Below are 57,671 nucleotides of genomic sequence, written 5' to 3'. Positions count from 1 at the left end.
CCCCGGCCCCCCACACATTGCCTTCAAACGCCGCGCGCGCCCACACCCGCTGCCACGGTGCGACCAGGCGATAGAGGTTGCGGAAGGGCGTCAGGGTTTCTTCCGTCACCTCCCGCGCGCCCAGGGGGAAGTTGGCGTAGCCGGTGTAGTCGATGCCGAAGGGCGAATAGCCAATCCCACCCCGGCCCATCACGTCGAACAGATACCGGGCATAGGGCACGTCATTGCCGGTCTCGGCCACGAACAGGGCGTTGTCGGGCCGGGTGTAGCGGTCCAGATGTCCCTGATAGACCACCGAGCCCCGCTCATAGATGTCGGGCGACAGGAAATCGATGGCCGGAGCCGCCGCCTGCCAGACCTCGATCACGTTCCAGGTCGGCCCGCCGGACGCATAGGTCATGGGGTCCTGATAGTTGACTGGATCGCGCAGGGCCGCGTTGGCGTACATGGGCAGGGGGTATTCCGCTTTGCCCGCCTCGGCCACCTGGCCGACGTAATGGCCGATGGACCAGGCGTGGAAGAACTCGTCGGCGTCCTGGCCGAACACCTCGGCCCAGGTTCCCGGCTGCCGGTCCAGTCGCTGCAGCAGGGCCTGCGGCACGGGGCCGTCGAACAGGGCCTGGGCGGCCGCAGAATAGTCGCGCACCGAACCGTAGGTGCCGGTCTCGTTCTGGGGCTGCACCATGATGACGGTGCGATGCGCAGAATCGATATTGCGGATGTGGGCCATCAGAGCCGCGAAGGCGCGCCGGTCGGCGGCCAGGGTCTCGGCCCCGTGCGGCGACAGGGCATAGGACGGCGTGCCGTCCTGCTGGATCAGGCGCGGGAACCGTTCGGTGTCCAGCTTGACCCACTCGGGGGCGTATTTCGGCGCCGTGTTCTTCCAGGTGGCGAACCACAGCAGCACCAGCCGCACGTCGTGTTCGCGGGCCTGTCGAACCAGTGTGTCCACGAACGAGAAATCGAACGCGCCTTCCACCGCCTCCACCTGCTCCCAGGCGATGGGAACCTGCACGGTGTTGGCGCCGACGTACTCCACCGCCGGCCAGACGTCGGCCAGGGCCGCCTCATAGTTGGAGGAGTTGTTGACCTGCGCCGTCAGCATGAAGAACGGCGCGCCGTCCACCATCAAGGCGTGGCGGCCGTTCTCGCTGACGACCTCCGGAATCGGCTCCCCGGCGCCCTCCCCACATGAGGCGGTGGCCAGCATCAGTCCCGCGCCGGCCAGTGCGGCCAGGAGTGGGCGGAAGGGTCGGAAGCGAGCAGAAAAGGTCATTAGTCTCTCGGCCGTCGTCGACAGGAATGGCGGCGGTCGCGCGCCCCGGGCGGGATCATCACCCGGGGCGCGGTCTCGGTCACGTCAGAAGCGCGCGCGCAGCACCACGGCGAGGCGCCGGTCGGTGTCGACCCAGCTGTATCGCGGCATGCGGTCGCCGTAGCCCACCCGAAGGATGGTGCGTTCCTGGGTCAGGTTGGTGCCCTGCACGCCCAGCTTCACGTTCTCGGTCACGTCGAAGAAGATCGACCCGTCCAGCTGGCCGTAGTCCTCGGCCCACACTGGCGCCTCGATGTTCGCCGCCGAGGTGGTCAGCAGGTACTGTTCACGCCAGTTCCATGCGAGGCGGGCCGAGATGCCGTGGCGCTCGTAGAGGGCGGCGATGTTGTAGCTGGTGGGCGACATGCCCTCCAACGGAAGGTCCAGGCCCGCAGAGTTTACCTGATCAGGGTCGAAGATGTTGACCGCCGTGTTCGCCCCGCCGTCGCTGTCGATGTAGGTGTAGTTGGCCTGGACGCCGAACCCATTCAGCCAGCCCGGCAGAAAGTCGAAGAACTGCTGGTAGGCGATCTCGAAGCCCTGGACGGTGCCCTCCTCGCCATTCTGTTGCTGGGTCACGTCAAAGGTATAAGTTACCCCGTTGTTGGTGTATGTCTGCTGGGTCACGCCCGAATAGATGTAGTCTTCGATCTTCTTATAGAAGATCACGCCGGTCAGACTGCCCTGGGGCGCAAAATACCACTCCAAGCTCAGGTCGAACTGGTCGGCGATGATCGGCCGCAGGTTCGGGTTGCCGGCCGTGCCCGTGAAGGGAGCGACCGGATCCAGAGTGTACCCATCCCCGGTGAAGTTAATCCTGAGATCGGTATAGGGCTGCATCTGGTTGAAGTCGGGCCGAACCATGGCGCGCGAAGCAGCGAAGCGCAGCTGCATTTCCGGCGACAGATGGGCGCGGATGTTCAGGCTGGGCAGGATGTTGCTGTAGTCGCCGCCCGCAGGCACCGCATCCAGCACGCCGCCCTGGCTAAACTGCTGGGCAGCATTGAAAGCCGCGCATTGGGCCGGTGTCGGCGCTGGACATGCGCCCGCAGCAGGAACTGGCAGTTGGACACGTCCCTCGGTGGCCGTCTCGGTGCGCACGACCCGCACGCCCACATTGCCGTCGACGGCCCAGGGCAGGGCCGTGTCATGACCGAAACGGAGCAGGGCGTAGGCGGCCTGGGTCTCCTCGTCCTGCTGGGTCACGCCGCCGCTCGGATTGTCGGGATTGGGGCTGAAGTTGTCCCAGTCCGGAACCAGCGGCGCCCAGCCCCAGCCCTGGCCGTCCGGCCATGGCCGCGTGGTGATGGGGCTGAGCAGACCATAGGCGTACTGGGTGCCCTGGCTGACCAGCGAGGCCGAGGGCAGCCAGAACCCGCCCGGCACGGCGATGTCTCCCCGGAAGAAGTCATCGAAGCCGTAGTATTCGGCGTTTGACGGCAGCTGGGGGCTGGGCGAGGCGTCATCCAGATAGACCGCCGGATAACTCCAGGCGCCGCCGTTGTCGTTGGCGAAGCCCCAGTACTGGGCCGACAGGATGCTCCAGTTCCAGTTGGACTGGCGGGTGATGTAGGTCTTGTCGGTGGCGCGGTAGCCGAAGCTGATGTTGCGGATCCACTCGTTCGACGCATCGAAATGATAGGTGGCGTCGCCGCGCCAGGACAGGGAGTCCGCCTCGTTGGCCTCGATGTGGTCCATGGCGAAGCCCCAGTAGTAATCCGAGGCCCGGTTCAGGTCGTCTCCGGTGATATTGATGCTGGGCACGCCGCCGCCGATGTTGATCAGAGCTGACAGCGGGGCCGTGCCCAGCATCGAGCGCTGGGTGCCCACGGTGAAGCTCAGGATGTCGGCGGTGGATTCCACGTACTGGACGTCGCCACTGAAGTCCCAGCTGCCGCTGGAGTACTCCAGTCTCAAGGCGTAGTCCGAGGTCTCCTTGTGGTCTTCGCCGTAGCGGGTGTTGCCGTCATAGGTGATGCCCTCCATGGTCCCGCCCTGGGGGCCGCCGACCACATTGCCGGTGGGCCAGCAGCCCCACCCGCCTTCGTGATAGCCCGTCAGCGTCCCGCCCACGAGGACGCCGTTCTGGTAATTCAGGCCGGCGCTGGGGCACAGGGTGGTGGCGTCCTGGATCCCGGCCACGCGCTCGATGTTGGTGGGGTCGGCCTCGGAGTGGAAACCCTGGAACGTCAAGGTGAGGTCCGCCGTCGGGCTCCACTGGAGCGCCAGAGCCACGGCGGTGCGCTCCTGTTCCCAGCGGCCGTCACGCCAGCCCAGATATTTGGGGTGATAGACCGTCGAACCATCCAGCTGCGTGACCGGGTCGAAGCGGTCTGTAGTGATGCTGTTTGTCCGGTTGCCGACGCTGGAATAGCTGACGTTGGCCAGCAGGCCGATCTCGCCCGCGCCAGTCATCCAGCGGTCGCTGAAGATGCCCGAGCCGGACCAGTAGCCCTCCTCCATCATGTCGCCGTAGTTGTAGTCGGTGGTGAACGCCAGCAGGCGTCCGTCCTGGTCGAACGGCAGGCGGGTGCGCAGGTTGACGATGCCGCCGATGCCGCCCTCGATCTGGTTGGCCGCAGGGTTCTTGTACACGTCCACCCCGGCCAGCAGGTCGGCGGAGATGTCCTCGAACGACAGGCCCCGGCCGTTGCGGGCAGAGAAGATGTCCCGGCCATTGGTTTCGGAGCGCACCCAGGACAGGCCGCGGATGAACACCCCGCCGCCCTCGGCCGCGAGACGGGCCGGGTCGCGGGCCTCGTTGGTGCGCTGGAGGGTGACGCCGGAGATTCGCTGCAGCGCCTCGGAGACGGAGCGATCCGGCAGCGCGCCGATGTCCACGGCGGTAATCGAATCCACGATCACTTCCGAGTTTCGCTTGATCTCCTGGGCGCTCTGCAAACTGGCCCGAATACCGGTGATGACCACCTCCTCGACTTCCGTGGCCTGGTCCGGCTGCTGAGCCGCCCGGGCTGGAGCCGGGGCGTTCATGGCGCCCAGGGCGATCGCAGACACGCCCAGTGACAGGGCGAATTTCGAGACGCGTTTACCTTGAGACATGCAATGCCCCTCCCCGTTTCAAATGCCCCTCGACGCCTGTAGCCGGCGCTTGGAGGGTGCTCTCCCGTGTGCACATCCGGGCCAGTGTCTCACCTCACTGGCATTTTCAAATATGCAATAATTTTTCAATACAGCGTCTATTTTGTTAGCGCAACCAATTGCTGCTGGTGAAAGTCCGTGTGCGGCTATGGATCGCCCCACGAAGTTCGCCCGCCGGGCCATGGGCCGGGCGGGCGATGGGGAGATTGCGCTGTCGTGGGGTCAGCTGGTCGGAATCGACTTCAGCCTGGGTGTCAGCAGGTGGATGATTCCCAGCGCGATCAGATAGGTCACGCTGGCGAAGGCCAGCAGCGGCACATAGCTGCCGGTAGCCTCAAGCGTCCACCCGGCCACCTTGGCGATGAACATGCCGCCCACAGCGCCGGCGAAGCCGCCCATGCCCACCACTGTCGCCACCGCATGTTTGGGGAAGGTGTCGGACACCAGGGTGAACAGATTGGCGGACCACCCCTGATGCGCCGCTGCGGCAAGGCCGATCACCGCCACTGCCGCAATCAGATTGTCCGCAAACACCGCCAGCGAGATCGGGGTCACGCACAGGGCGCAGACCAGCATGGCGGTCTTGCGACCCCGGTTCACCGACCAGCCCCGGTGGATCAGCCGCGACGACAGCCAGCCGCCGCCGACGCTGCCCACATCGGCCAGCAGATAAACCGCCACCAGCGGCGGACCGAACGTCAGCAGGTTCAGATCGTAGGTCTTGCCGAAGAAGTCCGGCAGCCAGAACAGGAACAGCCACCACACCGGATCGGTCAGGAATTTGCCGACGATGAAAGCCCAGGCCTCACGCCGCTTCAGCGCCTGTCCCCAGCTGATCTTTCCCGGCGCGTCGGGCGGGTCGCTCTCGATGTGCGCCAGCTCGGCCGGGGTCACGCGGGGATGCTCGCGCGGGCGTCGATAGACCAGGAACCATACGGCCATGAGCACCAGGCCCGACAGGCCCGTGACGATGAACGCAGCGCGCCAGCCGAAGGCCAGCACCAGAATGGGCACGAGGATCGGCGTCAGCAGGGCGCCGACGTTCGAGCCGGCGTTGAAAATGCCTGTGGCCAGGGCCCGCTCGCGCTTGGGAAACCACTCCGACACCGCCTTGACCGCGCCGGGGAAACCCGCCGACTCCCCGACACCCAGGGCAAAGCGGGCCATGGCGAACTGGATCACCGTGCTGGCCCCGGCATGGGCCGCCGCCGCGAGGCTCCAGACCCCTATGGCGATGCCCAGCCCCCAGCGCGCGCCGACGCGGTCGATCAGGCGGCCCACCAGCAGAAGGCCGATGGCGTAGGCACCCTGGAAGGCCACCACGATGTTGGCGTAGTCGCTCTCGCTCCAGCCGAACTCGACCTCCAGCACCGGCTTCAGCACGCCGAAGATCAGCCGGTCTACGTAGTTGATGGTGATGGCGAGCAACAACAGGGCGCAGATCGCCCAGCGATAGTTGCCCCGAAAGGCGCGCGGACCGTGTTCAGCTGGCGTCTCGCTCATCTCGTGGTCCTTCCTCGCGCGGCGGCGTCTCACCAGTCAGTCATGGACCCGTCGGGCAGGCGTGCGACCGGCAGACAGGCGGGCCTGTACGGATGCGTGGCCGCCAGATCCTCGTCGATGTCCACGCCCAGCCCCGGGGCCTCGCCCGGATGCATCATCCCGTCCGCGAAGCTGTAGGCGTGGGGGAACACGGCGTCCGTCTCGGCGGTGTGGCGCATGTATTCCTGAATCCCGAAGTTCGGGATCGACAGGTCGAAGTGCAGGGCCGCCGCCATGGCCACCGGCGACAGGTCCGTGGCCCCATGGCATCCGGTGCGCACCTTGTAGAGATCGGCCAAGGCCGCAATCCGCCGCAGGTGGGTGATGCCCCCCGCGTGCACCACCGTGGCGCGGATATAGTCGATCAGCTGCTCCTCGATCAGGCCCTTGCAGTCCCAGATGGAGTTGAACACCTCGCCCACCGCCAGCGGCGTGGTGGTGTGCTGGCGGATCAGGCGGAACCCGGCCGGGTTCTCGGCCGCCACCGCGTCCTCCATCCAGAACAGCCGGTAGGGCTCCAGGTCCTTGCCCAGCCGTCCCGCCTCGATGGGCATCAGCCGGTGGTGCACGTCGTGCAGCAGATGCACGTCCCAGCCCAGCGCCTCGCGCGCCGCGTCGAACAGCTGCGGCGCCGTCCTCAGATAGGGCTCGGTCGCCCACCGGGTCTCCGTCGGCAGGGCCGCGTCGGCGGGCTCATAGAACATCTTGTCCGTCGAAACCCCGTAGGTCCCCTTCACCCCCGGCACGGCGGTCTGCAGCCGCACGGCCTTGTAGCCCCTGGCCACATAGTCCGCCGCCTGGGCCACGGTCTCATCCACCGTCTCGCCGTTGGCGTGGCCGTAGACCATCACCCCCTCGCGGCAGGCGCCGCCCAGCAGCTGGTACAGCGGCAGGCCCGCCACCTTGGCCTTGATGTCCCACAGCGCCATATCCACCGCCGCGATGGCGGTCATGGTCACGGGCCCGCGCCGCCAGTAGGCGCCCCGGTACAGGTACTGCCAGATGTCCTCGATCCGGTGCGCGTCCTTGCCGATCAGGCAGGGAATGACGTGCTCCGCCAGATAGGCGTCCACCGCCAGTTCGCGCCCGTTCAGGGTGGCGTCGCCCACCCCGCTGACCCCCGCGTCGGTCTCGATCTTCAGGGTCACGAAATTGCGCCCGGGACAGGTGACGATGGTGCGGGCGGCGGTGATGACGGGCATGGGCACTCTGGCAGGAAGGACGGCTAGCGGGCCGGGGCGGCGATGAAGGCGTCGGCGATGGCCTGTCGCAGCGGCTTGGCCTGGTACGCGGCGTCATAGGGCGTCGGCCGCTTGGCGATCCCGTCGGGCCGCACCCAGTGGGTCTGCAGCCAGGAATAGGAATCCACCATGCCCCAGGCCAGCACGTCCTTGGTCTGCGGATAGCTCAGCATCAGGTCCAGATACCGCCGCGCCAGCTCGGCCACCGCCTGATCCCGCGAGGGGATGTCGGCGGGCAGGTTCTTGTCGTGCACGTCGAACTCGCTGATGACGATGTCCAGCCCCATGCCGGTGACCTCATCCATGAAGCGGCGCCAGTTGCCTTCACGGGCCGTGTCGAAGCCGACAGAGTCGTCGCTGTTGCCGGAACCGATGTGGCTCTGGATTCCCAGGGCGTCGATGGGCACGCCCCGCGCCTTCATGCCCTCCAGCAGACGCAGGACCCCCGCCTGATGCTGCTCGTGGCCAGCCTCCCAGCTCATGTAGTCATTGTAGACCAGCTGGGCGTTCGGCGCCGCCGCCCGCGCGGTGTGGAACGACAGGTCGATGATCTCCTGGTGGCCCAGATGCCGCGACAGCGCCGTCTCGCGCAGGGCGCCCGTATTCTCGTCGACGGTCTCGTTGACCACGTCCCAGGAATCGATGCGGTCGCCGTACCGGTCGACGATGGCGTTGATGTGCTCCACCACCAGCCGCTCGGCCTCGACCGCCGGGCGGGCGCCGTAGTCATGGGTCTCCAGCCATTGCGGGAACCATCGCGGATGGTGCCAGACCAGGGTATGGCCCCGCACGCCCATGCCGTGCTGTGTCGCGAAATCCATGACCCGGTCGGCCCGCACATAGTCGTAGGTGTTCACGTCGGGCCGCAGCACATACCACTTCAGCTCATTCTCATGGACCAGCACGCCGCACTCGCGGGCGAGGATCTCGCGATAGCGGGGATCGTCCAGGGACGCGGTCACCGTCCCCGGCTGGCCGGCGCCCACGGCGCTGCCGAACCGCATGCCCTTGCGGCGCGCCAGCGCGTTCAGCGACGGGCCCGACGTTCCAACGCCCCCCATGCCCGTGGTTTCACAGGCGGCCAGCAGGCCGGCGGCGGACAGGCTCAGGGCCTGGCGACGGTTCATCATGATGTCTCTCTCACGCTAGCAGCGCCGGGCGGCGCGCCGGGTTCGGGGTCGGCCAGATCCCCCAGCTCGCCCCGCGCCCTGGCCTTGCGGCCGTAGACGCGTTCGAACAGGGGTGAGGCCATCAGGGTGGTGACGATGGCCATCAGAACGAGGATGGAGAACAGGGCCGGACCGATCAGGCCCCGCTGCAGGCCGATGTTGATGATGATCAGCTCCATCAGGCCGCGGGCGTTCATCAGGGCGCCGATGCCGAGCGCCGTGGCGTTGTCCTGACCCGTCAGGCGGGCCGCCGCCCAGCAGGCGCCGAACTTGGTCAGCACCGACCCCGCCAGCACCGCCAGGGCGATGAGCAGCAACGGCCAGCTGTCCACGGTCGTCAGCTGGGTGTTCAGCCCCGAATAGGTGAAGAACAGGGGCAGCAGCACCACCAGCGTGAACGGCTCCAGCTGCTTGCGCACCTGCTCGGCGAACAGCCCCTTCGGCATCACCGCGCCCAGCAGGAAGCCGCCGAACACGGCGTGGATGCCAATGGCGTCCATGGCGAACGCTGACAGGGCGAACATCATCAGGGTCACGGCCATCAGCCCAGGGCCCACCCCGCCGTCACGCTCGGCGCGCTCGCCAAGCCGGACCAGAAGTCGCCGACCGATGGTGGTCATGATCACCAGGAAGAGGGCGGCGCCGCCCACCGCGGTGATCGCCACTCCGGCCCCGGCCCCGAAGCTGGCCAGGACGATGGCCAGGATGATCCATGCCCACGCATCGCCGATGGCGCCGGCCGACAAGGACAGGGTGCCCAGAGGCGTGCCTGACAGTCCGCGCTCGTGGATGATGCGCGCCAACATGGGAAAGGCGGTGATTGAGATGGCCGCGCCCATGAACAGCATGGCCTGGGTCATGGTCGCCCGGTCGCTGAACAGGCCCGGTGTGTTCAGCAGCCACGGCGTGATCAGCACGGCGAGCAGGAAGGGCGCGGCCGTCCCCGCGAATGAGACCGCCGCGGCGCTCTTCGCCTGGCTCAGGAAGTGGTCGGTGCGGAAGCCGAGGCCCACCAGGAACATGTAGAGCCCGACACCCAGCTGGGCGCCGACATAGAGTACATCGCGGGATTCCGCGGGAAACAGCATGGCCTGGATTTCGGGCGCCAGCAGGCCGAACAGCGACGGCCCCAGAATGACGCCGGCGATCATCTCGCCCACCACCTGCGGCTGGCCCAGCCAGCGCCGGGCGGCCCAACCCACGATCCGGCAGACGGCCAGGATCACGGCCAGCTGCAGGAAGAAGATCACGCTCATTTCAGCGGCTGTCATGACACCCCTCCATCACCCGATCACGATGAGCCGGACGACGAGAAAGAAAAAGGGGGCGGCCTGCCGGCGCACCGGCGGACCCGCCCCCAGTTGGACCGTCCGGAACTAGAAGGTCGCGCGCAGCACCACGGTGTAGCGGCGATCGTTCATGAACCACGACCGTCCGGCTCTCAGAAGGTCGTCGTTCAGAACCTGGCTGGTGCGGGTGATCTCGTTGAGCAGATTGACCCCCTGGACCCCCACCTTGAAGTTGTCGTTGATCGTGTAGAAGAGCGAGCCGTCCAACTGGCCGGTGTCCTCCTGCATGATCGGAGCGAAGGGCACGATCACGTCCCGGGTGGTCACCAGGAACTCGGACCGCCAGCTGTAGGCCAGGCGGGCGGACAGAGGCCCCTTCTCGTAGAACACCGCCAGATTGGCCGTGTGTTCGGACAGACCTTGCAGCGGCAGCAGGCTGACATCGACGTTCGCCACACGCCCGGCCCCCACGTCCGGGTCCGTTGCGGAGAGCGTGCTCTGCTCGACGCCATCGGAATCTACGAAGGTGTAGTTGGCGTTGAGTCCCAGCCCGTCCCAGGGCGACGGCAGGAAGTCGTAAGTCTGCTGATACGCGACTTCGAACCCTCGCACCGAGCCGGTGTCGTCAGAGTTGGTCGGCTGGGTCACCACGGCGTCAAACGAAGCGCCGTTGTTGGTGAAGGTCTGCCGTGTCGTGCCGTTTGTGATGACGTCCTCGAGGCGCTTGTAGAAGACCGAGAAGGTCAACTGGCCCACATCCGCGAAGTAGTACTCCACCGAGGCGTCGAAGTTGGTCGCGAGGATCGGCCTCAGATTGGGATTACCCACCGTGAACCGGCCTGTCGGCTCGCCGTCGACCACGTTCTCGGCCAGCGCGGAGAGGGCGACGTTGTAGTAATTCCGCGTCAGACCCACGTCCGGAGGCGTGATGGCCCGGGAAGCGCCGAAGCGGAACTGCAGCCCGTTGTCCAGCCGGAGCCGGACGTTCAGGCTCGGCAGCCAGTAATCGTAGTCCATGCTGGTATCGACAGCGGTGATCGCCCCGTTCGCAAAGTCGCGCGCGCCCTGACGCACGGCTGGCGAGAAGGTGCAGAACACCGGGGGCGCCTGGTCCGGTGGGACCGCGGCGCACTCCGCCTCCGACTGGAAGGATACGAAGGTGAAGGCGCGGAAGCCCTCCGTCGTGCGGTCGGTGCGGGTGTAACGCAAACCCACATTGCCGCTCAGTTCAGCGCCGTTGTCGAGGTCTGTCCGGAAGCGCAGCATGCCGTAGGCGGAGCGCGTAATCTCCTCCATCGGGTTGATTTCCTGGGGCAGGAACGGCGTGCCTTCAATCGCGTCGCATCGCATGAACGCCGGCACCCAGTTCTGCTGACAGCCATCGGCGTTCAGCCGGTCACGCCAGCTGTCGCCGACGCCCAGGGCGTAGTCGACCAGACGCTGATAGTCATTGATGGCGCTGGTGTTCCAGAACAGCCGCGGCTGATCGCCGGTCGGCGTCGGCACCTCGCCACGCATGAAATTCCCGAAGTCGAAGGGGCTGTGGTAGTCGGCCAGATTACCGACGCCGGGGACGGAGCCGTCCAGCCAGCGCGGCCCGCCCGGATCGCCGCCCCACTGTTCGCTGATCACGCCCCAGTTGTAGGTGCTGAAGCGGGTGGTCTGATCCCGCAGGGCGCCCCGCACCCCGAAGCGGACCGATTCGATCCAGTTGCTGTCCGGGAACGAGTAGTCGTAGTCGAACCGCAGGGCGTGGAGCGTGCCCTCGCTGTCTTCATAGTGGTCCATGGCCGAGCGGGTAAAGGTGGCGGCGGGCGCCCCCAGATCCGTAAACCCGGCATAGTTCGGACAGTGCTGGTGCGTGACGTTGCAGGGCGTTCCCGGCGTGCCCTGGGCCGGGTCCGCCGGGTTGGCGTCTCCGCTCCACAGACGGCGGGGATTCTCAAAGGTTACGATCGGGATGTCGGAGCCGCGCAGTTCGATGACGGCGTTCTGGTAGGTGGAGTTCCAGAGCGTGTTGTCCTCGACCTCCACGGTCGAGTCCACGAACTGATAGTCCAGGTTCATCCGGACCCGATCCGTGGGCGTGTAAACCAGATTGAAGCCGACATCGGTGGTGATGTAGCGCTGCCATTGATCGCGGCGGATGTTGTTGCTTTGCAAGCCCCAGTCCGGGGTACGCGGATTTCCGTTGTTCTGGTCAGCGCGCCAGCCCGTGCGGCCGGTGATCACGCCATTGGTGAACACACCGTCCGGACCGAACTCCAGCTGGGTGCCCTGCAGGGCGCGGGAGTCCCCGTTGTTGGCCACGTTATCGGTGGCGATTTCAAGCGCATACTCGGTCCACGACTGGGTAGAATCGGAGCGCAGGAACTGGCCGGTGGCGACCATGGTGCGGTCGGGACTGCGCCACTGGGCGGCGGCGGCGTAACCCTCGCGCTGCCGCTCGAAGGTCTGGCTGCGCATGGCGGCCCCACGCGGGAACCAGACCGACCCAGCTTCCGTCCCGGCCGGGCCGACGACGTCGCCATTGGCATAGAGGGTGCGGGGCCCGAAGTTGGATATCTGCTGACCGTCGCTGCGGGCGATCAGTTCGGAATTCACGAAGTTGAGAAGCAGACCGAACTCGCCGAACTCGGTGTCGAACCGGTCGCTCCACAGGGCCGAATAGGTCGGCGTCCACTCCTTGGCGAAGTCGCCGTAGCTGCCCTCGATGGAGCCCGCCAGAACGCGACCCGGCGCATCGAAGGGCACGCGGGTGCGCAGATTGATGCTGCCCGAGATGCCGCCTTCGACCATGTCCGCGGACTGGTTCTTGAACACGTCCACGCCGCCCATCAGCTCGGACGGCACGTCCTGGAAGCTGAGGCCTCGGCCGTTGGTGGCGCTGAAGGTGTCGCGGCCGTTCAGCTCGCTGCGCACCCACGTGAGGCCGCGCACGACGACGCCCGAACCCTCGATGGAGAAGTGATCCGGATCGACCCCGGCGCGGAAGCGGTCGATGGAGACGCCGGGGATCCGCTGGAGCGCCTCGGTGACGCTGCGATCGGGCAAGGCGCCGATATCTTCGGCCGTGATCGAGTCGACGAAGACTTCCGAGTCCTGCTTGATGGCCTGCGAGCTGCGCAGGCTTGAGCGGATCCCCGTGACGACGACTTCTTCAACCTCCGTCGCACTGTCCGGCGGCGCGACCTGCGCCACTGCTGGCGCGGCGGCCAGCACGGCGGTGATGGCCATTACCGAAGCCCCGGCTTTCAGCCCGGCTCCAAGGCGGACAGAGTCCGCCCGCATGTTTCCTGAAGTATGCACCCGATTTCCTCCCCAGCATTTTCTTTTGTTAGCGCTACCAAATCGAGGCGGCGCCAAATGTCTGATTAATGAAGTCGTAGCCCAGCTTTCAGGCTTCCGCAAGCCCTCCTTTCCCTGACGTTATGTGAGCCGCATTTTGGCCATATGAGCGACCGGGGATTTGTTCGCTTGAGCCCGCAGCCCTGAAAAACATGACGCTGTAACACTTCTCTGGCGCGCACGACGCCATTGACCGCGCCTTTTTTCTGCCCCTAGATGGAAAGAAAGCGCTGCGGGGAGAGCGCAAAAGCATGTCGGACAAATGCATCAGGCGCGTGCTGATCGTTGGCGGCGGAACCGCTGGCTGGATGACCGCCGCCGCCTTGTCCGAAACCCTGAAAGGGATGGCGCTGGACATCCGTCTGGTCGAGTCCGAGGCCATTGGAACCGTGGGTGTCGGCGAATCCACCCTGCCCCACATCCGCCACTTCAACGCTCGTCTGGGAATCCACGAACCTGACTTCCTGTCCCGCACCCAGGCCACCTTCAAGCTGGGCATCGACTTCCGCAACTGGGGTCGATTGGGCGACAGCTACATACATCCCTTCGGGGCCTACGGCGCCGATCCCGCCGCGCATGAGGCGGAGCTGTTCCACCACCTGTGGACGCGCGCGGGCGCGACCGGGTCCCTGGACGCCTACAGCCTGCCCGTCGCCATGGCGCGACGCGAGCGCTTCGCTCATCCGTCGACTGACCCGACCTCTCCGATGTCGGGCTTTTCCTACGCCTATCAGTTCGACGCTTCCCTCTACGCCGCCTATCTGCGGCGTTATTCGGAGGCTAGGGGCGTGGTGCGCACCGAGGGCCGCATCGCCGACGTCGCCCTGCAGGGCGAGACCGGTTTCGTCACCCATGTGACGCTGGAGAGCGGCGAGCGCATCGACGCCGACCTGGTCGTCGACTGCTCCGGCTTCCGGGGGCTGGTGATCGAACAGGCCATGAAGACCGGATATCACGACTGGACCCGCTGGCTACCCTGCGACCGCGCCGTGGCCCTGCCTTGCGAGCACGGCGGCCTGTTCGCCCCCGCCACCCGCGCCACGGCGCAGACGGCCGGCTGGATATGGCGGATCCCGCTGCAGCACCGTGTGGGCAACGGCCACGTCTACTGCAGCGCCTTCGTTGACGACGACGACGCCGAGACCACCCTGATGAACCAGCTTGAAGGCGTGGCCCTGGCGCCGCCCAACCGGCTGCGGTTCCTGACCGGCAAACGCAAACTCCAGTGGAACCGCAACTGCGTGGCCATCGGCCTGTCGTCCGGGTTCCTCGAACCGCTGGAGTCCACTTCGATCCACCTGATCCAGGCCGCGATCGGCTATCTGCTGGACCTGTTCCCCACCGGCGACTGGGATCCCGCCGACGCCGCGGAATTCAACCGCACCATGGACATGGAGTACGAGCGAGTCCGCGACTTCCTCGTGCTGCACTATCACGCAACCGCGCGTGACGACTCGGAGTTCTGGAACCACTGCCGCACCATGGCCATCCCCGACTCCCTGGCCTGGAAAATGGAGCTGTTCCGCGAACGGGGCGTGGTCGCGGCCTATGAGCACGGTGTCTTCCTGCACCCCAGCTGGGTCGCGGTCTATGTCGGCCAGCACGTGACGCCCCGCCGTTGGGACCCCCGCCTGGATGAGCTCGACCCGGCCGCCGTCCGCGCCGATCTGGACGAGCAGCGCCGCCGCATCGCCGCCATGGCGGAGCGCCAGCCTCGACACGTCGACGTCCTGGCCGCCGCCCGCGCTGCCGCCATGCCCGAGGCCCGGGCATGAGCGACAGGGGGCCCACCGAAGCCGTCATCGTCGGCGACGGGCCCGCCGCCTGGATCATGGCCCTGGCGATCAGCCGCGGCGCGCCCGCGCGCGTCACGGTTATCACCCACAGCTCGCCCGGGGATGTGGACCCCTTTGGTCCGGCCCTGACGGCGCCGCCGGCGATCCGCGGCCAGCACGCCCGACTGGGGCTGCCCCCGCCCGAAGCCATGGCCTGCGCCGTCCCGGTTATGGGCTTCAGCCTCGAGGGGCCCAACGGCGGCGGCTTCGTCCCCTTCGGTCAGACCGGGGCGGACATGGGGCCCGTCGCGTTTCACCAGCAGCTGGCCCGGCTTGGCCGTCTGGACGCCCTCGCAGAACATTCCCTGGCGGCCCAGGCCGCCAGGCTGGGCCGCTTTTCCCCGCCCTCGCCCGACCCGGCGTCGTTCCTGTCGACCCTCGACCACGGCGCCAGCTTCGAGGCCCAGCCCTACGCCGCTCTTCTCCGGAACAGGGCGGAGGCCAGCGGCGCGTCGGTGCGAGCCGGCGCGGTGACCGGGGCGCGGCGCAGCACTGACGGCCGGGTTGAGGCGGTCGAGCTGGAGGACGGCTCGTCAGTGCGCGGCGATCTCTTCATCGACGCTAGCGGAGCACAGGGGGTGCTGACCGATGCACCCTTCCAGCCATGGACCTCGCTGTTTCGTCTGGACCGGGCCGAGATCACGGTCAGCCAGGCGCCCTCCTCCGTTCATGTCAGCCTTGAGAGCGAGGCGGCCATGCTTCACCGCACCGCTCCCCTGCCCGGACGGCGCGTGGAGACCAGACTCACACAGGGCGGCGCAGGAACGCCCTTCATCCCTGGTCGGCGGGAGTCCTTCTGGGAGCGCAATGTGATCGCCGTTGGCGCGGCCGCGCATGTGTCACCGCCCTTGGGCGCGGGCGCTCTTCACCTGATTCACCGCGCCGCGGAACGGCTGATCGCCCTGTGGCCCGCCAGTTCGGAAGGCCTGCTGGAGGCCCGCGAGTTCAACCGTCTTATGACCGCAGAGGCGGAGGCCGACCGCGATTTCGCCCTGGTCCTGACACGCCCGCCCGGGGTGGCCCTCCCAGACCCCGCCGCACACCGTCTGGCTCTGTTCGAAGGCCGGAGCCGCATCAGCCGCCGCGAGCATGAGGCGTTCACCGCCGGGTTCATCGCCGCCGCGCTTCTGGCTTCGGGCCTGAAGCCGCGGCGTCACGATCCTCTGGCGGACGCGCTCGATCCCGCCATGCTCGCCGCCCGCGCCGACCGCATCCGCCATATGGCCGCCGCGACCGCCGCCGCCTTGCCAATCTTTGAAAGTTCAGGCGCATGATCCAGCCCGACGCGATCCGCAGCATCGTCATCGTCGGCGGCGGCACCGCGGGGTGGATGGCGGCCGCGGCCCTGTCGCGCCTCACCGCCAACGGCGTCACCCGTATCACCCTGGTAGAGTCCGACGCCATCGGAACCGTCGGGGTGGGCGAAGCCACCATTCCACCCATCCGCACCTTCAACGCCATGCTGGGCATCGATGAGCGCGAGTTCCTCAAGGCCACGCGCGGGTCGTACAAGCTGGCCATCGAGTTCGTCGACTGGACCCGGCACGGCCATACCTACCTGCACCCTTTCGGCCCCTTCGGCGCCGATCTGGAGGGGGTCAAGTTCTATCAGATCTGGCTGAAGATGCAGCGCGAGGGCCGCGCCTCGGGGTTCGGCGACTACAACCTGTGCGACGTGGCCGCGCGCCTGAACCGCTTCGGCGCCGTGACGCCCCAGATGCGCTCACCGGTCACCAACCCGGTCTGGGCCTATCACTTCGATGCGTCACGCTACGCCCGCTTCCTTCGCGCCTACGCCGAACAGCGCGGTGTGGTTCGTCAGGAGGGCAAGGTCCTGTCGGTGGAGCAGCGTCCGGAAGACGGTTTCATCGACGCCATCGTGCTGGAGGACGGCCGCCGCATCGACGGGGACCTGTTCATCGACTGCACGGGCTTCCGCGGCCTTCTGATCGAGCAGACCCTGAATGCCGGGTTCGAGGACTGGAATCACTGGCTACCCTGCGATCGGGCTGTGGCGGTGCAGTGCCTGAACGACAACGCCATCTCCCCCTTCACCCGCTCCACAGCGCGCGAGGCGGGCTGGCAGTGGCGCATCCCCCTGCAGCACCGTGTCGGGACTGGCTATGTCTATTCCAGCGCCCACATTTCCGATGATCGGGCCGCCGAAACCCTGATGTCCAACCTTGATGGAAAGGCCACGACAGATCCGTGGTCGCTGCGCTTCCGGGCCGGACGACGGAAGAAGGCGTGGATCAAGAACTGCGTCGCGCTGGGCCTCGCTTCGGGATTCCTCGAGCCGCTGGAGTCCACTTCGATCCACATGATCCAGGCGGGAATCACCAAGCTGCTGGCCCTGTTCCCGCACCGGGGCTTCGACCCGGCAGCGATCGAGGAATACAACCGCCTGACGAACGTGCAGATCGAGCAGATCCGCGACTTCATCATCCTGCACTATCACGCCAACGAACGCACCGGTCAGGACCTGTGGGACCATGTGCGGACCATGGAGATTCCCGACAGCCTTCGGCGGAAGCTTGAGCTGTTCAGAGGCGCCGGCGCCTTCTTCCGCCATGAAGACGAGTTGTTCGCCGAATCCAGCTGGTTGGCCGTGCTGATCGGCCAGAACGTGATGCCGGAACGCTACGATCCCCTGGTCGACGCCCTGCCGGAGGACGGGGTTGCGCGCGCCATGGACGAGCTGCGCCGCGCCGTTCGCGCGGCGGCGGACGCCATGCCCGACCACGCCGAATTCCTGGCCCGGCACTGCGCGGCGCCCGAACCTGAACCCGCCTGAGGCTGCATGACCGAGACCGACCACCGTATCCGAAAGATCGTCATTGTGGGCGGCGGCACAGCTGGCTGGATGACCGCCGCCGCCATGGCCAAGCTTCTGGGGCGCGACTTCGCCGACATCACCCTGGTGGAGTCCGACGAGATCGGCATCGTCGGCGTGGGCGAGGCCACGATCCCCCAGATCGGAATCTACAATCGCATGCTGGGCCTCAACGAGGACGAGTTCATCCGCAAGACCCAGGGCTCCTTCAAGCTGGGCATCCAGTTTGTGGACTGGGGGAAGAAAGGCCACGTCTATTTCCATCCCTTCGGCCCCTTCGGCGTGGACATGGAGGGGGTGTCCTTTCACGCCTACTGGCAGCGGCTCCACCTGGCGGGTGATCCGCACCGGCTGGAGGACTATTCGCTTCAGGCCGTCGCCGCGGCGGACAACAAATTCATGCGCGCCATCGACGCGGGCCGTTCGCCCCTGTCCAGCATCGACTACGCCTTTCATTTCGACGCCGGTCTGTATGCGCGCTTCCTGCGCGGCTTCGCCAAGGAGCGCGGGGTGGTGCGCCGAGAGGGCAAGGTCGTCGACGTGGAGCAACGCGCTGAAGACGGCTTCATCCAGGCGGTGAAACTGGAGAGCGGCGAACGCATCGAGGGTGAGCTGTTCATCGACTGCTCGGGCTTCCGCGGGCTGTTGATCGAGCAGACGCTAAAGGCCGGCTACGAGGACTGGACGCACTGGCTGCCCTGCGACCGGGCTGTCGCCGTGCCGTGCGAGAGCGTACCGGATTTCACGCCCTACACCCGCTCCACCGCACGCGACGCAGGCTGGCAGTGGCGCATCCCGCTGCAGCATCGCATCGGCAACGGATATGTCTACTCCAGCAACCACATCACCGACGACCAGGCCGCAGGGACCCTGCTTGGCAATCTGGACGGCAAGCCGCTGGCTGACCCGCGCTTCCTCCGTTTCGTCACCGGGCGGCGCAAGCAGTGCTGGGTCAAGAACGTGGTGGCCATCGGCCTGTCGTCAGGCTTCATCGAGCCGCTGGAATCCACCAGCATTCACCTGATCCAGAGCGGCGTCGCCAAGCTGATGCAGATGTTCCCGGACAAGCGCTTCGAGCCCGCCGACCGCGAGCGCTTCAACCGCATGACCCAGGTCGAGATGGAGCAGGTCCGCGACTTCATCATCCTGCACTATCACCTGACCAAACGGGACGACACGCCGTTCTGGGACCGCTGCCGCACCATGGACGTGCCCGACAGCCTCAAGGAAAAGTACCGCCTGTTCGAGGGCTACGGACGAATCTTCCGCGAGAACGAGGAACTGTTCAACGACACCAGCTGGATGGCCGTGATGGTGGGCCAGGGCCTCAAGGCCCGCGGCTATGACCCGGTCGCTGACGTCCTCAGCCTGGACGAAACCCGCGCCCGCCTCGGAGAAATCCGCCGGGTCATGCGCACCTCCGCCGACTACATGCCGCTGCAGAAGGAGTTCATTCAGGCCAACTGCGCGGCGGGATGATGTTCAGCACGATGGCTGGACACAGGCCCGCCGACCTTACATGATAGCGCTAACAATGACGCCGCCCGGCGGCGCGGGAGGACATCATGAAACATGCCATAACCGCCCTCGCGGCCAGCCTCGCCCTGACAACGCCTGCTTTCGCGCAGGACGCCTCCATCGCCCGCTTCGACTGGTTCGCCTATGAGGGCGCCGACCCGGAACACGCGGTGGTTCAGCCCGGGCCGGGCCAGTTCCGCAATCCGATCCTGTCCGGCTTCTATCCCGACCCGTCCAACACTCGCGCGGGCGAGGACTATTATCTGGTCACCTCCACCTTCGCCTATTTCCCCGGCCTGCCGGTCTTCCACAGCCGAGATCTGGTCAACTGGTCCCAGATCGGCAACGCCATCGACCGGCCCGATCAGGTGGATTTCGGAACCCTCGGCCTGTCGCGCGGCCTGTTCGCTCCGACCATCGAGCACCACGAGGGGGTCTTCTACATCCTCAACACCTGCGTGGACTGCGGCGACAATTTCGTCATCACCGCCACCGATCCGGCGGGGCCCTGGTCCGACCCGGTGTGGCTGCCGGACCTGGCGGGCGGCATCGACCCGGCCCTGTTCATCGACGAGGACGGCTCGGCCTGGATCCTCAACAACGGCCCGCCGGATCGCGAACCGGAGTACGACGGCCACCGCGCCATCTGGATCCAGCGCTTCGATCTCGAGACCCTGTCCACCCACGGCCCGCGCACCCTGCTGGTGGACGGCGGTGTGGACTTCTCGACCCGGCCCATCTGGATCGAGGGGCCGCACATCTACAAGGTCGACGGCCGCTATGTGCTGACCGCGGCCGAGGGCGGCACCGCCGAGGCGCACTCCCAGGTCGCCCTGGCCGCCGAGCGGCCCGACGGCCCCTACACGCCCGACCCGGACAATCCCTTCCTGACCCAGCGGAACCTGCCGCGCGACCGGGGCTTTCCCATCACCTCGGCGGGCCACGCCGATCTGGTCCAGACCCCCGACGGCGACTGGTGGGCCACCTTCCTGGCCGTGCGTCCCTATGGCGACGACTTCTACAACACCGGGCGCGAGACCTTCCTGATGCCGGTGACCTGGGAGAACGGCTGGCCCCGCATCACCGGGCCCGGCGAGGTCATCCCCCATGTGCTGGACCGCCCCAACCTGCCGCAACAGCCCGCGCCCGACCTCCCCACCACCGGCCCGTTCAGCGTCACCGAGGACTTCGACGGCGAGACCCTGCCGATCCACTGGCTGACCGTCCGCAATCCGCGCTCGGACTGGTTCAGCGTCTCGGACGGCGCCCTGCACCTGACCGCCCGCCCGCAGGGGCTGGGCGACATGGCCAATCCGTCCTTCGCCGCCCGGCGCCAGCAGCACATGACCGCCGCCGCCTCCACCGAGGTGCGTTTCACCCCCGCCCACGACGGCGACCGCGCGGGCCTCGCCGCCTTCCAGAGCGACGATTTCTGGTGGTTCATCGGCGTCGGCAGTCACGAGGGTCAGGATGTGGTGCTGGTCGAGCGCCGCGCCGGGCCGGACGATCCGGCGCGCGGCGTCATCATCGCCTCCGCCCCCCTGCCCGTCGCCCCCGGCGCCCCCCTGCGTCTGCGCGCGAGCGTGGATGTCGGCGAAATCGACTTGGCCTTCGCCGTACCGGACGGCGAGTGGACCGCGCTGGTCACCGAAGGCGACGCCAGCATTCTCAGCACCCGCATCGCCGGCGGTTTCGTCGGGGCGGTGTTCGGGGCCTACGCCTATTCTCCCGCGGGGCACGCCGATTGATGCAGCCAATTCCGGCGACACACGCTATGCTGGCGCTGCATTAAAGGGAGGCGCTCATGGTCCGTTTCATCGTCCAGTGGCTGGTCACGGCCCTGGGGCTGTGGCTGTCCTCGGTCCTGATCGCGGGAATCGAGTTCCGCGGCACCACCATCCTGATCATGGCCGCCCTGGTTCTGGGCCTGATCAATGCGGTTGTGCGGCCGATTCTGGTGATCATCACCTTCCCCATCACGGTCATCACCCTGGGCCTGTTCCTGCTGGTGGTGAACGCAGCGATGATCGGCCTGGCCTCGGTGTTCTTCGACGGCTTCACGGTCAGCGGCTTCTGGCCCGCCATCGGCGCGGCCGTGGTCACCGGTGTGGTCAGCTGGATCGCAGGCGCCTTCATCCGCGACTGAGGCTGCGCCCCGGACTGGCTTCACGCGGGCGCGCCTGCTAGACCGCGCCCATGCTGGTTCGCGCGCCCATTATCGTGATCTCGATTCGCCGCCCGGCGTAGCGTTTCAGGGCCTCGCCCCACGCACGCCGGGTTCGACAGATCACCCGCGCAACCACGATCAAAGCCTGAGACACCCATGGCCGACGCCCCCCAGACTCCTGTAGACCGCGACTATCGCGACACCGTCTTCCTGCCCGACACCCCCTTCCCCATGCGGGGCGGTTTGCCGAAAAAGGAGCCGGAGATTCTGACTGCCTGGGGCGACCTCTACGCCGCCCTGCGCAAGCAACGGCAAGCCGAGGGCGCGCCCCTGTTCGTGCTGCACGACGGCCCGCCCTACGCCAACGGCGACATCCACATCGGCCATGCGCTGAACAAGACCCTGAAGGACTTCGTGGTCCGCTCCCAGTTCCTGCTGGGCAATGACGTGGACTACGTCCCCGGCTGGGACTGCCACGGCCTGCCCATCGAGTGGAAGATCGAGGAGCAGTTCCGCGCCAGGGGCCGCCGCAAGGACGAGGTCTCCAAGGCCGAGTTCCGTCAGGCCTGCCGCGACTACGCCGCCGGCTGGATCGACGTGCAGCGCGAGCAATTCAAGCGCCTGGGCATCGTCGGAAACTGGGACGGCCGCTACGCCACCATGGACTTCGGCACCGAGGCCGCCATCGTGCGCGAATTTCACAAGTTCAAGAACAGTGGCCAGCTCTATCGCGGATCGAAGCCTGTCATGTGGTCGCCGGTCGAGCGCACGGCGCTGGCCGACGCCGAGATCGAGTACCACGAGCACAACAGCCCCACGATATGGGTCAAGTTCCCGGTCACCGGCGCCACGGACGATCATCCCGACGACTTGCTGGCCTTCCGCAACGCCACGCCCGCCATCGTCATCTGGACCACCACGCCGTGGACCATCCCGGCCAACCGCGCCATCAGCTACGGCCCCGAGATCGACTACGGCCTGTATGAAATCGTCGCGATGGAGGAAGGGCTGGAGTTCGAGCCCTGGGCCAAACCCGGCGACCGGCTGATCCTGGCCGACAAGCTGGCCGAGGACGTGTTCAAGGCGGCGAAGATCGCCACATGGACCCGCATCGACGCGGTCAATCCGTCCGGTCTGGAGTGCGCCCACCCGCTGGCCGCCCTGCACCCCGGCTTCGGCTATTCGGTGCCGCTGCTGGCGGGCGACCACGTCACCGACGAGGCGGGCACGGGCTTCGTGCACACCGCCCCCGGCCACGGCGCTGACGACTACGAAGTCTGGCGCGCCCACGGCCATCACGAGATCCCCGACACCGTCGATCCCGACGGCGCCTACTATGAGCACGTGCCCTTGTTCGGGGGCCTCAAGGTGCTGGAGACCGAGGGCAAGAAGACCGGCAAGTTCGGCCCCGCCAACCCCGCCGTGATCGAAAAGCTGATCGAGGCCGGCACCCTGCTGGCGCGCGGCCGCCTTGAGCATTCCTATCCGCACTCGTGGCGCTCCAAGGCGCCGGTCATCTTCCGCAATACGCCCCAGTGGTTTGTGCGCCTGGACGGCGAGCACGGGTTGCGTGACAAGGCCCTGGCCGCCATCGACGCCACCACCTTCCACCCGGCGGGCGGGCGCAACCGCATCCGCTCCATGGTCGAGTCGCGCCCCGACTGGCTGATCAGTCGCCAGCGCGCCTGGGGCACGCCGCTCGCCATGTTCGTGGACAAGCAAACCGGCCAGCCCCTGCACGACGACGCCGTGGACACCCGCATCGTCGAGGCCGTCCAGGCCGAGGGCGCCGACGCCTGGTTCACCCGCCCCGACAGCGACTTTCTGGGCGCCGGCCACGATCCGGACCGCTATGAGAAGGTCGAGGACATCCTCGACGTCTGGTTCGACTCCGGCTGCACCCACGCCTTCACCATCGAGGGCCGCGCCGATTCAAAATGGCCCGCCGACCTCTATCTGGAAGGCTCGGATCAGCATCGCGGCTGGTTCCAGTCGTCCCTGCTGGAAGCCTGCGGCACCCGCGGCCGCGCCCCCTATGAGGCGGTTCTCACCCACGGCTTCACCCTGGACGAGAACGGGGAGAAGATGTCCAAGTCCAAGGGCAACACCGTCAATCCCCTGACCGTCATCAACGAGTCCGGCGCCGACATCCTGCGCTTGTGGGTGTCGGTGGTGGACTACGCCGAGGATCAGCGGATCGGAAAGCAGATCCTTCAGACCACGGTGGATGCCTATCGCAAGCTGCGGAATACCGTCCGCTACCTGCTGGGCGCCCTGAACGGCTTCGACGAGGCCGAGCGCCTGACCGACCTGGACCAGTTCCCGCCGCTGGAACGCTACATCCTGCACCGCCTCTGGGAGCTGGACGGCGAGGTGCGCGCCGCCTACGCCCGCTACGACTTCCAGGACGTGGTACGCCCGGTGCTGGAGTTCTGCTCCAATGACCTTTCGGCCCTCTATTTCGACATCCGCAAGGACAGCCTCTACTGCGACCGCCCGGACAGCATCAAGCGCCGGGCCGTGCGCACGGTCATGGACGAGGTCTTCATCCGACTCACCGCCTGGCTGGCCCCCCTGACCCCCTTCACCATGGAAGAGGCGTGGACCACGCGCTTCCCTGAAGCCGGCTCCAACTGCGCCCGCGTCATCCCGGCGACGCCCGCCGAATGGGAAAATGCCGCCGAGGCCGAGCGCTGGGCGAAGGTCGACACGGTGCTGGAAGAAGTGAACGATGCTCTGGAGGCCGCCCGCCGTGACAAGCTGATCGGCGGCGCCCTGGACGCCTGGCCCTCGGTCACGGCGCCCGCCGAGGCGCTGGCCGCCTTCGACGGTCTGGACCCGGCCGAGGTGTTCCGCACCTCCGGCGCCGAACTGGCGGCAGGCGAGACGGCGGTCACGGTCAAGGTCGCCGACCATCCCAAATGCCGCCGCTGCTGGCGCCGCATGCCAGACTTCAGCGCATCCGGCGGCCTGTGCGGCCGGTGCGAGGACGCGGTCGCGGCCATCGACGCCAGGGCCTGAGTCCAGCCAGACGGCCTGCGGGCCGTCTGGTCAGGCCCGGGTCGCCCAGACCAGATATTCGCGGTTGCCGTCGCCGCCGACGATGGGGCTGTCCGTGGTTTCGCGCACGGTCCAGCCCTGCTCGCCAAGCCAGGCCACGGCGCGGTCCAGCGCGGCGGCCCGGGCGTCGGCGTCGCGCACCACGCCCTTGCGGCCCACCTCGCCCCGGCTCTCCATCTCGAACTGCGGCTTGACCAGGGAGACCAGATCTGCCCCCGGCGCCGCCAGCGACAGGGGCGTCGGCAGCACCTTGGCCAGGCCGATGAAGCTGACGTCGCACACGATCAGCTCGGGCGCCCGGTCGATGAGGCCCGGCGTCAGATTGCGGGCGTCGGTCTTCTCCAGATTGACCACGCGCGGGTCGTCGGCCACCGCGGGGTGCATCTGGGCGTGGCCCACATCCACGGCGAAGACCTGCGCGGCGCCGCGCTCCAGGCAGACCTCGGTGAAGCCGCCGGTGGAGGCGCCCACGTCCAGCACCACCCGCCCCTCGACCGCCACCGGCCACAGGGTCAGGGCGTGATCCAGCTTCAGCGCCGCCCGGCCCACGAAGCGGTGGGCCGGCTCGGCGGTGACGGCGGCATCCTCGTCCACCTTTTGCGACGGCTGCCTGGCGGGCTCGCCGTCCACAGTCACTCCGCCCGCCTCGATGGCGGCGCGGGCGCGGGCGCGCGTGTCGAACAGGCCGCGCGCGACGAGCAGTTGGTCCAGCCGGGTTTTCAGACCAGATCCTCCAGCCGTTTCAGCGCCGCCTGCATCTTCGCCTTGCCCGCCTCGGCGGCGGCCAGCTTCTCGCGCTGTTCGTCCACCACTTCGGGGGCGGCGCGGGCGACGAAGTTGGGGTTGCCCAGCTTCTTGTTCACGTGGCCGACGTCGGACTCGAAATCGGCCACGGCCTTCTCCAGCCGCGCACGCTCGGCGCCCAGATCGATCAGGTCGGCCAGCGCCAGAGCCGCCGTGGTCGAGCCGGAGACGAAGGTCACCGCACCCGTCGGCGCCGCATCCGCCGTCTGCACCGACAAGACCCGGGCCAGGGTCTGAAGCAGGTCACGGTGACGATCGACGCGGGCGGCGGTCTGGCCGTCCGGCGCCACGATGGTCAGCGGGGGCTTGGCCGCCGGCGGCACGTTCATCTCGCCGCGCAGCGCCCGCACCTCGGTGACCAGATCCACCAGCCAGCCGATCTCGGCCCCGGCGTCCGCGTCGATGAAGGTCTCGGGGAACTCGGGCCAGGCCGCGCCCATGACCAGCCCCTCGCCGCCCAGCTGCGTCCACAGCTCCTCGGTGATGAAGGGCATGACCGGGTGCAGCAGCTTGATGGTCTGGTCCAGCGTCCAGGCGGTCATGGCCCGGGTTTCGGCCCGGGCCGCTTCGTCGGCGCCGCCGAACACCGGCTTGGCCAACTCCAGATACCAGTCGCAGAACACGTTCCAGATGAAGCGATACAGGGTGCCCGCCGCGTCGTCGAACCGGCCGCCCTCAATGGCGTCCGCCACCTGGCGTTCGGTCTTGACCAGTTCGCCGCGGATCCAGCGGTTGATGGTCTGCTCCACCGTGGCCGGATCGAAGCCCTCGACCCGCGCCGCCTCGTTCATCTGGGCGAAGCGGGCGGCGTTCCACAGCTTGGTGCCGAAGTTGCGGTAGCCCTCGATGCGCTGCTTCGACAGCTTGATGTCGCGGGTGCCCGACAGGATCGCCATGGTGAAGCGCAGGGGGTCGGCGCCCAGGTCGTCGATGATCTCCAGCGGGTCGATGACGTTGCCCTTGGACTTCGACATCTTCTGGCCCTTCTCGTCGCGGACCAGGCCATTGATGATGACCCGCCGGAACGGGACCTCATCCATGAAATGCAGGCCCATCATCATCATCCGGGCGACCCAGAAGAAGATGATGTCCGCCGCCGTGACCAGATCGGAGGTGGGATAGAACCGCTCCAGATCCTCGGTCTTGTCCGGCCAGCCCATGGTCGAGAACGGCCACAGGGCCGACGAGAACCAGGTGTCGAGAACGTCTGCGTCTCGCAGGACATAGATCGGGTAATCCGGGTGATCCCGACCAATGTATGGAACTGCGGCGTCCTTCATCAGGGTGAACGCATCGTCCCAAGAACTCACCTCGACGAACTTGACTTGGGAATCTCGGCCCTCGGCCGCCCACCGGGGCTCCCATTTGGCTTTAAAATCCACATACAGTTCTTCAAGTTGAGGCAGTGCCTCTTCCCAGCTCTCTGCCACGATCGTCTCGTAACCCGCTGTGCTCGGATACTCTGGCAGCCCAGTCTCGGGATCGGGCCGAGGAACGTACCAAGCTGGGATGCGATGGCCCCACCAGAGCTGGCGGCTAATGCACCAAGGCTCGATGTTGCGCAGCCATTCGAAATATATCTTCTCGTAGGACTTCGGCTCGAACACGGTCGCGCCGGTTTCGACCGCCTTGATGGCCGGCTGAGCAAGGGTGTGGGCATCGACGTACCACTGGTCCGTCAACCAAGGCTCGATAACGACGCCGGAACGATCGCCATGCGGGACGACGTGGCGGGTCTTCTCGATCTCGCGTAGCCAGCCTTCCTCTTCGGCGCGAACTATGATCGCCTTGCGGGCCACGAACCGATCTAGGCCTGCATACTCCGCTGGAGCCGCCTCACTGGACCATTTGACCAAGATTTCTTCGGTGACCGGTCCGCCGCCACCAGCTTGGCCAATCAAGGTCATCTGAAATTGCGGGGCAATCCTCCCGAAAGCATCCAGAATATTGATAGCGGGCAACATGCTCCGCTTGCCGACTTGGAAGTCGTTGAAGTCGTGGGCCGGCGTGATCTTCACCGCGCCCGAGCCCTTGGTCGGGTCGGCATAGTCGTCGGCGACGATGGGGATGCGGCGGCCGGTGATCGGCAGGATCACCTGCTTGCCCACCAGCCCGGCATACCGCCCGTCATCCGGGTGCACCGCCACGCCGGTGTCGCCCAGCATGGTCTCCGGCCGCGTGGTGGCGACCACGATGTAGTCGCGGGTTTCGTATTCGGTCGCCTTGCCGTCCTCGTCGAAGGCGACCGGGTGCTCATAGGTCATGCCGTCGGCCAGCGGATAGGCGAAGTGCCAGTAGGCGCCCTCCACCTCCTTCTGCTCGACCTCCAGATCGGAAATGGCGGTCTGGAAGTGGGGGTCCCAGTTGACCAGCCGCTTGTCGCGATAGATCAGCCCGTCCCGATGCAACTGAACGAACACCTTGCGCACCGCCGCGTTCAGGCCCTCGTCCAGGGTGAAGCGCTCGCGGCTCCAGTCGCACGAGGCGCCCAGGCGGCGTAGCTGGCGCACGATGGTCCCGCCGCTCTCGGCCTTCCAGTCCCAGACCTTGTCGATGAAAGCGTCCCGGCCCAGGTCGCGGCGGCCGATATTGCCCTCGGCGGCCAGCTTGCGCTCCACCACCATCTGGGTGGCGATGCCCGCATGGTCGGTGCCGGGCAGCCACAGCACCGCCTTGCCCTTCATGCGGTGATAGCGGGCCAGAATGTCCTGCAGCGTGTTGTTCAGCGCATGGCCGATGTGCAGCGAGCCGGTCACGTTGGGCGGCGGAATGACGATCGAATAGGCGTCGGCGGCGCCGTCAGTGGCGGCGCGATCCCGGGGCGCGAACAGGCCGCTGGCTTCCCACCGGGCGTAGTGGCGCGGTTCGGCGGCCTTGGGGTCAAAGGTCTTCTCAAGCATCGCGTGATCGTTTCGTCGGAAAGAAAAAGGCGGCCCCGTCGGAGCCGCCTTCCGTAGATAGTCGGATGAGGCCCGAAGGGCCAGCGTCGGCGTCAGGCGCCGCCCTGGCGGGAGATGCGCTCCACCTCGGCGCGTACCTCGCGCTCGACGATGCCGGGCAGGTTCGCGTCGAGCCAGTCCTTCAACATCGGGCGCAGCAGTTCGCGCACGATGTCCTCCAGCGAGCGGGCGTCAGCCGGGGTGCGCGCGGCGGCGGTCAGGCCCGCAAAGGCCGAGGCGGCGGCGCCGGCGGCGGCGGCGCTGACCAGCGACTCAGCGGGCGCGGCCGCGACAGGGGCGGGTTGCGGGGCCATTTGCGGGACGGACGCCGGTTCGGGCTCGAACGCCGGTTCAGGGAACGGCTCGGGTGCGGACACGTCCAGATCGCCGATGCTCTCCTCGGCCTGGGGCGCCTCGTAGCGCTCGGTCAGCTCCAGCACCTCTTCGTCCTCGACGGGAGCGGCTTCGGGCTCAGGCTCCGGGGCCGGCTCCTGCATCGCGGGGGCGACGGCTTCAGGTTCGGGCGCGGGTTCCGGCTCGGCCTGGACGGGCATGGGATCGGGTTCCGGTTCGGCCGGAGCCGCCTCGGCGGCGGGCGCGTCAGCCGGAGCGTCGTCCTCGGAGATGATCCGCCGGATGGAGGCGAGAATCTCCTCCATGGTCGGTTCCTGGGCGGATTGATCGGTCATGGCGAATCCCCGAAGCGGCCGGTCAAAATCACAAGCATCAAAGGAACACGCGCCATTCTGCGCGCCTGCCCCCATGCCCTTGTCGTCGCACTTAGAGGCTCGGGAATCAACGCTCGTTTTCGCCGAGACGGTTAATTACGCGGCCTATTCCGTCGGCGCCGTGCGGATGATCTGGGACTTCAACTGGGTGTCGATGGGGGCGTCTACCTGGTCATTGGCGGGCATGATCGAGGGGGCCGCGATGCGGTCGATGGCCTCGATCACGCCGTCCCACGGCAGGCCGCCGCGGTTGCGCACCCGCTGGAAGTTGGCGGCCGGATCATAGGGGTCCAGCGAAGGCACGAGAGCCGGGCCTTCCAGTCGGCCCATGGCGGCCAGCAGTGCGGCCTGGGCCACGTATTCGTTGCGTCGGGCGGACACCAGATTCACCTCCGCCGAGCGCAGCTCCAGCTCCTGGTTCAGCACGTCCAGGGTGGTGCGCAGACCCACCTGGGCTTCCTGACGCACGCCCTCGGCCGCGATACGGGCGGCGCGCACAGCCTCCTCGCCCGCCTGTAGCGAGGACCGGGCGGAGATCATCTGGGCGTAGGCGGTGCTGACGCTGCGCAGCACCTCTCGACGCTCCCCCTCCACGCCGATCTGGGCGACGTTGGCGTCTTCCAGGGCCTGGGCCACGCGCGAACGGTTCAGCCCGCCGGTAAACAGCGGCACGGTCAGGTTAGCCGTGACGTTCAGGCTGGTGCGCTCGAACGGATCGAACTCGTTCAGGGCGCTGGAACCGCCATAGCTGGCGTTCAGGCTGGCCGAGGGCAGGTATTCGCTGCGGGCGGCGGCCACGCGAGCCTCGGCGCCGCGCAGGCGGTACTCGGATGCCGTCAGGCCGGGATTCTCGACCAGACCCGCGTCCAGGGCGACATCGAAGTCGTTGGGCACGCCCGGCAGGGGCGGCGGGGTTTCCAGATCTGTCGGCGTCTGACCCACCACAGCCGCATAGGCGGCGCGGCTGACCGAAAGCTGGGCCTGGGCGCCGGCCAGATCGGATTCGGACTGGGCCAGGCGCGCTTCGGCCTGGGCCACGTCGGTGCGGGTGATCTCGCCGACCTCGAACCGCGCGCTGGCCTCCTCCAGCTGGCGGCTCAGGACGCCGATGTTGTCCTGACGGATGCGTAGGATCTCCATGTCCCGCTGCACGTCCACATAGGCTTGGATTACGCCCTGCAGCACCGACTGCTCGACGGCGCGCAGGTCCTCGCGCCCCGCCAGCACCGCCGCTTCCGACGCATTGATGCCGTGGGCCAGACGGCCGCCGGTGTACAGGACCTGGGACAGACCCACGCTGACGCTGCCCGAATTGCTCTCGCGAGCAGCGCCGCTGCTCGAGAAGGCCGCGCCCGGAATGGTCGCCGTGGCATCGGGGATTCCGTCGCCGTCCGTGTCGATGGGGACGGGAATGTCGGGGATCGCGCCCCCGGTCGTTTCGCCGTAGTTGCGCGTGTAGGCGGCGCCCACGGACGCGTTGATGTTCGGCCGCAGTCCGGCGCGGGCCTGCACATAGGTCTCGTCCAGGGCCCGCTGCTGCGCGCGCTGGGCCAGCAGGGTCGGATTGGTCTGGTACGCAAGGGCGATGGCGTCCTGCAGCGAGTCCGCCGAAACCGGCCCGGCCAGCGCCGCCATCAGGGCCAGAGCGGCGGCGGAAGCCAGCGCGCGGGTACGTCTCACCATGACCAGTCCTCAAAGATTAGGGCGCGAGATGCGCGCGCGTCAGGCTGGTTTGCGAAATGCCCGCCGTTCGCGCCAGTTAAGTTTTCTTCACGCAAAACGGGCGGCGTTCCGTCGCGCGCAGGATTCAAAAGCTGAAGGCCGCTTCGGGCGTCATACCCGCCAGCACCGGCGGCGCTGCGTCAAACAGGTCACGGCGCGAAAATCCGTCGCGGCCCCGCACATAGAGCACGCCCCGGCCTGACGGGCCCGTGCGCTCCACCACCGCCAGCCGCCCGCCCACGGCAAGGGCGTCGAGCCAGACCTGGGGCCGCGCGCCCACAGCGCCTTCGCTGACGATGATGTCGTAGCCCTCGCCCTGCGGTTGATCGAAGGGCGCGGCCGTTGTCTCGACCCCGGCGTCAGCCAGAGCCGGCGCGACCACATCCAGCACGGCGTGATCCGCCTCCTGGGCCGTGACCGCGGCGCCCAGACGGGCCAGCACGGCTGCGGCATAGGGGCCTGCGATGGCCAGGGCCTTTTCGCCCGGACGGACCTCAAGCGCGCTGAGCAGCTTGGCCACCTCGCGCGGCAGCATCAGCACGCGCCCGCCCGCGATCTCGCATTCCGCTTCCGCATAGGCCGAAAACGCCCGGTCGGGGGCGCAGAAGCGCTCGCGGGGCACGGCCAGCAGCGCGGCCTGAAGCGCGCGGTCGGTCACGTCGTTCACGCGGACCTGGGAATCCACCATCATCTTGCGGGCGGCGACGAAGTCCATGGCAGCTCGAATCCTGATCAGCCGAAAGGCCTGAAAACCTGCGCGCCTTATAGGTCCGCCCGCCCCGCCCCGGCAAGGTGCGGCGGGTGGGACCTCAGGACGCGGGCCCCAGTCTGGACTGTCCGCCGGCCGCCTGCGGGGCAGCGCGCTCGCCCAACCCCGGCAGGATCACCTCGACCCTGCGGTTTCGCTGGCGCCCCTGTTCGTCATCTGACCCATCTGGCCCGGCATTCGGCGCCACGGGCCGACCGGTGCCGTATCCTGCGGTCCGGAGACGATCCCGCGCCACGCCCTGCTCAACGAGGTAGGCGGCCACAGCCTCGGCCCGTCGCTCTGACAGGGTCTGGTTGTAGTCTTCGGCGCCCTCGGAATCGGTGTGGCCTTCGATCTGGATTGTCCCGCCCTCGGCGCCGCTGAGCAGTTCCGCCAGCCGGTCCAGCGTCCCGCGGGCCTCTGACCGGATGGTGGCCTGATCGAAGTCGAAGGTGACGTCGCCTTCCAGCGAGACCACCGTGCCCCTGTCCGTCTCCACCGCGCCCAGTTCGGTCTTCAGCGCCTCGACCACGCGAAGCTCGCTGGCGCTGCGGCCGCCGCCGCCCAGAGTCGTGCCGCTCGCGGTCATGGGACGCAGCACGGTGGTGGGGTTCGCCCTCATGCCGGACAACGCCGAGACTTCGGCCAGGCCGCGCCCGCCGAAGGCGCCGTCAAGCGGCAGGCGCGCCTCGAAGCGCGGGGTGCTGCTGTAAACATTGTCGGCGGATCCGCGCTCGTTGAGCACAAACACCACGTCCGTGCCGCGCGCCGGCGCGCCCGTAAAGACCAGTACCCCGTCCAGGATCTGTCCGGCGGGAATGGCGAGGCGCTCGTTGGTCGGCGGCGCAATCAGCGGGAGCCTCTCACCGCCGTCGGTCAGCAGGTAGGAGGCCGTGTCGCCGTTGTTCAGGATGATCTCCCGATCCCGACCATTCATGACCCGCACACGGACCTGAGTGGTTTCGTCTCCGACCCGGGCCGACAGGATCTGCAGCACTGCGCCAGAGGCGTGCGTGGCCTGGACCTCAAGCGGCGCGCCATCCCGACCGGCGCCGGTTTCGCCGCAGGCCGCCAGGGCGGCCGCCATTGCGCAGGTCACGGCGAGGGCCATGCCCCCAGGCATTGCGGCGGCCTTCACGACGCCGCTTCCGGCGCGCCCGTAGTGGCGAGAGGAAGATCGATCCGGAAGCCGGGTGTGCGCGAGTAGCGGTTGTCGGTGGGGTTGTTCTCATTCAGCACCAGCACGGCGCTTTGGCCGCGCGGGAGTCGGCCAAGGAAAACCAGCTCGCCTTCCAGCGTCTGGCCCGGCTGAACGGCAAGGGTGGTATTCCCCGCCGGGGGCGAAATGTAGATGCGCTCGCCGGTGTCCACCACGATGTAGCCGTGGCGGTTGTTGACCCGGTTGAGCTGGATTTCTCGCTCTGCGCCGTTCAGAATTCTTACGCCGACCGCCGTTTCGGTCTCGCGGGACTGAAGCGACGTCAGCTGCAGGACCACGCCGTTCGGATGCGCGACCTGGATATCGAGCGGCACGACCTCGCCGCCTCTCCAGAGCGATGTCTGCGACGCCGCAGCCACCGGCTGCTCCCCCTGACCGCCAGGGGTGCTCGCGGCGACATCGGTCGCCGGCTCTCCTGGCGCAGCCTCATCGCCACCCCCGCACGCTGAGAGGACCAGAGCGGAGCCGGCCAATGCGGCGCCCAGTATGCGGATTGAAGTCATGCGCTTTCCCCCTTGGTTTTCCAGTGCGCAGCGGCCGTCGCAAGCGCCACGCTGTGAGGAAAACTCCGGAAAAGCCTTCAGGTTCAGCAATTGGCGCCACGATTTGCTCGCGCCCTTTCGTCGCGCGCCCGGTAAAAGGCGCGTTGCGGCGGCGCGGGCGATCTGATAGCGAACGCCCTCGCTTGAGCGACGGCCCTTTACGGGCGCCGGCGGCCTGATGGCGGAGTGGTTACGCAGCGGACTGCAAATCCGTGCACCCGAGTTCGATTCTCGGTCAGGCCTCCAAAACCTTTCCCTGTTCAAACATCGCCCCGGTCAGGGCGTCGACCATCCCATTTGGGATCGCGCGGCTGCTTCGCCGCGCCCTTCCGTGGAGAGGGCGAGGGGGCGACCTCCCCGCCCCCTCCGGCGCGTCAGACCGTGGTCGCGGTGGGGCGCACGATGATCTCGCTCATGTCCACCTCGCGCGGCTGCTCGATGGCGAAGCGCACGGCCCGGGCGATAGCCTCGGCCGGGATCGCCTTCTTGCGGTACTCGTCGATGAAGGCGGCGGTGTCGGCGTGGGTGATGGTCTCGGCCAGCTCCGACAAAGTCACGCCCGGCGAGACGACCGACACCCGAACCTTGTCCGTCTCCTGACGCAGGGATTCCGAGATCACCCGTACCGCGAACTTGGTGGCGCAATAGACCGAGCCCGTCGGCAGGATCTGGTGCCCGGCGGTCGAGGCGATGTTGATGATCTGGCCCTCGCCCTGTTCTTCCATGATCGGCAGGGCCGCCGCGATTCCGTGCAGAACCCCACGGATGTTGACGTCGATCATGCGGTCCCATTCGTCGACCTTCAGGGCGGCGAGCGGGGACAGCGGCATGACGCCGGCATTGTTGACGATCACGTCCACCCGCCCGAAGCGCTCGCGCGCGGCCTCCACGAAGGCCTTCACATCCTCGCGCGAGGTCACGTCCAGGGCGCGGGCCAGGGCTTCGCCGCCCGCCGCCTCGATGTCGGCCTTCAGGGCCTCGAGCCGGTCCAGCCGCCGCGCGCCGATCACCACCCTGGCGCCGGCCCCGGCCAGTTCGCGGGCGATCGCTTCACCGATGCCGCTGCTGGCCCCGGTCACGAGCACCACCTTGTTCATTGCATTCGTCATGTCTGTCTCCTTGATTGGACGAGACCGGAATACGGCGACGGCGTGCGGATGCGTTAGAATGGTCCTCCGGCGTTCTTGCACGATCCTCCTGAGTCGAGCATGACCGGTTGTATCGGACGTCCGGCGGTGGAAAGCAGGAAGCATGAAGCACCTGGCCTCCCTGATCTCCCGACACACGCCCGGCGATGGCATGTTCGACACGGCTGTTCCCGGCATGGCGCTCATTCGGCAGGGGCAGCCGACAGAGCGGATTCCCGTGCTGCATCAGCCGGCCGTATGCATTATCGCCCAGGGCGCCAAGGTGGTCATGCTGGGCGACGAGACCTATCGCTACGACGCGGACTCCCACCTTGTGGTGTCCGTCGACCTGCCGCTGACCGGTCAGGTGACAGAGGCGTCGCCGGAACGGCCCTACCTCTGCCTGCGCATTGATCTGGAGCCGGCGCTCCTGATGGCGTTGATGACCGAGCGCCCGCCCCCGCCGGGAAGCGAAGGATCGCGCGGGGTGCACCTGAGCCGGACGACCCCGGAACTGGCGGGCGCGGGCGCCCGAATGGTTCAGCTTCTGGACGCTCCGGAGCACGCAGAGACCCTTGCGCCCATGATCCGGCGGGAAATCCATTACTGGCTGCTCACCGGAGATCAGGCGGGCGTCGTGCGTCAGATCGGGGCGCCCGACAGCCGCCTGTCCCATGTGGCCCGCGCCATCGCCTGGATCCGTGACAACTATGATCGCCCGTTCAGCATCGCGAGTGTGGCCCGCGAGGCGGGCATGAGCCCCTCGGCCCTGCACCAGCACTTCAAGGCGGTGACGGCCATGAGCCCCCTCCAGTATCAGAAGCAGATCCGCCTGCAGGAGGCCCGCCGCCTGATGCTAAGCGAGGCCTGCGACGCCCAGGGCGCGGGCTTTCAGGTGGGGTACGACAGCCCGTCCCAGTTCTCGCGGGAATACGTCCGCCTGTTCGGCACCCCGCCCGGCCGGGACGCGGCGCGGCTACGCTCGGCGGGGATGCCGACTGCGGCCGTCTGACCTCCGCGCACAACTTTGCGGTTCCCGGCCTGCCGGGGATGAGGCTAGCGTGGAGACATGACACTCAACCTCCGCCTGCCTCCGTTGCTCATCGGCCTGGCCGCCCTCGTTCTGGCGGCGTGTCAGAGCACCGTGCCCTATGTCCGTACGGATCAGCCCGCCCCCGCGCCGGTGGTGGTCGCGGACCATTCGCCCGAGCGGCGGGCCCTGAACGAACAGGTCTATGACGAGGCGACGCGCTGGGTGGGGAGGCTGTTCTACCGGTCCGACTTCGGCGGGGTGGACTGGGATGCGCTGACGGCCACGCGGCGTGAGGCGGTGGTGGCCCAGCCCGACGAGTTCGCCTTCTACGACAACCTCAACGCGGTCATCGAGACGCTGGACGACCGCCACACCAATGTCCGCGCGCCCCATCTGCGGGTCCGCACCGAGGCGCTTGAGCGGGGCGAAGCCCAGGCCACCTACGGCATGACGCTGCGCTGGTCGCCCGAGGGCTGGTTCGTTCATGTGGTGCGCCCGGACAGTCCGGCGGACCGTGCGGGCGTGCAGGTGGGCTGGGAGGCCGAGACCTTCGACGGCCGCAGCCTGGAGGCGTCCCTGCCGCCCTCCGAAGGCCGCTCCGAGGAGATCGTCTTCACGGACGAGACGGGCGCGTCCCACGCCTTCACCCTGACCGCCGAGATCATGCCGGCAATGCCCCAGCACCACCTCGAGCGCCTGGACGGCGACGTCCTGCTGGCGGCTTTCGAGGGTTTCGACACGGCCCCGGTCGAGGCCGTGATGGAGGCCATCGCCGCCCTGCGATACGAGCAACCGGCGCGGGGCGTCATTCTGGATCTGCGCGGCAACCGGGGCGGCTCGCTCTATGAGATGACCCGCCTCATGGGCATGCTGGTGCGCGAGCCCATGATCGCTGCGGTCATGACCGGGCGTTTCGTAGACCAGCGCATTGCAGTCGATCCGGCTGCGGGCGCCTACGCCGGCCCGCTCGTCATTCTGGTGGACGCCGCCTCGGTCAGCGCCGCCGAAGTTCTGGCCGCGGCCTTTCAGGAATCCGGGCGGGCGGTGGTCATGGGCGAGCGGACCCATGGCGTGGTCGTGGCCTCCCGCCATCTGAACCTGCCGGACGGCGGACGCCTCAGCGTCGGCATGCAGGAACTGCGCACCCCCTCCGGGGTGGTGCTGGAGAAGCGCGGCGTGACCCCCGACCTGGAAATCGCCCCCACCCTGACCCAGCGCCGCGCGGGCGAGGACGTGGTGCTGGCGGCGGCGGTGGCGCGGCTGACCTCTAGCCCCTGACCGGCCTGACCCGCGCGGCGGCCTCGCGCGCCCGTTCGCGGGCCTGATCCGTGTCATCGCCCCGCGCAAGGGCCACGCCCATGCGGCGGCGCTCGAAGCTCTCCGGCTTGCCGAACAGGCGGATGTCGGCGGTGGGCACGGACAGGGCGTGGTCGACGCCTTCAAAGGCGATGCCCTGCGCGTCCATGCCGCCATAGATCACGGCGCTGGCGGCGATGTCGGTGCGGCTCACATCCACCGGCAGGCCCAGGATGGCGCGGGCGTGGATGGCGAACTCGCTGAAGCGCTGGCTCGCGAGGGTGACCAGACCTGTGTCGTGCGGGCGAGGCGACACCTCACTGAACCACACCTGGTCGCCCTTGACGAATAGCTCCACCCCGAACAGGCCGAGACCGCCCAGCGCGTCGGTGACCTTGCCGGCGATGTCCTGCGCAGCGGTCAGGGCGGCGGGGGTCATGGGCTGGGGCTGCCAGCTTTCCACATAGTCGCCCTTGACCTGACGATGGCCGATAGGGTCGCAGAAATCGGTGACCACCACGCCGTCGCGCAGGGAGCGCACGGTCAGCAGGGTGATCTCGAAATCGAAATCGATACGTCCCTCGACGATCACCTGCGCCGTCTCGACCCGGCCGCCGGACTGGGCGTAGGCCCATGCGTTGGCGCAGTCCTCCAGCGCCTCCACATAGCTCTGGCCCTTGCCCGAAGAGGACATCACCGGCTTGACGAAGACCGGCAGGCCAATGCGGTGGGCGGCGTCCGCCAGCTCCAGGGCCGAACCGGCGAAGGCGTAGGGGCTGGTGGGCAGGCCAAGCTCTTCGGCGGCCAGACGGCGAATGCCCTCGCGGTTCATGGTCAGCTGGGTGGCGCGAGCGGTGGGGATGACCGTGGCCATGCCCGCCGCCTCGATGGCGGCCAGCACGTCGGTGGCGATGGCCTCGATCTCGGGCACGATGATGTGCGGCGCCTCGGCCATGATGACCCCGTTCAGCACCTGCGGGTCGGTCATGGGGATGACGTGGCTGCGGTGCGCCACCTGCATGGCCGGCGCGTTGGGATAGCGATCCACCGCCACCACCTCGGCGCCCAGCCGCTGCAGCTCGATGGCCACTTCCTTGCCCAGTTCGCCGGCGCCCAGCAGCATTACGCGCACGGCGGTGTCGGAAAGCGGGGTGCCCAGTTTCATCGGTCGTGCTCCCGGCGTCAGAGGCGCGCCTTGACCTGCTCCACCACCGCATCGGCGGTGATGCCGAAGGCTTCGTACAGGCGCGGCGCCGGGGCCGAGGCGCCGAAGGACGACATGCCGACGAAAGCGCCGTCCTCGCCGATGAACCGTTCCCAGCCCTGCTTGATGGCGGCCTCGACAGCCACGCGAACCGTGCCGCGGCCGATGACCGAGTCCTGGTAGGCCTTCGGTTGCTGCTCGAACAGTTCGAAGCAGGGGACCGAAACCACCCGGGTCGGCACGCCCTGCGCCTGCAGGGTGTCGCGGGCCTTGAGCGCCAGCGGAACCTCGGTGCCGGTGGCGAACAGGGTGGCTTTCGCCTCCCCGTCGGCGGCGCGCAACTCATAGGCGCCACGGGCGCACAGGTTCTCGTCCGACGCCGTGACGCGCACCGCGTCGGTCTTCTGACGCGACAGGGCCATGGCCGACGGGGCGGTGCGGTGCTCCAGCGCGAGCTTCCAGCACTCGAACGCCTCCACCGTGTCGGCGGGGCGGAACACCAGAAGGTTCGGAATGGCGCGCAGGGCGGCCAGATGCTCCACCGGCTGGTGGGTGGGGCCGTCTTCGCCCAGACCGATGGAGTCGTGGGTCAGCACATGCACCACCCGGATGCCCATCAGGGCGGCCAGGCGGATCGACGGGCGCGAATAGTCGGAGAACACCATGAAGGTGCCGCCGTAGGGGATGACCCCGCCATGCAGCGCCATGCCGTTCATGGCTGCGGCCATGCCGTGCTCGCGGATACCCCAGTTCACATAGCGGCCGGAATAGTCCGGCGTGTCGAGGATGGGCGTGTCCTTGACGTAGGTGTTGTTGGAGCCCGTCAGGTCGGCCGAGCCGCCGATCATCTCCGGGATGCGGCCGAACAGCTCGGTCAGGGCGGCGCCGGACGACTGGCGGGTGGCCTGCGCGGGCTTCGTCTCCACCAGTTCGGCGATCCTGGCGTCCAGGGCGTCGAAAGCGCCGGCAGGCAAGTCACCCTTCATGGCGCGGGTGAAATGATCCGCCTGCGGGTGGGCGGCCAGACGGCCTTCCCAGACCTTGCGCAGTTTGGCGCCCCGGCGGCCCACGGCGCGCCACGCCTTCTCTATGGTGTCCGGCAGGTCGAACGGCTCGTGGTTCCAGCTCAGGCCAAGGCGGGTGGCGGCCACTTCGGCGGCGCCCAGGGCCGCGCCGTGGGTCTTGTGGCTGCCTTCCATGGTGGCGGCGCCGCGGCCGATCTTCGTCTTGCAGGCGATCAGGGTGGGCTTGTCCTGGCGCGTGGCCCACAGCAGGGCGCGGCGGATCTGGCCCTCGTCATGGCCGTCGATGGCCTTGACCGCCCAGCCCGAGGCCTTGAAGCGCGCCAGCTGGTCGGTGGCGTCGGACAGGCGCACCGCGCCGTCTATGGTGATGTCGTTGTCGTCCCACAGCACGGTCAGGCGGTTCAGCTTCAGTCGCCCGGCGATGCCGATGGCCTCTTGGCTGACGCCCTCCATCAGGCAACCGTCGCCGGCGATGACCCAGGTGCGGTGGTCGACCAGATCATCCCCAAAGCGTGCGTTCAGGTGCCGCTCAGCCATGGCGAAGCCCACGGCGTTGGCCAGGCCCTGCCCCAGCGGGCCGGTGGTGGTCTCGGCGCCGGGGATGTGGCCGTACTCCGGATGGCCCGCCGTCTTCGACCCCCACTGACGGAAGTTCGACAGCTCGTCCTTGGTCACCGCCTTGTAGCCGGTCAGGTGAAGCAGGCTGTACAGCAGCATGGAGCCATGGCCCGCCGAGAGGATGAACCGGTCCCGGTCCGCCCAGTCCGGGCGGCTGGCGTCGAACTTCAGATACTTGGAGAACAGCACCGTCGCCACATCGGCCATGCCCATGGGCATGCCGGGGTGGCCGCTGTTGGCCTTTTCCACCGCGTCCATGGACAGCACCCGGATCGCATCGGCCATCTGACGCATTGAGGGCTTGGCGGACGGGGTGCGGATGGTCTGGGGCTCGGCCACGCGGCGGACCTCTCGAACAATGAATAGTAAACGGGGACGGCGCCGCTTTACCCCGACGCGCCTTCGGGTTCTATACGAAAACTGGAGGATTTGAGCATGGCTGACGCCGTCGAGGCCGCACGGGCCCGCATCGACCGTGCGCTGAACGATCTGGAGCGCAAGGTGCGTGAGCTGAAGGCGCGCCCGGCCCCCGTGGCCGACGACGACCTGTTCGCACCGCGCCCCGCCGCTGACGATGCCGGGAGCGCCGCCCGCGTGGCCGAGCTTGAGACTGCCGCCGATGAGGCGTCCAGGGCCCTGTCGCGCGCCGCCGACGAGGTTCGCGCTGTCCTGAACGGAGAGGGCTGATGGCCACCGTCACTGTCGAGATCAACGGCCGCCCCTATGCGGTGGGCTGCGCCGACGGCCAGGAAGAGCGCGTGCGTATCCTGGCCAAGCAGTTTGACAACCATGTGCGCGACGTCGCCGCCGACGTGGGTCAGGTGGGCGACATCCGCCTGTTCCTGATGGCCGCGCTGGTGCTGGCCGACCAGCTGCAGGAAGCCCGCCTGGGCGAGACTCCCCCCGTCCCCACCGCCGCGCCCTCCGACGCCGGCGTCGCCGAAGCCCTGAACGCCGTCGCTGCCCGCATCGAGAAGATCGCGGCGGGGATCTGATCGGCCTTGTTGAAGACACCGCCCGCGCCTATCTTGCGCGATGGCGGGTCATGCTGTGGCTCACGTCGAAGGCAACATATCCTCGCGGCCTTAATTCACTCGAAGGGAGTTGTCCCTGTCCGGGCTCGTGGGCCTGGGCACACGACGCCCACCTGGTTATCCAGGCTCGAGAGGATCAAACCGTCCTTCACGGCTCTCGCGGCGCCGCCAACTTTTTTCCTCGAAATGAGCTAGGGCCGGGATCGTGACCGTCAAATCCGATCTTCGCGCCGCCATGCGGGGCCGCCGCAAACAGGCGGCCGACGCCAATCCCTACGCCGCCGAGCGGCTGGTGGAGCATGTGGGCGACATGCTGGACGCATTGTTCGCGAGCGGCGACTTCGCGACAGGCTCCCCCGATCTGACCATCACAGCCGCCCTCTACGGCGCGCAAGGATCCGAGATAGACGCTGCCCCCCTGGCCCGCGCCCTTATGGTGCACGGCCTGGAACTGGCGATGCCCGTGGTGGTCCGGCGCGACGCCCCGTTGATCTTTCGCCGCTGGCGCCCCGGCGATCCGCTCGAGCTGGATCAGGCCGGATGCCCGGCGCCGCTGGACCTGGCTGGGGAGGTCACTCCGAATCTGATCATGGTCCCGCTGCTGGCGTTCGATCCGGCCGGCGGACGGCTCGGACAGGGCGGCGGCTATTACGACCTCACGTTGGAGGCTCTGCGCGCCGCGGACCGCATGCCGCGCATCGCCGCCATCGGCCTGGCCTATGCGGCCCAGCAAATGGACAATCTTCCCATGGACGCCCACGACCAGCCTCTGGATGGGGTCCTGACCGAAGCGGGCTACAGGTCCGCAAAGAGGATATCTGAATGAGACTGGCTTTCTTCGGCGATGTGGTGGGCAAGTCCGGCCGGGACGGGCTGTCCGATCACCTGCCGGGCCTTCGGCGCGACCTGAAGCTGGATTTCGTGGTGGTGAATGCGGAGAACGCGGCGGGCGGCTTCGGCATCACCGAGAACACCGCGCGCGAGATCTTCGCCGCCGGCGCCGACGTCCTGACCCTGGGCAACCACTCCTGGGACCAGCGCGAGGCCCTGACCTATATCGTGCGCGAGCCGCGTCTGATCCGCCCGGCCAACTATCCGCGCCTGATGGATGCGCCGGGCCGGGGCGCGGACGTGTTCACCACGCAGGATGGTCGCCGGGTGCTGGTCATGAACGTGTTGGGCCGGATCCATATGGACCCCATGGACGACCCGTTCAGCGCGGTGGAGCGAGAGCTCAACGCCGCGCCGCTGGGCGTCGTCGCCGACGCCGTGATCGTGGACATGCACTGCGAGGCCACCAGCGAGAAGATGGCCATGGGCCATTTCTGCGACGGCCGCGCGTCGCTGGTGGTCGGCACCCACACCCACGTCCCCACGGCTGACTGCCAGATCCTGCCGGGCGGCACCGCCTATCAGACCGACGCGGGCGGCTGCTGCGACTATGACTCGGTCATCGGCAACGACAAGGAAGAACCCCTGCGCCGCTTCACCACCCGCCTGTCCGGCGGTCGCTACGCCCCGGCCAGCGGCCCGGCGACGGTGTGCGGGGTTTATGTGGAGACGGATGACAGAACAGGACTGGCTACGCGCGTGGAACCGATCCGCGTGGGCGGTCGGTTGAGTCAGAACGTGCCGACGGCCTGATCAGCCGGGGTCGACTCTATCAGTCGTCCAGCCAGCCCATCAGCGCCAGCGCGCCGACGCCGGTCAGCACGCCCAGGGCGAAGGCGGTCACCACTGCGCCGGTGGCCACGGCGGTCGAGACGGTGACGGGCCGGGCCTCGTACCATTCCACGATGTCGGCTTCGTCGTCTTCGTCGATCAGAACGTCTTCGGCGGCCATGTCATCCTCCAGTTGGCTGTGCGATTCTAATCCCCGGCAGGCGTCGCGGTTCCTTGTTACGCTGAACCGGTTGCGCTAGATGGCGCCCTTCCCTTTCCGACCCAGATTCCGGGGTTCCGCATGGCCGGCCATTCCAAGTTCAAGAACATCATGCACCGCAAGGGGCGCGCCGACGCGGTGCGTTCCAAGCTGTTCTCGCGCCTGTCGCGGGAGATCACCGTGGCGGCCAAGTCCGGTCTGCCCGACCCGGCGCTGAACCCGCGCCTGCGCCTGGCGGTCAACAACGCCAAGGCCGAAAGCCTGCCCAAGGACGTGATCCAGCGCGCCATCAACAAAGCGTCGGGCGCCGATGTGGATACCATGGAGGAGATCCGCTACGAGGGCCGCGGCCCCGGCGGCGTGGGCATCATCGTCGAGGCCCTGACCGACAACCGGAATCGGGCCGGCTCGAACATCCGCGCCGCTTTCACCAAGAACGGCGGCGCCCTGGGCGAGATGAACTCCGTCGCCTTCATGTGGGACCGGGTCGGCGAAATCCGTTACCCGGCCGAGGCGGGCACGGAGGACGCAGTCATGGAGGCCGCCATCGAGGCCGGCGCCCAGGATGTGTACAGCGATCTGGTCAAGCCGGACATCTACGAGGACGCGCCGGGGCACACCATCTGGACCGCCTTCGAGGACCTGAACGAGGTGGCCGAGGCCATGTCCAGGGTTCTGGGCGACCCCAGGTCCACGGCCCTGATCTGGAAGCCCCAGTCCGAAGTCCCGGTCACGGGCGAGGCGGTCGGCACGCTGATGAAGCTGCTGGACGCCCTGGACGCCGAGGATGACGTGGCCAACGTCTATTCGAACGAGGACATCTCGGACGAGGACGCGGCGAAGTACGCGGGGTGATCCATCCTGTCACCCTGCGTGACTTTGCCGACGTCGGACGCTAGACAGCGGCAAAACAACAGTTTCAGGGGTATTTCGGCATGGATCTCGCGGCTCTGAACGCGGTGGCGACGGCTATGGTGCAGCCCGGCAAGGGCATCCTGGCGGCGGACGAATCGACCGGCACCATCAAGAAGCGCTTTGACGCCATCGGGGTGGAGAACACCGAGGACAACCGCCGCGACTACCGCGAGCTGATGTTCCGCGCCGACGCCATGAAGGACCATATCTCCGGCGTCATCCTGTTCGAGGAAACCCTGTACCAGGACGCCGCCGACGGCACGCCGCTGGTGGAGGTGATCAACGCCTCGGGCGCCATCCCCGGCATCAAGGTGGACAAGGGCGCCACCAAGATGGCCGGCTTCCCCGGCGAGACCGTCACCAAGGGCCTGGACGGCCTGTCAAAGCGCCTGCGCGCCTACCGCGAACGCGGCGCCCGCTTCGCCAAGTGGCGCGGCGTCATCGAGATCGCCGACGGCGTGCCCACCTGGACCTGCATCAAGTCCAACGCCCACGCCCTGGCCCGCTACGCCCGCATCTGCCAGCAGGAGCAGATCGTGCCGATCGTGGAGCCGGAGGTGCTGATGGACGGCCCGCACGACATCAACCGCTGTGACGAGGTCACGCGCATGGTGCTGCAGGCCGTGTTCAACGAGTTGTTCGAACAGCGCGTGGCGCTGGAGGGCATCGTGCTGAAGCCCAACATGATCATCTCGGGCAAGGGCAGCGTCCGTCAGGCCACCGTGGACGAAGTGGCGGAGCGCACCATCGCCGCGCTCAAGGCCACGGTGCCTTCAGCCGTTCCGGGGATCGCCTATCTGTCGGGCGGCCAGACCGACGAACAGGCCACCGCCCACCTGGACGCCATGAACCGCATCGGCGGCTTCCCGTGGAAGATGACCTTCTCCTACGGCCGCGCGCTTCAGGCCGCGCCGCAGCGCATCTGGGGAGGCGACAACGCCAACGCCGCGAAGGCCCAGGCCGCCTTCGCCCACCGGGCGCGCCTGAACGGCCTGGCCAGCCTTGGCCAGTACGACGCGTCCATGGAGACCGAGGCGGCCTGAGGCCGCCTCACCAGTTTCCGTAAACTGGTGTGAACCGGCTGCGCAGGCGGCTGACCTCGCGATCAGCGTCCGTCACGTCATAGGACAGGGCGTTGGCCTGATCGTTGGCGGTGTCGCGGTCCCGACGCAACCGGTTGATGCGGTCGCGGATGGTCCGGCGCTGTTCCTGGGTCAGGTCTTCCTCATTCTCGAGGCGGTATTCCTCGTCGCGAATGTCCCGCTCGTATTCGGCCGCCCGGGCGCGAAACTCGTCAGCCCGCACGCGCACGGTAGAGGCGCGCTGGACGGCGTCCCACACCAGCCGACCGTCAGAATAGCCATAGAGGAAATCCTGCTCCAGATCGGCCGGGCAGAAGCCGTTGGCATAGCCGCCGCCAGACACCGCCACCCGGAAGGCCCGGCCGGGTACGCAATACTGCCGCACGCCCTGCTCATGACCCCGGTAGTAGGCGTTGGCGTCGGGCGTCACTCCGTGCCGGGCGCAGGCCTCGGCATGATCGGACAAACGCCCGGCGCCGTAACCCGCCGAACCGTCGACGCGGCCCTGGCCGACCCAGTCGCCCGTCAGGCACTGATCTTCACTCATTGTGGCGCAACTACCCAGCCCCAGCAGGACCGCTCCAGCCGCCAGTGTCAGCAAAACACGCATGTCAAACTCCCCCGTTAACCAATTCGCCCGGCGGCTAGATGCCTCAAAGAACTCCGTTTGGCCAGAGCTTGACGGTTCCACCGCTGGATTTCCCATGCAGTTCGCCCCACACAGGCTGAATGGATGCTGACGAGGATGTTGACGAATTCGGCGCGAGCGCGCGGACCGTGCGCCTGACAGACGCCCACGCGGGCCAGCGGCTGGACAAGGCGCTCGCCGACGAGATGCCCGACCTGTCCCGGGCCCGCCTTCAAGCTCTGATCGAGCAGGGCCGCGTCACCCTGGACGGCGCGCCCATATCCCGCTCCGGAAAGGCTGCGCCGGGGCTGTACGACATCCTGATCCCGGCCCTCGCCCCCGCTGACCCGGCCCCCGAAGCCTTGCCCCTGCCGGTGCTGTTCGAGGACGCGCACCTGATCGTGCTCGACAAGCCCGACGGTATGGCCGCCCACCCTGCCCCGGGCAACGAGACCGGCACCCTGGTCAACGCCCTGCTGCATCACTGCGCGGGCTCGCTGTCCGGCGTGGGCGGGGTGGCCCGGCCCGGCATCGTCCACAGGCTGGACAAGGACACCTCCGGCGTCATGGTCGCCGCCAAGTCCGACGCGGCCCACGCAGGCCTGTCGGCCCTGTTCGCAACCCACGACATCGAACGCACCTATATCGCCCTGACGCGGGGCGCGCCCGACCCGGCCCGAGGCCGCATCGAGACGCAGATCGGCCGCTCCAATGCCGATCGCAAGAAGATGGCGGTGCTGAAATCCGGCGGCCGGCTTGCGGTCACCGACTACCGCGTCCAGCAGATCTTCGGCGCGCCCAAGAAGCCCGGCGGCGCCCCCATGGCCGCCCGCGTCGCCTGCACCCTTCACACCGGCCGCACCCATCAGATCCGCGTGCATCTGGCGTCAAAGGGCGCGCCGATCCTGGGCGATCCGACCTATGGCTCCGGCAGCCCGGCCCAGCCGGTGCGCGACGCCATCGCCGCCGCCGGCCTGAAGCGCCAGGCCCTCCACGCCGCCGTCCTCGGCTTCATTCACCCCGTCACCGGCGAAGCCCTGCGTTTCGAGACTGATCCGCCGGAGGATATGCGGGCTCTGGAGACTCTGCTGGCCGATCTGTAAACTGCTGCAAGAGAAGGAGCGTATCGCATGGACTACCCCGAATTCCGAAACAACACCGAAGCCAGACGCTATGAGTTGGCCGTAGACGGCGGGGTCATCGTCGCGACCTACAATCTGGTGGACGGCGGCGTGATGATCACCGAAACCATCACCCCCATCCCCCTGGAGGGCAAGGGCCACGCCAGCGCCCTGGCTCGCCACGTTCTGGCCGACATCGAGGCGCGGGAACTCAAGATCCTGCCCGTCTGCCCCTTCTTCGCCGGCTGGCTCAAGCGGCATCCCGAACACGCCGAAACGGTCCATCCGACCTACCGCCAGATCATCGGACTCTGAGCGCCCCGCCCGGGTCCGTATTGAAAAAGGACGCACTCTCTGCTATACCGCTCTGACCCGATGGCGATGCGGAAAGAACACAATTGTTCGCGCCTGCGTCGATTCACCCCTGACAAAGGACGAAACCCATTCCTATCTGGCTGGTTGAGGGGCGAAGGATCCGGTGCACATCCGGTGGCCGGGTCGAGCAACGCCTGCTCTTGATGCGTTGAAGGGAAGCCACATGGCTCTGAAATCACTTGCGGTTATGTCGCCTGAACAGGGACTGTCCCGCTATCTGACGGAAATCCGCAAGTTCCCGATGCTGACCAAGGACGAGGAGTTCATGCTCGCCAAGCGCTGGTCCGAGCATGAAGACCCTGAGGCGGCGCACCGCCTCGTGACCTCCCACCTGCGCCTCGTGGCCAAGATCGCCATGGGCTATCGCGGCTATGGCCTGCCCATCGGGGAAGTGATCTCCGAAGGCAATGTCGGCCTCATGCAGGCGGTCAAGAAATTCGATCCCGACAAGGGCTTCCGCCTGGCCACCTACGCCATGTGGTGGATCCGCGCCTCGATCCAGGAGTACATCCTGCGCTCATGGTCGCTGGTGAAGATGGGCACCACCGCGGCCCAGAAGAAGCTGTTCTTCAATCTGCGCAAGGCCAAGAGCCAGATCTCCGCCTTCGAGGAAGGCGACCTGCGTCCCGAGCACGTCACCAAGATCGCCACCGACCTCGGCGTGCCCGAGGAAGACGTGATCAACATGAACCGGCGCCTGACGGGCGACGCGTCCCTGAACTCGCCCCTGCGCTCGGATAGCGAAAGCGAATGGCAGGACTGGCTGACCGACGATACCCAGGTGTCCCAGGAAACCCGTCTGGCCGACACCGAGGAGCACTCCCTGCGCATGGGTCTGCTGCAGGAGGCCATGGAGGAGCTGACGGATCGGGAAAAGCACATCCTGACCGAACGCCGCCTCAAGGATGACCCGGTCACCCTTGAGGAGCTGGCCGGTCAGTACGGCGTCAGCCGCGAGCGTGTGCGCCAGATCGAGGTCCGCGCCTTCGAAAAGCTGCAGAAGGCCATGCGCGCGGCGGCCACCGAACGGAACCTCGAAGCGGTCTGACGGCCTACAGCGTCAGCGCCATGAAGACCGTGCCCGGCGGCGTCGGCGCGTAGTACGGATCGATGCGGCTGAAGCCCATGGCTTCGTAAAGGCCGATCGCCGCCGTCATGTCCGGCAGCGTGTCGAGCCGAAGCTCGCGGCAACCCAGATCTGTGGCCTTGTCGATCACGGCCTGGGTCAGGGCGCGTCCCACCCCCCGGCCACGCGCAGCCGGCGTCAGGAACAGGCGCTTCATCTCGCCTGCGCCCTCGCCGTCGCCTTGCAGAAGACGAAGGGCGACGCAGCCCAGCGCGGTCCCGGATGCGCTTCGTGCGATGAAAAGCTCTCCGCCCGGCGGCTCATAGGCCCCGGGCAAGCCGGCCAGCTCCTGATCGAAATTCTGGTAGGCGAGGTCAACGGACAGCGACGCGGCATACGCCTGGAACAGGCTGGCCACGGCGTCCAGATCCGCCTGACTTTTCACGGGGGTGATGTCGACGGCCTTGGTCATGACTGGAACGGTAGAGCTTACGCCGCCAGCTCGGCAAGGGTTTCGGGAGCCGCCAGCGCCACCACGGCCGCGACCGGCGCGGCCAGGGCGGCTTTCGTCGGCTGGGTGTCCATCAGGGCCCGCTCCAGCTCCGAGACCGCGATCACCAGCGGGGTGTCGGACGCCTTCATGGACAACGCTTTCAAGGCAGTGCTTTGTTCGCGAATGGCGCGCAAGGCTTGCATGGGATCGCTGTCGAATTGCTTGTGGGCCGAGGCCAGGATGCGCATGGCCTGATCCTTGGCCGCGACATCGGCGCCGCCCTTGGGCGCGTCCGCCTTGCGCTTTCTCGGACCCGCGTATTCCCCCGAGTTGAAGCGCCGTCGATCGGGGCCCACATAGCCCACCGCCTCAATCCAGTTGCGCGGTTTCAGGGACACCACCTCGACCCGCTTGGTCAGGTCGCCGGAGGTGTAGGGCTTTCTCAGAAACTCGTGCACGCCGGAATCCCGCGCGCCCAGGATGCTGGCGGCGGTGGCCTCGGCGGTGATCATGATGATGGGAACCCTGCGACAAGCCAGGCTGGAACGCCGCACGGCCTTGGCGAAGGATTCGCCGTCCAGATGCGGGCCCCTGTACTCGGTGAAGATCAGGCTGGGTTCGAAATCGCGGCAGGCGTCCAGGGCCACGCGGCCGTCGGCCCGGTGAACCACCTCGCCCACGCCCAGGCCTTTCAGGCTCTCGGCCAGCAGCTTGGCGGCCGTCGCATTGGGATCGACGATCAGCACGCGCTTCAGGGTGGGGGCCATCCTGGCCAGGCTTTTTGCGTCGGTGGTGAACACGGGTGACTCCGGCGAACACCCCTCATTACCCACTTTGGGTAAAGATCGCCTTGACGCTGAAGCGAGGTGCTGGACCTGGCTCCTCGAACCTACCCCTCGAACGGATCGCGCATCAGAATGGTGTCGTCCCGCTCGGGGCTGGTGGACAGCAGGGCCACCGGCGCCTCGATCAGCTCCTCGATCCGCCGCACATATTTGATCGCCGCGGCGGGCAGGTCCTTCCACGACCGCGCGCCCTGGGTGCTCTCGCTCCAGCCTTCGAGGCTCTCATAAACCGGCTGCACCCCCGCCTGATCCTTCATGCCGGCGGGCAGGTAGTCCAGTTCGCGATCGCCGATCCGGTAGCCGGTGCAGATCTTCAGCTCGTCAAAGCCGTCCAGCACATCCAGCTTGGTCAGGGCGATGCCGTGGATGCCGTTCACGGCGATGGACTGGCGCACCAGCACCGCGTCGAACCAGCCGCAGCGCCGCGGCCGCCCCGTCACCGTGCCGAACTCGCGCCCGCGCTCGGCGATGCGCTTGCCCACGTCGTCGAACAGCTCAGTCGGGAACGGCCCTTCACCCACGCGGGTGGTGTAGGCCTTCACGATACCCAGCACATAGCCCACCGAGCGCGGTCCGAGCCCAGAGCCCGCCGCCGCCTGCCCCGCCACCGTGTTCGACGAGGTCACATAGGGGTAGGTGCCGTGGTCCACGTCCAGCAGGGTGCCCTGGGCGCCCTCGAACAGGATACGTTTGCCCTCGCGGTAAAACCGGTCCAGCGTCCGCCACACCGGCTGGCCCGCATAGATGAGTACCCTGGGCGCCACCTCAAGCAACGCGGCCTTCAGCCCCGCCACGTCCACTTCCGGCAGGTCCAGGCCCTTCCTCAGGGCGTTGTGGTGGGCCAGCAGCCGCTCGATCTTGGCGTCCAGCGCCTCGGGGTCCGACAGGTCGCCCACGCGGATCGCGCGCCGTCCCGCCTTGTCCTCATAGGCCGGGCCGATGCCCCGCCCGGTGGTGCCGATCTTGGTCTTGCCCGCCTGCGCCTCGCGCGCCTGGTCCAGGTCCTTGTGCAGCGGCAGGATCAGGCAGGCGTTGTCCGCCAGGCTCAAGATCTCCGGGGTGATCGACACCCCCTGCGCCTCGATGCGGGCGATCTCGTCCAGCAGGGCCCAAGGGTCCACCACCACGCCGTTGCCGATCACCGACGGCTTCTGCTGCACCACGCCCGAGGGCAGCAGGCTCAGCTTGTAGACCTTGTCGCCCACCACCAGCGTATGGCCGGCGTTGTGGCCGCCCTGAAACCGCACCACCACATCGGCCCGGTTCGACAGCCAGTCGACGATCTTGCCCTTGCCCTCGTCGCCCCACTGGGCGCCGACCACCGCGACGTTCGCCAAGACATTACACTCCGCTGGAATTGCGGGAGCAGGCTATACCGAGGGAATCGCTCCGTGTCCCCCTCTCCGCCCCATTTCGTGGGGAGAGCAGCGCGGTCGCCGCAGGATCAGCGCAGCGCTTCCTCAAACGCCCAGTCCAGCCACGGCGTCGCCGCCTCCACGTCCGCCGTCTCCACCGTGCAGCCGCACCACAGCCTCAACCCCGGCGGCGCATTGCGGTGCGGCTCCATGTCGAACACCGCCCCTTCGCCTTCCAGCAGATCCTTGAACCGCTTCACGAAGGCGCGCTGATCCTCCGCCGGCAGGTCCGTCACCCGCGCGTCCGTGAATTTCAGGCACACCGAGGTGGTCGACCGGGTCTCCGGCCGCACGGCCAGGAAGTCGACCCAGTCGGTTCTCTCGACCCATTCCGACAGCGCTGCAAAGTTCTCATCCGTGCGCGCGATCAGCGTGTCCAGCCCGCCGATGCCCTGCGCCCACTCCAGCGCGTCGATCCAGTCCTCGATGGTCATCACCGAGAAGGTGTTGATCATGGTCCCGGTCGCCAGCGCCCGGTCGAAGCCCTTGGCGTCCTGCAGCCTCAGCACCTTGGGAATGGGCCACGGCGCCCGGTAGGCATCCAGCCGCGCCACTGCCCGGGGCGACAGCACCGCCACCCCGATCCCGGCCTCGCCGCCCAGCGCCTTCTGGAACGAGAAGGTCGTCACATCCAGTTTCGGCCAGTCCAGCGGCATGGCGAACGCCGCCGAGGTGGCGTCGCAGATGCTCAGGCCCTCCCGGTCCTCGCTGATGAAGTCGGCATTGGGAACCCGCACGCCCGAGGTGGTCCCGTTCCACGGAAACACCACGTCCTTCGCCGGATCGACCCGCGACAGGTCCGGCAGTTCGCCCCACGGCGCCTCGATGAGCTCCGGGTCCAGCTTCAGGTGGTCGCGCACGTCCGCGGCCCAGGTCAGGCCGAAATTCTCATAGGCCACCACCTGCACCGGCCGCTGCCCCAGCATGGCCCAGAGCGCCGCCTCAACCGCCCCGGTATCCGAAGCCGGCAGATAGCAGGCCACATAGTCCTGGGGGACCTGCAGCACCTCGCGGGTCAGCCTTAGCGCATAAGCGAACCGCTCCACCGTCTCCGGCGCCCGGATGCCGCGGCCCAGCAGATCGGTGGGCAGGCCCGCCAGCGACCAGCCCGGCCGCTTGGCCGTCGGCCCGGCGGAGAACCACGGCCGCCCCGGCTTCACGGAAGGCTTCACCCCCGGCGTCATCACGTCTTCCCCGGCGAATAGGGCCGGTCCGCCCGCCATTTCTCGGCGAACTTCACCAGATTGTGGTCCTGGTACTCCGGCAGGGTCACCACCAGCTTCGCCAGCAGATCCCCGCGCTTGCCGCCCGCGAACGCGCCCTTGCCTTTGAGCCGCAGCACCTGGCCGGAGTTGGACGCCTTTGGAATGGTCATGCTGACCGCCCCATCCGGCGTCTTCACCGTCACCTTGCCGCCCAGCACCGCGTCGGGCACCGACACCGGCAGATCCATGTGCAGGTCCGCGCCCTCGCGGCGATAGAGGGGGTGCGACTGCACCTTCAGCTCGATCAGGGCGTCGCCGGCCTCGCCGCCGCGCCCCGGCATGCCCTGTCCGCGCAGGCGGATGGTCTGGCCGTCGCCCGCCCCCTTGGGAATGCTCACGTCCAGGGTGCGCCCGTCCGAGAACTGGATGCGGCGGGTCGCCCCGATGATGGCGTCCTCCAGGCTGATATCCAGGGTAGCCTTCAGGTCCTGCCCGCGCGCCGGGCCGCGCCCGCCGCCCGGCCGCGCGCCTGCGCCGCCGCCGAACATGCCGAACAGTTCGTCCAGATCGATGCCCTCGAACCCGGCCTTGGCCCCGCTCGCGCCGGGGCCCTGCCCGAATCCGCCCTGGCCGAAGCCGCCGCCGGGCCGCGCCCCGCCGCCGCCGCCACCGCCACCGCCACCGAAGCCGCGAAACTGCTCGCGTCCGTCCGCGTCGATCTCGCCCCGGTCGAATTTTCGGCGCTTCTCCTCGTCGCCCACAATGTCGAAGGCGGCGGTGATGCGCTTGAACCGATCCTCGGCCGGCGTGTCGCCGGGATTCTTGTCCGGATGGAATTCCTTGGCCAGCTTCCGGAACGCCTTGCGGATGTCGTCCTGACTGGCGCTCCGCGCCACGCCCAGTTCCTTGTAAGGATCACCCGCCACGTCCGGCCCTGCTCCATGAAAGCCAAAGCCGTCAGTTAAGCCATGCCGCCCTCATCGCAAAGGGTAAGCCGCAATCTCCTCCCCCATGCGTGCATGGGGGAGGGGGACCGCGAAGCGGTGGAGGGGGCAACCTCGAGCCCCAGCGTCCAGAGTCGCCCCCTTCCATCATCCTTCGGATGGTCGCCCTCCCCCGCAAGCGGGAGAGGACACATCAACGCAGCACCGCAACCGCCTCCACGCCCCATCCATAAACCGGGCTCCACTGGCTCACCGCCACGCGCGCAGTCTCGCCCAAGCCGCCCGGGAAATCCGCCGCCAGATCGGCCGCGCCATAGACCGCCGTCCCGGCCTCCACCTCGAACATCCGCACCACGGCCGCCCCGTCCAGCACCCGCACCCGGAACCGCAGCGGATCGCTTGCTTGCGTCTCGCCGTCCCAGCGGTCCCCGTCCCGCCGCGTCCGCCCGATCCAGTTCAGCCTCAGCCCGCCGTCCTCCGCCGTCACGCTCAGGTGCGCGGGCGCCCAGGGCCGGTCATTCACCCCGCGCCAGATGAAGGCCGCCTCGCTGAACCCGTCACCGCCCGGCGACGCCCCCGCCGGTCCGGCGCGCCACAGCATCGGCAGGCCCCGTTCGCCCGGCTGAACTCCCACCCGCGCCAGCGTTTCATCCAGAAACACGGCCACCGCCCCGACCCCGGCGCCCATCTCGGCTTCCGTGCCCTGCTGCCCGCGCAACAGGCCGCTCAACCGCCAGACCCCGCCACCCAACATCTCGGCCTCCCGGAACTGCACGATCTCCCAGCCGTCTTCGCCGCGCACCGCAACCGCACTGGCTGCGTTCAGCACCGCACTGGCGCCCCGCGTCTCCGGCGCCCGCCCCTCGACCGCCACCACCAGCGCATGGACCTCATCCCAGCGCCCGATCATCCCGGGCGGCAGGGGCTCTGTCAGTCGTCCCACCGTCGCGGGCGCCGTCACGCTCGCCCGCACCGTCAGCCCCTCCGCATCCCCGCCCCCATGCACCTGCATGGCCCGCCAGGGCTCGCCCGCCACCGCCGCCAGCGGCCGCCCGTCATCCTCCGCGCCCGGCAGCGGCGGCAGGTCCAGCAGGGCCATAAACGGCGCGCCCGTTCCGCCGCACGGAGCTTCGAGCCGCCAGTCCAACGTCTCGTCGATCACCCCGGTCTCCACCCACGGCGTCAGCACCGCGCGCGGTTCCTCGTCCAGCTCCATCCGCGCCACGCGCCCAACGCCCGCGCGGCCCTCAACCGCCACCGCATCGCCCGGCTCCAGCCGCAGCGCCTCCAGCGGCCCCAGATGCACGGTCAGGGTCTCCGCCGACGCCGCCAGCGCCCGTTCCGCCACCGACCGCGCCAGTCCCGCCGAACAGGCCGCCGGCAGATCCATGTCCAGCCCGCCGCCGCCCGTTTCCGGCCCACGCATCACAACCGACCCGGCCTGATAATCCGCCGCCTCGTCGATGAAACGCACCCGCACCGTGTCGGGCGCCGCCTCCAGCACCCGCGCCGCCGACACCGGCGTCCCGTCCTCCGGCATTGCCAGGTCCTCGGCCGTCAAAGTCACGACACCCTCGCGCCGCCCGACCACCGCCACGCGCCCGTCCCGCTCGCCGCCCTCCGCGCCCAGGGCGAACAGCAGCGGCTCCAGCGCGTCCCTCGTCCGCATCGGTCGATCGATGAGATAGCCCGCCACCGCCCCGTCCACGCCGGTGATGGCGAAATCCGCCTCGTCCAGCCCGCCGCGCTTCAGGATCGCCGCGATCAGATCGCGCCCCTCCCCCGCCAGCCGCCCGTTCAGCCAGTGCCCCGCGCGCCAGTTACCCGCATCGGCCCACACCCCCGCCCGCGCCGGAAAGTCCGGATAAGGCCGCGCGTCCCAGCACCAGGCGTCCAGCCCTTCGACCATCCGTCCGCCATAGACCACGGAAACCGGATTGTTCGCATCCGCCGCGAAGTGGCTCAGCCACGCCTCCATGGCCCGCCGCTGCATCAGGTCGTCCCGCGCACCCGTCGAAAACGGCGGCAGGAAACTCTCGCTGCTCTTGGGGTCTGAAAACAGATTCGGGGCGTTGCCGCCCTTGTCCACCGCCGCGCAGCCGAACTCGGTCAGCCGGATCGGCTTCATGCCCGGAACCCAGGCCGTCGGCGCCGCGCTGCGCACCCCGCCCGGCCGGTCATGGTGGGCGTTGGACCACCAGTTTTTCAGATCCTTGGACCGCCACACCCACGGCTCGCCCCAGGCGCCGTCGGTGATCGGCGTGCGCGCCTGCGCCGCCCGGTCCGCCTCGGACCCGTAGAACCAGTCGAAATTCTCCCCGCCCGCCACGTTCGCCGCCAGATAGGCCGGGTCCGCCGGCCCCGCATATCCGGCCTGCGCGTCCAGATGCTCATCGCCCTCGCGCCAGTCGCCGATGGGCGGGTACCAGTCGATGCCCACATAATCGATGGCCGGGTCCGCCCACAGCGGATCCAGATGAAACACCGCCTCCCCGCCGCCGGGATGGTGGCCGAAATACTCCGACCAGTCCGCCGCATAGGAGATCTCCACCCCCGGCCCCGTGATCGCCCGGCACTCCGCCGCCAGCGCCCGCAGTTCCGCCACCGCCGGATAGCCGCCCGCCGCATCCCGCAGCGTCGTGACCCCGCGCAGCTCCGAGCCGATGATCAGCCCGTCGGCGCCCGCCTCCACCGCCAGCGCCGCATAGTGCCGCGCCATGCGCCTCAGTCCCCAGTCCTCCGCCCCGCCGAAAAAGGCCGCCACCTCGCCGCCCGCCGCCGTCCCGCCCTCGCCCGTAATCCGCCCGCGCCAGGGATAGGCCGGCTGCGCCCCGCCCGGCGGGATGTCCATGAACACAAACGGATACAGCGTCACCGCCATGCCCCGCGCCTTCAGCTCGCGCACGGCGTCGATCACCGTCTGGTCCGAGGGCGTGCCGCCATAGGCCGGGCCGCCGTCCGCCTCCGACACCACAAACGCCTCATCCCGCGTCACCCCCGCCACGGACCAGGCCAGCGGCTCGGTCGGCTTCACCGCCCGCTCCACGCCCGGCCGGATGCGGCACGCGCCCATGCGCAGGTCGTCGCCGAACCAGCCTGCCACCAGATTGACCCGCCGCACGTTCGGCAGCTGCGCCTCCAGCTGGTCCAGCGACACCATCAGGTCCGCCCGGCCCTGCAGATTGTTCAGGTTCTCCGCCGTGGTCCGCGTCAGCCCCTCGCGCCGCATCACCGGCGTGGTCGCCAGACAGAACTCCCCCGCCCCGGGGATCAGGCACACGCCCTCCAGCCGATCCTCCAGCCCCGCCGCGCCGCCCCTCGGCCGCCGGAACACCTCGAAGCTCAGTTGCGGCGCCCGGTTGCCGAACGGTCCCAGCGGCAGGTCCTCGAACACCACATAGGCCGTCCCCCGGTACGCCGGCGCATCTCCTCCCCCTGTGGGGGAGGGGGACCCCGAAGGGGTGGAGGGGGTTCCCTCCACCGCCTGGATCAACGGGTCCGCATTCTGGTCTTCGGTCCCCCGGTGCACGCGCATGACCACGCCCGACAGGTCCAGCGGCCGGCCGTCGGCCCAGACCCGCCCCACCCCGTCGATGGGCCCTTCACACAGGGCCACCGCGAAGCTCAGGGAATACTCATAGTCCACCGTACGCGGCCCGCCCTTGCCGCCGCTGCGCTCATTGCGCTTCTCCAGAAACCGCGCGGCCCAGATCACCTGGCCCGTCACCCGCGCCCTTCCGAAGACGCAGGCCATGGGCGCCCCGTCCGCTGAGGACTGCACCTTCAGCGTCTCCAGCCGCGGCCCGCGCTGGCGCGGCGCGGCCAGCGACGAAACCGCCAGCCGGTCCAGCGACGCCCCCGCGAACGCCCCGATGGCGCGCCCCAGCCCGCCCCCGATCGCCCCGCCGATCCCCCCCAGAATCACCTGCGCCATTAATCCTCCCCCACCGGGGGAGGGGGACCATGCGAAGCATGGTGGAGGGGGCCTGTCCGCCCCACATTCCCCTCACCCGTTTCCGGCCACACGAACGCCGCAGCCACGCGCCGCGTCCACCAGTCGCCCATCCAGCTCTCGATCACCGCCCGCCCCCAGTAGGCGTGGATCAACGTCATCTCCTCCCCCCTCGGGGGAGGGGGACCCTGCGCAGCAGGGTGGAGGGGGTCTGTCGGCCTCACCGATCCGCTCCCCACGATCCCGCAATGCTTCACCGGAACCCCCGCGCTCATGCGGAACAGCAGCACATCCCCCGCCCGCGCCTCGCGCACCGGGATTTGCACCATCCACCGCCGCGCCGCCTTCAGCAGGGTCTCGTCCCCGCCCCGCTCAGCCCAGTCCGGCGAATAGGGCGGCAGCGCCTCCGGCTCGTTTCCGTGCAACCCCCGCCACACCCCGCGCACCAGCCCCAGGCAGTCACACCCCTCGCCCCGCACGCTGGCCCGGTGCCGATACGGCGTCCCGATCCATCCGCGCGCCTCCATCAGCGCCCGCGTTCTCACCGCCGGCTCCCGCCGTCATGGCGCCCGCCCTCGGCCGGATACGCCGTCAGGAAGTCGTCGCCCGGAATGTCCGGAAAGCCCCGGAACCGCGCCCCGTTGCCGAACACGCCCACGCACGTCGCCCACCGCTTGTCGCAGACCGCGCCCGGATGGTCCGCCTCGACCCCGCATCGCGCGTCCCCCAGCACCGCGTCGCAGCTGCGCCCATAGGTCCGCCCCACCATCCGCTCCAGCGCCGCCATGGGTCCGTCCAGCTCGGCGGTGAACGCCTCGCCGTCCCGCACCATCCGGCTGATCCGCCCGACCCACAGCCGCACCTTCAGCTCCGGCCGCGCCCAGTCCACGCGCCACACCTCCAGCCGCGCCCCGTCATAGAGCCCCGCCGTGATGTCGCCCTCGGTGATCGCCCCGTCGTCCAGCGCGCCGGACGCCGCCGCCGATCCGGCCGCCAGCCCCGCCGCGCCCTCAGCCGCCCCCGCGGTCCATCCGCCGGCCGCCCGGCACACCAACCCGTCCACGATCAGATCCCGGTCATGGTCAGTGAACCCCAGCCGGGCCCCGTCCGCCCGCGCCAGCACCCAGGCATGGCACATCGTCGCCGCCCCGCCCTCGATGCGGTCGGCCAGTTCATTTGGAATGTGTCTCATCAGATCTCCCGCCTCTCCTCCCCCGCGCGCGGGGGAGGGGGACCGCGCCCGTCAGGGCGTGGTGGAGGGGGCGCGCCCGTCCCCCGTGCGTGAGGTGGGGG

45 protein-coding genes, 1 tRNA gene and 1 other RNA gene (1 of these 47 running past the window's edge) are annotated in these 57,671 nt (G+C 68.2%); 20 read left to right on the top strand and 27 right to left on the bottom strand.

Annotation, left to right across the window (positions count from 1 at the left end; genetic code table 11):
- The 7 genes from ACK4SE_RS09735 to ACK4SE_RS09705 all read right to left on the bottom strand — a co-directional run.
- Nucleotides 1-1,276 carry the 5' portion of a DUF5597 domain-containing protein gene (locus tag ACK4SE_RS09735; protein ID WP_409691803.1) on the bottom strand. Its footprint begins 428 nt before the window's first position, so only the first 1,276 of its 1,704 coding nucleotides appear in the window; it begins with the start codon at nt 1,274-1,276; its stop codon lies beyond the left edge, outside the window.
- An 84-nt stretch (nt 1,277-1,360) separates the two neighbouring features.
- The gene (locus tag ACK4SE_RS09730) at nt 1,361-4,375 is read right to left on the bottom strand and encodes a TonB-dependent receptor (protein WP_409691800.1); all 3,015 of its coding nucleotides are present in this window, start codon (nt 4,373-4,375) and stop codon (nt 1,361-1,363) included.
- Between the two features lie 261 nt (nt 4,376-4,636).
- Nucleotides 4,637-5,917, bottom strand: a complete 1,281-nt coding sequence (locus ACK4SE_RS09725; RefSeq protein ID WP_409691797.1) for an MFS transporter — start codon at nt 5,915-5,917, stop codon at nt 4,637-4,639.
- Nucleotides 5,918-5,946: 29 nt separating this feature from the next.
- Complete coding sequence (gene manD / locus ACK4SE_RS09720) at nt 5,947-7,158, bottom strand: D-mannonate dehydratase ManD (RefSeq protein WP_409691794.1); 1,212 nt, start codon at nt 7,156-7,158, stop codon at nt 5,947-5,949.
- Between the two features lie 23 nt (nt 7,159-7,181).
- The gene (locus ACK4SE_RS09715; RefSeq protein WP_409691792.1) at nt 7,182-8,327 is read right to left on the bottom strand and encodes an endo-1,4-beta-xylanase; all 1,146 of its coding nucleotides are present in this window, start codon (nt 8,325-8,327) and stop codon (nt 7,182-7,184) included.
- Nucleotides 8,324-9,637, bottom strand: coding sequence for a cation:proton antiporter (locus tag ACK4SE_RS09710; protein ID WP_409691789.1), 1,314 nt, complete (start codon nt 9,635-9,637; stop codon nt 8,324-8,326). Before ACK4SE_RS09710 ends, ACK4SE_RS09715 begins: the two co-directional genes overlap by 4 nt.
- A gap of 105 nt (nt 9,638-9,742) precedes the next feature.
- Nucleotides 9,743-12,892, bottom strand: coding sequence for a TonB-dependent receptor (locus ACK4SE_RS09705; protein WP_409691786.1), 3,150 nt, complete (start codon nt 12,890-12,892; stop codon nt 9,743-9,745).
- A 362-nt stretch (nt 12,893-13,254) separates the two neighbouring features.
- Between ACK4SE_RS09705 and ACK4SE_RS09700 the strand changes: the two genes are divergently transcribed.
- The 7 genes from ACK4SE_RS09700 to ileS all read left to right on the top strand — a co-directional run bounded on the left by ACK4SE_RS09700 (nt 13,255) and on the right by ileS (nt 24,377).
- Nucleotides 13,255-14,778, top strand: a complete 1,524-nt coding sequence (locus ACK4SE_RS09700; RefSeq protein ID WP_409691783.1) for a tryptophan halogenase family protein — start codon at nt 13,255-13,257, stop codon at nt 14,776-14,778.
- On the top strand, nt 14,775-16,112 hold the full coding sequence (locus ACK4SE_RS09695) for a tryptophan 7-halogenase (RefSeq protein WP_409691782.1): 1,338 nt from the start codon (nt 14,775-14,777) through the stop codon (nt 16,110-16,112). Before ACK4SE_RS09700 ends, ACK4SE_RS09695 begins: the two co-directional genes overlap by 4 nt.
- Entirely contained in the window at nt 16,109-17,632 is a 1,524-nt protein-coding gene (locus ACK4SE_RS09690) for a tryptophan halogenase family protein (protein WP_409691779.1), read from the top strand. The genes ACK4SE_RS09695 and ACK4SE_RS09690 overlap by 4 nt, the downstream gene beginning before the upstream one ends.
- Nucleotides 17,633-17,638: 6 nt before the next feature.
- A complete protein-coding gene (locus tag ACK4SE_RS09685) occupies nt 17,639-19,150 on the top strand; it encodes a tryptophan halogenase family protein (RefSeq protein ID WP_409691776.1) in 1,512 nt (503 codons plus the stop codon).
- A gap of 86 nt (nt 19,151-19,236) precedes the next feature.
- The gene (locus tag ACK4SE_RS09680) at nt 19,237-20,937 is read left to right on the top strand and encodes a glycoside hydrolase family 43 protein (RefSeq protein ID WP_409691773.1); all 1,701 of its coding nucleotides are present in this window, start codon (nt 19,237-19,239) and stop codon (nt 20,935-20,937) included.
- Between the two features lie 56 nt (nt 20,938-20,993).
- The gene (locus tag ACK4SE_RS09675; RefSeq protein ID WP_409691770.1) at nt 20,994-21,335 is read left to right on the top strand and encodes a phage holin family protein; all 342 of its coding nucleotides are present in this window, start codon (nt 20,994-20,996) and stop codon (nt 21,333-21,335) included.
- Between the two features lie 177 nt (nt 21,336-21,512).
- Complete coding sequence (gene ileS / locus ACK4SE_RS09670; RefSeq protein WP_409691768.1) at nt 21,513-24,377, top strand: isoleucine--tRNA ligase; 2,865 nt, start codon at nt 21,513-21,515, stop codon at nt 24,375-24,377.
- A gap of 30 nt (nt 24,378-24,407) precedes the next feature.
- Here the strand turns inward: ileS and ACK4SE_RS09665 are convergent, their stop codons facing one another.
- From ACK4SE_RS09665 to ACK4SE_RS09635, 7 genes are all read right to left on the bottom strand, one after another.
- The gene (locus tag ACK4SE_RS09665) at nt 24,408-25,139 is read right to left on the bottom strand and encodes a TlyA family RNA methyltransferase (RefSeq protein WP_409692002.1); all 732 of its coding nucleotides are present in this window, start codon (nt 25,137-25,139) and stop codon (nt 24,408-24,410) included.
- Nucleotides 25,136-28,120 carry a valine--tRNA ligase gene (locus ACK4SE_RS09660; protein WP_409691765.1) on the bottom strand — a complete coding sequence of 995 codons (2,985 nt, stop codon included), beginning with the start codon at nt 28,118-28,120 and terminating at the stop codon, nt 25,136-25,138. Before ACK4SE_RS09660 ends, ACK4SE_RS09665 begins: the two co-directional genes overlap by 4 nt.
- A gap of 92 nt (nt 28,121-28,212) precedes the next feature.
- Nucleotides 28,213-28,848, bottom strand: a complete 636-nt coding sequence (locus ACK4SE_RS09655) for a DUF2497 domain-containing protein (protein WP_409691762.1) — start codon at nt 28,846-28,848, stop codon at nt 28,213-28,215.
- A 144-nt stretch (nt 28,849-28,992) separates the two neighbouring features.
- Nucleotides 28,993-30,570 (bottom strand): TolC family outer membrane protein, encoded by a 1,578-nt coding sequence (locus tag ACK4SE_RS09650; RefSeq protein WP_409691760.1) that lies wholly within the window; start codon nt 30,568-30,570, stop codon nt 28,993-28,995.
- Between the two features lie 124 nt (nt 30,571-30,694).
- Complete coding sequence (locus ACK4SE_RS09645) at nt 30,695-31,324, bottom strand: protein-L-isoaspartate O-methyltransferase family protein (RefSeq protein ID WP_409691758.1); 630 nt, start codon at nt 31,322-31,324, stop codon at nt 30,695-30,697.
- A gap of 94 nt (nt 31,325-31,418) precedes the next feature.
- Complete coding sequence (locus ACK4SE_RS09640) at nt 31,419-32,468, bottom strand: OmpA family protein (protein WP_409691755.1); 1,050 nt, start codon at nt 32,466-32,468, stop codon at nt 31,419-31,421.
- Nucleotides 32,469-32,491: 23 nt separating this feature from the next.
- Nucleotides 32,492-33,169 (bottom strand): hypothetical protein, encoded by a 678-nt coding sequence (locus tag ACK4SE_RS09635; protein WP_409691752.1) that lies wholly within the window; start codon nt 33,167-33,169, stop codon nt 32,492-32,494.
- A gap of 121 nt (nt 33,170-33,290) precedes the next feature.
- On the opposite strand from ACK4SE_RS09635, the gene ACK4SE_RS09630 reads away from it, so the two are divergent.
- A tRNA-Cys gene (locus ACK4SE_RS09630) sits at nt 33,291-33,364 on the top strand.
- Between the two features lie 128 nt (nt 33,365-33,492).
- Here the strand turns inward: ACK4SE_RS09630 and ACK4SE_RS09625 are convergent.
- A complete protein-coding gene (locus ACK4SE_RS09625; protein ID WP_409691750.1) occupies nt 33,493-34,227 on the bottom strand; it encodes an SDR family oxidoreductase in 735 nt (244 codons plus the stop codon).
- A gap of 142 nt (nt 34,228-34,369) precedes the next feature.
- On the opposite strand from ACK4SE_RS09625, the gene ACK4SE_RS09620 reads away from it, so the two are divergent.
- Both ACK4SE_RS09620 and ACK4SE_RS09615 read left to right on the top strand, forming a co-directional pair.
- Nucleotides 34,370-35,257, top strand: coding sequence for an AraC family transcriptional regulator N-terminal domain-containing protein (locus ACK4SE_RS09620; RefSeq protein ID WP_409691747.1), 888 nt, complete (start codon nt 34,370-34,372; stop codon nt 35,255-35,257).
- A gap of 57 nt (nt 35,258-35,314) precedes the next feature.
- Entirely contained in the window at nt 35,315-36,556 is a 1,242-nt protein-coding gene (locus ACK4SE_RS09615) for a S41 family peptidase (RefSeq protein ID WP_409691745.1), read from the top strand.
- Here ACK4SE_RS09615 and purT read toward each other — a convergent pair.
- Nucleotides 36,546-37,739 (bottom strand): formate-dependent phosphoribosylglycinamide formyltransferase, encoded by a 1,194-nt coding sequence (purT, locus tag ACK4SE_RS09610; protein WP_409691744.1) that lies wholly within the window; start codon nt 37,737-37,739, stop codon nt 36,546-36,548. The genes ACK4SE_RS09615 and purT overlap by 11 nt on opposite strands.
- Nucleotides 37,740-37,756: 17 nt before the next feature.
- Nucleotides 37,757-39,760 carry a transketolase gene (gene tkt / locus ACK4SE_RS09605; RefSeq protein ID WP_409691741.1) on the bottom strand — a complete coding sequence of 668 codons (2,004 nt, stop codon included), beginning with the start codon at nt 39,758-39,760 and terminating at the stop codon, nt 37,757-37,759.
- A gap of 96 nt (nt 39,761-39,856) precedes the next feature.
- On the opposite strand from tkt, the gene ACK4SE_RS09600 reads away from it, so the two are divergent.
- The 5 genes from ACK4SE_RS09600 (at nt 39,857) to ACK4SE_RS09580 (ending at nt 42,099) form a co-directional block, all read left to right on the top strand.
- Nucleotides 39,857-40,108, top strand: coding sequence for a hypothetical protein (locus ACK4SE_RS09600; protein WP_409691739.1), 252 nt, complete (start codon nt 39,857-39,859; stop codon nt 40,106-40,108).
- Entirely contained in the window at nt 40,108-40,416 is a 309-nt protein-coding gene (locus tag ACK4SE_RS09595; RefSeq protein WP_409691737.1) for a cell division protein ZapA, read from the top strand. The genes ACK4SE_RS09600 and ACK4SE_RS09595 overlap by 1 nt, the downstream gene beginning before the upstream one ends.
- Before the next feature lie 47 nt (nt 40,417-40,463).
- Nucleotides 40,464-40,625: non-coding RNA, 6S RNA (gene ssrS / locus ACK4SE_RS09590), on the top strand.
- Nucleotides 40,626-40,660: 35 nt separating this feature from the next.
- Nucleotides 40,661-41,281: a 5-formyltetrahydrofolate cyclo-ligase gene (locus ACK4SE_RS09585; protein ID WP_409691734.1), complete on the top strand. Its 621-nt coding sequence runs from the start codon at nt 40,661-40,663 to the stop codon at nt 41,279-41,281.
- Nucleotides 41,278-42,099, top strand: coding sequence for a YmdB family metallophosphoesterase (locus ACK4SE_RS09580; RefSeq protein WP_409691731.1), 822 nt, complete (start codon nt 41,278-41,280; stop codon nt 42,097-42,099). The genes ACK4SE_RS09585 and ACK4SE_RS09580 overlap by 4 nt, the downstream gene beginning before the upstream one ends.
- A gap of 19 nt (nt 42,100-42,118) precedes the next feature.
- Here the strand turns inward: ACK4SE_RS09580 and ACK4SE_RS09575 are convergent, their stop codons facing one another.
- The gene (locus ACK4SE_RS09575) at nt 42,119-42,298 is read right to left on the bottom strand and encodes a hypothetical protein (RefSeq protein WP_196838392.1); all 180 of its coding nucleotides are present in this window, start codon (nt 42,296-42,298) and stop codon (nt 42,119-42,121) included.
- Between the two features lie 120 nt (nt 42,299-42,418).
- On the opposite strand from ACK4SE_RS09575, the gene ACK4SE_RS09570 reads away from it, so the two are divergent.
- Both ACK4SE_RS09570 and ACK4SE_RS09565 read left to right on the top strand, forming a co-directional pair.
- Nucleotides 42,419-43,192: a YebC/PmpR family DNA-binding transcriptional regulator gene (locus ACK4SE_RS09570; protein ID WP_409691728.1), complete on the top strand. Its 774-nt coding sequence runs from the start codon at nt 42,419-42,421 to the stop codon at nt 43,190-43,192.
- A gap of 80 nt (nt 43,193-43,272) precedes the next feature.
- Complete coding sequence (locus ACK4SE_RS09565; RefSeq protein WP_409691727.1) at nt 43,273-44,295, top strand: class I fructose-bisphosphate aldolase; 1,023 nt, start codon at nt 43,273-43,275, stop codon at nt 44,293-44,295.
- A gap of 7 nt (nt 44,296-44,302) precedes the next feature.
- Here ACK4SE_RS09565 and ACK4SE_RS09560 read toward each other — a convergent pair whose 3' ends face one another.
- A complete protein-coding gene (locus ACK4SE_RS09560) occupies nt 44,303-44,944 on the bottom strand; it encodes a DUF2799 domain-containing protein (protein ID WP_409691725.1) in 642 nt (213 codons plus the stop codon).
- A 119-nt stretch (nt 44,945-45,063) separates the two neighbouring features.
- Between ACK4SE_RS09560 and ACK4SE_RS09555 the strand changes: the two genes are divergently transcribed.
- The 3 genes from ACK4SE_RS09555 (at nt 45,064) to rpoH (ending at nt 47,506) form a co-directional block, all read left to right on the top strand.
- Nucleotides 45,064-46,065, top strand: coding sequence for an RluA family pseudouridine synthase (locus ACK4SE_RS09555; protein WP_409691722.1), 1,002 nt, complete (start codon nt 45,064-45,066; stop codon nt 46,063-46,065).
- A 27-nt stretch (nt 46,066-46,092) separates the two neighbouring features.
- Complete coding sequence (locus ACK4SE_RS09550; protein ID WP_409691721.1) at nt 46,093-46,398, top strand: GNAT family N-acetyltransferase; 306 nt, start codon at nt 46,093-46,095, stop codon at nt 46,396-46,398.
- A gap of 223 nt (nt 46,399-46,621) precedes the next feature.
- Nucleotides 46,622-47,506: an RNA polymerase sigma factor RpoH gene (gene rpoH, locus ACK4SE_RS09545; protein ID WP_196838998.1), complete on the top strand. Its 885-nt coding sequence runs from the start codon at nt 46,622-46,624 to the stop codon at nt 47,504-47,506.
- 4 nt (nt 47,507-47,510) lie between these two features.
- On the opposite strand, the gene ACK4SE_RS09540 is transcribed toward rpoH, so the two are convergent.
- The 8 genes from ACK4SE_RS09540 to ACK4SE_RS09505 all read right to left on the bottom strand — a co-directional run bounded on the left by ACK4SE_RS09540 (nt 47,511) and on the right by ACK4SE_RS09505 (nt 57,570).
- The gene (locus tag ACK4SE_RS09540; protein ID WP_409691718.1) at nt 47,511-47,996 is read right to left on the bottom strand and encodes a GNAT family N-acetyltransferase; all 486 of its coding nucleotides are present in this window, start codon (nt 47,994-47,996) and stop codon (nt 47,511-47,513) included.
- Between the two features lie 17 nt (nt 47,997-48,013).
- A complete protein-coding gene (locus ACK4SE_RS09535) occupies nt 48,014-48,817 on the bottom strand; it encodes a response regulator (RefSeq protein ID WP_409691716.1) in 804 nt (267 codons plus the stop codon).
- Nucleotides 48,818-48,906: 89 nt separating this feature from the next.
- Complete coding sequence (locus tag ACK4SE_RS09530; protein WP_409691713.1) at nt 48,907-50,199, bottom strand: adenylosuccinate synthase; 1,293 nt, start codon at nt 50,197-50,199, stop codon at nt 48,907-48,909.
- A gap of 107 nt (nt 50,200-50,306) precedes the next feature.
- A complete protein-coding gene (locus ACK4SE_RS09525; protein WP_409691710.1) occupies nt 50,307-51,461 on the bottom strand; it encodes a phosphoserine transaminase in 1,155 nt (384 codons plus the stop codon).
- Nucleotides 51,461-52,408 (bottom strand): DnaJ C-terminal domain-containing protein, encoded by a 948-nt coding sequence (locus ACK4SE_RS09520; RefSeq protein ID WP_409691707.1) that lies wholly within the window; start codon nt 52,406-52,408, stop codon nt 51,461-51,463. The genes ACK4SE_RS09525 and ACK4SE_RS09520 overlap by 1 nt, the downstream gene beginning before the upstream one ends.
- 211 nt (nt 52,409-52,619) lie before the next feature.
- Nucleotides 52,620-56,360, bottom strand: coding sequence for a glycoside hydrolase/phage tail family protein (locus tag ACK4SE_RS09515; protein WP_409691705.1), 3,741 nt, complete (start codon nt 56,358-56,360; stop codon nt 52,620-52,622).
- Nucleotides 56,360-56,923: a peptidase P60 gene (locus ACK4SE_RS09510; RefSeq protein ID WP_409691702.1), complete on the bottom strand. Its 564-nt coding sequence runs from the start codon at nt 56,921-56,923 to the stop codon at nt 56,360-56,362. Before ACK4SE_RS09510 ends, ACK4SE_RS09515 begins: the two co-directional genes overlap by 1 nt.
- Nucleotides 56,920-57,570 carry a DUF2163 domain-containing protein gene (locus ACK4SE_RS09505; protein WP_409691700.1) on the bottom strand — a complete coding sequence of 217 codons (651 nt, stop codon included), beginning with the start codon at nt 57,568-57,570 and terminating at the stop codon, nt 56,920-56,922. The genes ACK4SE_RS09510 and ACK4SE_RS09505 overlap by 4 nt, the downstream gene beginning before the upstream one ends.
- Nucleotides 57,571-57,671: the final 101 nt, after the last annotated feature.

The organism is Brevundimonas sp. (assembly GCF_046293315.1).
GTDB lineage: Bacteria > Pseudomonadota > Alphaproteobacteria > Caulobacterales > Caulobacteraceae > Brevundimonas.
This window is presented reverse-complemented; position numbering and strand designations above follow the sequence as displayed.

Coding starts and splice junctions, on each gene's coding strand:
- ACK4SE_RS09730 (WP_409691800.1), bottom strand. CDS start 4,375: ATGTCTCAAGGTAAACGCGTCTCGAAATTCGCCCTGTCACTGGGCGTG.
- ACK4SE_RS09725 (WP_409691797.1), bottom strand. CDS start 5,917: ATGAGCGAGACGCCAGCTGAACACGGTCCGCGCGCCTTTCGGGGCAAC.
- manD (WP_409691794.1), bottom strand. CDS start 7,158: ATGCCCGTCATCACCGCCGCCCGCACCATCGTCACCTGTCCCGGGCGC.
- ACK4SE_RS09715 (WP_409691792.1), bottom strand. CDS start 8,327: ATGATGAACCGTCGCCAGGCCCTGAGCCTGTCCGCCGCCGGCCTGCTG.
- ACK4SE_RS09710 (WP_409691789.1), bottom strand. CDS start 9,637: ATGACAGCCGCTGAAATGAGCGTGATCTTCTTCCTGCAGCTGGCCGTG.
- ACK4SE_RS09705 (WP_409691786.1), bottom strand. CDS start 12,892: ATGGCCATCACCGCCGTGCTGGCCGCCGCGCCAGCAGTGGCGCAGGTC.
- ACK4SE_RS09700 (WP_409691783.1), top strand. CDS start 13,255: ATGTCGGACAAATGCATCAGGCGCGTGCTGATCGTTGGCGGCGGAACC.
- ACK4SE_RS09695 (WP_409691782.1), top strand. CDS start 14,775: ATGAGCGACAGGGGGCCCACCGAAGCCGTCATCGTCGGCGACGGGCCC.
- ACK4SE_RS09690 (WP_409691779.1), top strand. CDS start 16,109: ATGATCCAGCCCGACGCGATCCGCAGCATCGTCATCGTCGGCGGCGGC.
- ACK4SE_RS09685 (WP_409691776.1), top strand. CDS start 17,639: ATGACCGAGACCGACCACCGTATCCGAAAGATCGTCATTGTGGGCGGC.
- ACK4SE_RS09680 (WP_409691773.1), top strand. CDS start 19,237: ATGAAACATGCCATAACCGCCCTCGCGGCCAGCCTCGCCCTGACAACG.
- ACK4SE_RS09675 (WP_409691770.1), top strand. CDS start 20,994: ATGGTCCGTTTCATCGTCCAGTGGCTGGTCACGGCCCTGGGGCTGTGG.
- ileS (WP_409691768.1), top strand. CDS start 21,513: ATGGCCGACGCCCCCCAGACTCCTGTAGACCGCGACTATCGCGACACC.
- ACK4SE_RS09660 (WP_409691765.1), bottom strand. CDS start 28,120: ATGCTTGAGAAGACCTTTGACCCCAAGGCCGCCGAACCGCGCCACTAC.
- ACK4SE_RS09655 (WP_409691762.1), bottom strand. CDS start 28,848: ATGACCGATCAATCCGCCCAGGAACCGACCATGGAGGAGATTCTCGCC.
- ACK4SE_RS09650 (WP_409691760.1), bottom strand. CDS start 30,570: ATGGTGAGACGTACCCGCGCGCTGGCTTCCGCCGCCGCTCTGGCCCTG.
- ACK4SE_RS09645 (WP_409691758.1), bottom strand. CDS start 31,324: ATGGACTTCGTCGCCGCCCGCAAGATGATGGTGGATTCCCAGGTCCGC.
- ACK4SE_RS09640 (WP_409691755.1), bottom strand. CDS start 32,468: ATGGCCCTCGCCGTGACCTGCGCAATGGCGGCCGCCCTGGCGGCCTGC.
- ACK4SE_RS09625 (WP_409691750.1), bottom strand. CDS start 34,227: ATGACGAATGCAATGAACAAGGTGGTGCTCGTGACCGGGGCCAGCAGC.
- ACK4SE_RS09620 (WP_409691747.1), top strand. CDS start 34,370: ATGAAGCACCTGGCCTCCCTGATCTCCCGACACACGCCCGGCGATGGC.
- ACK4SE_RS09615 (WP_409691745.1), top strand. CDS start 35,315: ATGACACTCAACCTCCGCCTGCCTCCGTTGCTCATCGGCCTGGCCGCC.
- purT (WP_409691744.1), bottom strand. CDS start 37,739: ATGAAACTGGGCACCCCGCTTTCCGACACCGCCGTGCGCGTAATGCTG.
- ACK4SE_RS09600 (WP_409691739.1), top strand. CDS start 39,857: ATGGCTGACGCCGTCGAGGCCGCACGGGCCCGCATCGACCGTGCGCTG.
- ACK4SE_RS09595 (WP_409691737.1), top strand. CDS start 40,108: ATGGCCACCGTCACTGTCGAGATCAACGGCCGCCCCTATGCGGTGGGC.
- ACK4SE_RS09580 (WP_409691731.1), top strand. CDS start 41,278: ATGAGACTGGCTTTCTTCGGCGATGTGGTGGGCAAGTCCGGCCGGGAC.
- ACK4SE_RS09575 (WP_196838392.1), bottom strand. CDS start 42,298: ATGGCCGCCGAAGACGTTCTGATCGACGAAGACGACGAAGCCGACATC.
- ACK4SE_RS09570 (WP_409691728.1), top strand. CDS start 42,419: ATGGCCGGCCATTCCAAGTTCAAGAACATCATGCACCGCAAGGGGCGC.
- ACK4SE_RS09565 (WP_409691727.1), top strand. CDS start 43,273: ATGGATCTCGCGGCTCTGAACGCGGTGGCGACGGCTATGGTGCAGCCC.
- ACK4SE_RS09560 (WP_409691725.1), bottom strand. CDS start 44,944: ATGCGTGTTTTGCTGACACTGGCGGCTGGAGCGGTCCTGCTGGGGCTG.
- ACK4SE_RS09555 (WP_409691722.1), top strand. CDS start 45,064: ATGGATGCTGACGAGGATGTTGACGAATTCGGCGCGAGCGCGCGGACC.
- ACK4SE_RS09550 (WP_409691721.1), top strand. CDS start 46,093: ATGGACTACCCCGAATTCCGAAACAACACCGAAGCCAGACGCTATGAG.
- rpoH (WP_196838998.1), top strand. CDS start 46,622: ATGGCTCTGAAATCACTTGCGGTTATGTCGCCTGAACAGGGACTGTCC.
- ACK4SE_RS09540 (WP_409691718.1), bottom strand. CDS start 47,996: ATGACCAAGGCCGTCGACATCACCCCCGTGAAAAGTCAGGCGGATCTG.
- ACK4SE_RS09525 (WP_409691710.1), bottom strand. CDS start 51,461: ATGACGCCGGGGGTGAAGCCTTCCGTGAAGCCGGGGCGGCCGTGGTTC.
- ACK4SE_RS09515 (WP_409691705.1), bottom strand. CDS start 56,360: ATGGCGCAGGTGATTCTGGGGGGGATCGGCGGGGCGATCGGGGGCGGG.
- ACK4SE_RS09505 (WP_409691700.1), bottom strand. CDS start 57,570: ATGAGACACATTCCAAATGAACTGGCCGACCGCATCGAGGGCGGGGCG.